This is a genomic window from Mesorhizobium sp. USDA 4413 (assembly GCF_056280365.1).
On sequence record NZ_JBVPRP010000001.1, the window covers coordinates 5,165,117 to 5,222,381 of the forward strand.

General features: G+C 64.3%; 52 protein-coding genes, 2 tRNA genes and 1 riboswitch (2 of these 55 cut by a window edge). Of the genes, 23 read left to right on the forward strand and 31 right to left on the reverse strand.

What is annotated here, in order from left to right; translation table 11 throughout:
* The 5 genes from ACVMIM_RS25345 to ACVMIM_RS25365 all read left to right on the forward strand — a co-directional run.
* Positions 1-274, forward strand: partial view of an aminotransferase class V-fold PLP-dependent enzyme gene (locus ACVMIM_RS25345; RefSeq protein ID WP_476115228.1) — the 3' portion only. It extends 917 nt beyond the left edge of the window; 274 of the gene's 1,191 nt are visible here — the last part of the coding sequence; its start codon lies beyond the left edge, outside the window; the stop codon is at positions 272-274.
* Positions 275-284: 10 nt separating this feature from the next.
* On the forward strand, positions 285-1,241 hold the full coding sequence (locus tag ACVMIM_RS25350) for an HpcH/HpaI aldolase/citrate lyase family protein (RefSeq protein ID WP_476115230.1): 957 nt from the start codon (positions 285-287) through the stop codon (positions 1,239-1,241).
* A 20-nt stretch (positions 1,242-1,261) separates the two neighbouring features.
* Positions 1,262-2,449, forward strand: coding sequence for a malate--CoA ligase subunit beta (locus ACVMIM_RS25355; RefSeq protein WP_476115232.1), 1,188 nt, complete (start codon positions 1,262-1,264; stop codon positions 2,447-2,449).
* 13 nt (positions 2,450-2,462) lie between these two features.
* Positions 2,463-3,362 (forward strand): succinate--CoA ligase subunit alpha, encoded by a 900-nt coding sequence (gene sucD / locus ACVMIM_RS25360; RefSeq protein WP_041003834.1) that lies wholly within the window; start codon positions 2,463-2,465, stop codon positions 3,360-3,362.
* 137 nt (positions 3,363-3,499) lie between these two features.
* The gene (locus ACVMIM_RS25365; RefSeq protein WP_476115234.1) at positions 3,500-6,181 is read left to right on the forward strand and encodes a phosphoenolpyruvate carboxylase; all 2,682 of its coding nucleotides are present in this window, start codon (positions 3,500-3,502) and stop codon (positions 6,179-6,181) included.
* Between the two features lie 769 nt (positions 6,182-6,950).
* Here ACVMIM_RS25365 and ACVMIM_RS25370 read toward each other — a convergent pair.
* The 3 genes from ACVMIM_RS25370 to ACVMIM_RS25380 form a co-directional block, all read right to left on the reverse strand.
* Positions 6,951-8,561: a hypothetical protein gene (locus ACVMIM_RS25370; protein WP_476115235.1), complete on the reverse strand. Its 1,611-nt coding sequence runs from the start codon at positions 8,559-8,561 to the stop codon at positions 6,951-6,953.
* A 4-nt stretch (positions 8,562-8,565) separates the two neighbouring features.
* Entirely contained in the window at positions 8,566-10,803 is a 2,238-nt protein-coding gene (locus ACVMIM_RS25375; protein WP_476115236.1) for an oligosaccharide flippase family protein, read from the reverse strand.
* A 65-nt stretch (positions 10,804-10,868) separates the two neighbouring features.
* Complete coding sequence (locus ACVMIM_RS25380; RefSeq protein WP_476115237.1) at positions 10,869-11,558, reverse strand: glycosyltransferase; 690 nt, start codon at positions 11,556-11,558, stop codon at positions 10,869-10,871.
* A gap of 218 nt (positions 11,559-11,776) precedes the next feature.
* Between ACVMIM_RS25380 and ACVMIM_RS25385 the strand changes: the two genes are divergently transcribed.
* On the forward strand, positions 11,777-12,028 hold the full coding sequence (locus ACVMIM_RS25385; RefSeq protein WP_476115239.1) for a helix-turn-helix domain-containing protein: 252 nt from the start codon (positions 11,777-11,779) through the stop codon (positions 12,026-12,028).
* Positions 12,029-12,543: 515 nt separating this feature from the next.
* Here the strand turns inward: ACVMIM_RS25385 and ACVMIM_RS25390 are convergent.
* A tRNA-Leu gene (locus ACVMIM_RS25390) sits at positions 12,544-12,628 on the reverse strand.
* Positions 12,629-12,811: 183 nt separating this feature from the next.
* Between ACVMIM_RS25390 and lipB the strand changes: the two genes are divergently transcribed.
* On the forward strand, positions 12,812-13,615 hold the full coding sequence (gene lipB, locus ACVMIM_RS25395) for a lipoyl(octanoyl) transferase LipB (protein ID WP_476115240.1): 804 nt from the start codon (positions 12,812-12,814) through the stop codon (positions 13,613-13,615).
* A 12-nt stretch (positions 13,616-13,627) separates the two neighbouring features.
* Here the strand turns inward: lipB and ACVMIM_RS25400 are convergent, their stop codons facing one another.
* From ACVMIM_RS25400 to ACVMIM_RS25515, 24 genes are all read right to left on the reverse strand, one after another.
* Positions 13,628-14,878, reverse strand: a complete 1,251-nt coding sequence (locus ACVMIM_RS25400) for a site-2 protease family protein (protein WP_476115241.1) — start codon at positions 14,876-14,878, stop codon at positions 13,628-13,630.
* A 631-nt stretch (positions 14,879-15,509) separates the two neighbouring features.
* The gene (locus ACVMIM_RS25405; protein ID WP_476115243.1) at positions 15,510-16,193 is read right to left on the reverse strand and encodes an ABC transporter ATP-binding protein; all 684 of its coding nucleotides are present in this window, start codon (positions 16,191-16,193) and stop codon (positions 15,510-15,512) included.
* Positions 16,190-17,476, reverse strand: a complete 1,287-nt coding sequence (locus ACVMIM_RS25410; protein WP_476115245.1) for a lipoprotein-releasing ABC transporter permease subunit — start codon at positions 17,474-17,476, stop codon at positions 16,190-16,192. The genes ACVMIM_RS25405 and ACVMIM_RS25410 overlap by 4 nt, the downstream gene beginning before the upstream one ends.
* Positions 17,473-18,801 (reverse strand): proline--tRNA ligase, encoded by a 1,329-nt coding sequence (gene proS, locus ACVMIM_RS25415; RefSeq protein ID WP_278048061.1) that lies wholly within the window; start codon positions 18,799-18,801, stop codon positions 17,473-17,475. The genes ACVMIM_RS25410 and proS overlap by 4 nt, the downstream gene beginning before the upstream one ends.
* 572 nt (positions 18,802-19,373) lie before the next feature.
* Entirely contained in the window at positions 19,374-19,658 is a 285-nt protein-coding gene (locus ACVMIM_RS25420; protein WP_476115247.1) for a DUF1467 family protein, read from the reverse strand.
* Positions 19,655-20,059: a methylmalonyl-CoA epimerase gene (gene mce, locus ACVMIM_RS25425; protein WP_476115248.1), complete on the reverse strand. Its 405-nt coding sequence runs from the start codon at positions 20,057-20,059 to the stop codon at positions 19,655-19,657. The genes ACVMIM_RS25420 and mce overlap by 4 nt, the downstream gene beginning before the upstream one ends.
* A 118-nt stretch (positions 20,060-20,177) precedes the next feature.
* The gene (locus tag ACVMIM_RS25430; protein ID WP_476115250.1) at positions 20,178-21,848 is read right to left on the reverse strand and encodes a ribonuclease J; all 1,671 of its coding nucleotides are present in this window, start codon (positions 21,846-21,848) and stop codon (positions 20,178-20,180) included.
* 95 nt (positions 21,849-21,943) lie between these two features.
* Positions 21,944-22,765, reverse strand: coding sequence for a biotin--[acetyl-CoA-carboxylase] ligase (locus ACVMIM_RS25435; RefSeq protein WP_476115251.1), 822 nt, complete (start codon positions 22,763-22,765; stop codon positions 21,944-21,946).
* Between the two features lie 4 nt (positions 22,766-22,769).
* Positions 22,770-24,206 carry an NADH-quinone oxidoreductase subunit NuoN gene (gene nuoN / locus ACVMIM_RS25440; RefSeq protein ID WP_476115252.1) on the reverse strand — a complete coding sequence of 479 codons (1,437 nt, stop codon included), beginning with the start codon at positions 24,204-24,206 and terminating at the stop codon, positions 22,770-22,772.
* A gap of 14 nt (positions 24,207-24,220) precedes the next feature.
* Positions 24,221-25,726, reverse strand: a complete 1,506-nt coding sequence (locus tag ACVMIM_RS25445; protein ID WP_476115254.1) for an NADH-quinone oxidoreductase subunit M — start codon at positions 25,724-25,726, stop codon at positions 24,221-24,223.
* Complete coding sequence (nuoL, locus tag ACVMIM_RS25450; RefSeq protein ID WP_476115256.1) at positions 25,726-27,699, reverse strand: NADH-quinone oxidoreductase subunit L; 1,974 nt, start codon at positions 27,697-27,699, stop codon at positions 25,726-25,728. The genes ACVMIM_RS25445 and nuoL overlap by 1 nt, the downstream gene beginning before the upstream one ends.
* Before the next feature lie 11 nt (positions 27,700-27,710).
* Positions 27,711-28,019: an NADH-quinone oxidoreductase subunit NuoK gene (gene nuoK / locus ACVMIM_RS25455; RefSeq protein ID WP_040982022.1), complete on the reverse strand. Its 309-nt coding sequence runs from the start codon at positions 28,017-28,019 to the stop codon at positions 27,711-27,713.
* Position 28,020: 1 nt separating this feature from the next.
* Entirely contained in the window at positions 28,021-28,641 is a 621-nt protein-coding gene (locus ACVMIM_RS25460; protein WP_476115258.1) for an NADH-quinone oxidoreductase subunit J, read from the reverse strand.
* Between the two features lie 127 nt (positions 28,642-28,768).
* Complete coding sequence (gene nuoI, locus ACVMIM_RS25465; RefSeq protein ID WP_040982026.1) at positions 28,769-29,260, reverse strand: NADH-quinone oxidoreductase subunit NuoI; 492 nt, start codon at positions 29,258-29,260, stop codon at positions 28,769-28,771.
* Positions 29,260-30,303 (reverse strand): NADH-quinone oxidoreductase subunit NuoH, encoded by a 1,044-nt coding sequence (gene nuoH, locus ACVMIM_RS25470; protein ID WP_040999133.1) that lies wholly within the window; start codon positions 30,301-30,303, stop codon positions 29,260-29,262. Before nuoH ends, nuoI begins: the two co-directional genes overlap by 1 nt.
* A 2-nt stretch (positions 30,304-30,305) precedes the next feature.
* Entirely contained in the window at positions 30,306-32,387 is a 2,082-nt protein-coding gene (gene nuoG / locus ACVMIM_RS25475; protein ID WP_476115260.1) for an NADH-quinone oxidoreductase subunit NuoG, read from the reverse strand.
* A gap of 74 nt (positions 32,388-32,461) precedes the next feature.
* Entirely contained in the window at positions 32,462-33,145 is a 684-nt protein-coding gene (locus tag ACVMIM_RS25480) for an NADH-ubiquinone dehydrogenase (RefSeq protein ID WP_476115261.1), read from the reverse strand.
* 74 nt (positions 33,146-33,219) lie between these two features.
* On the reverse strand, positions 33,220-34,524 hold the full coding sequence (gene nuoF, locus ACVMIM_RS25485; protein ID WP_040999127.1) for an NADH-quinone oxidoreductase subunit NuoF: 1,305 nt from the start codon (positions 34,522-34,524) through the stop codon (positions 33,220-33,222).
* A 10-nt stretch (positions 34,525-34,534) separates the two neighbouring features.
* Entirely contained in the window at positions 34,535-35,854 is a 1,320-nt protein-coding gene (locus ACVMIM_RS25490) for an NADH-quinone oxidoreductase subunit E (RefSeq protein ID WP_476115263.1), read from the reverse strand.
* A 52-nt stretch (positions 35,855-35,906) separates the two neighbouring features.
* A complete protein-coding gene (locus tag ACVMIM_RS25495) occupies positions 35,907-36,314 on the reverse strand; it encodes a hypothetical protein (RefSeq protein ID WP_476115265.1) in 408 nt (135 codons plus the stop codon).
* Complete coding sequence (locus ACVMIM_RS25500; RefSeq protein WP_040999123.1) at positions 36,314-37,504, reverse strand: NADH-quinone oxidoreductase subunit D; 1,191 nt, start codon at positions 37,502-37,504, stop codon at positions 36,314-36,316. The genes ACVMIM_RS25495 and ACVMIM_RS25500 overlap by 1 nt, the downstream gene beginning before the upstream one ends.
* A gap of 9 nt (positions 37,505-37,513) precedes the next feature.
* Positions 37,514-38,119, reverse strand: coding sequence for an NADH-quinone oxidoreductase subunit C (locus ACVMIM_RS25505; protein ID WP_476115267.1), 606 nt, complete (start codon positions 38,117-38,119; stop codon positions 37,514-37,516).
* Between the two features lie 4 nt (positions 38,120-38,123).
* Entirely contained in the window at positions 38,124-38,705 is a 582-nt protein-coding gene (locus ACVMIM_RS25510) for a NuoB/complex I 20 kDa subunit family protein (protein WP_015317338.1), read from the reverse strand.
* Positions 38,696-39,061 carry an NADH-quinone oxidoreductase subunit A gene (locus tag ACVMIM_RS25515; protein WP_040982049.1) on the reverse strand — a complete coding sequence of 122 codons (366 nt, stop codon included), beginning with the start codon at positions 39,059-39,061 and terminating at the stop codon, positions 38,696-38,698. The genes ACVMIM_RS25510 and ACVMIM_RS25515 overlap by 10 nt, the downstream gene beginning before the upstream one ends.
* A gap of 334 nt (positions 39,062-39,395) precedes the next feature.
* Here ACVMIM_RS25515 and ACVMIM_RS25520 point away from each other — a divergent pair, with 334 nt between their 5' ends.
* The 8 genes from ACVMIM_RS25520 (at position 39,396) to ACVMIM_RS25555 (ending at position 49,334) form a co-directional block, all read left to right on the forward strand.
* Positions 39,396-40,595, forward strand: coding sequence for a winged helix-turn-helix domain-containing protein (locus tag ACVMIM_RS25520; protein ID WP_476115269.1), 1,200 nt, complete (start codon positions 39,396-39,398; stop codon positions 40,593-40,595).
* A 29-nt stretch (positions 40,596-40,624) separates the two neighbouring features.
* Positions 40,625-40,827, forward strand: a riboswitch (cobalamin riboswitch).
* Positions 40,828-40,867: 40 nt separating this feature from the next.
* Positions 40,868-41,293 carry a DUF1636 family protein gene (locus ACVMIM_RS25525; RefSeq protein ID WP_476115271.1) on the forward strand — a complete coding sequence of 142 codons (426 nt, stop codon included), beginning with the start codon at positions 40,868-40,870 and terminating at the stop codon, positions 41,291-41,293.
* A gap of 1 nt (position 41,294) precedes the next feature.
* A complete protein-coding gene (gene cobW, locus ACVMIM_RS25530) occupies positions 41,295-42,332 on the forward strand; it encodes a cobalamin biosynthesis protein CobW (protein WP_476115272.1) in 1,038 nt (345 codons plus the stop codon).
* Positions 42,333-42,350: 18 nt separating this feature from the next.
* The gene (cobN, locus tag ACVMIM_RS25535) at positions 42,351-45,695 is read left to right on the forward strand and encodes a cobaltochelatase subunit CobN (RefSeq protein WP_476115274.1); all 3,345 of its coding nucleotides are present in this window, start codon (positions 42,351-42,353) and stop codon (positions 45,693-45,695) included.
* The gene (gene cobG, locus ACVMIM_RS25540; protein ID WP_476115276.1) at positions 45,692-47,185 is read left to right on the forward strand and encodes a precorrin-3B synthase; all 1,494 of its coding nucleotides are present in this window, start codon (positions 45,692-45,694) and stop codon (positions 47,183-47,185) included. The genes cobN and cobG overlap by 4 nt, the downstream gene beginning before the upstream one ends.
* Complete coding sequence (locus tag ACVMIM_RS25545; protein ID WP_476115277.1) at positions 47,186-47,818, forward strand: precorrin-8X methylmutase; 633 nt, start codon at positions 47,186-47,188, stop codon at positions 47,816-47,818.
* Complete coding sequence (locus ACVMIM_RS25550; RefSeq protein WP_476115279.1) at positions 47,815-48,573, forward strand: precorrin-2 C(20)-methyltransferase; 759 nt, start codon at positions 47,815-47,817, stop codon at positions 48,571-48,573. Before ACVMIM_RS25545 ends, ACVMIM_RS25550 begins: the two co-directional genes overlap by 4 nt.
* The gene (locus ACVMIM_RS25555; RefSeq protein WP_040999098.1) at positions 48,570-49,334 is read left to right on the forward strand and encodes a precorrin-3B C(17)-methyltransferase; all 765 of its coding nucleotides are present in this window, start codon (positions 48,570-48,572) and stop codon (positions 49,332-49,334) included. Before ACVMIM_RS25550 ends, ACVMIM_RS25555 begins: the two co-directional genes overlap by 4 nt.
* Here ACVMIM_RS25555 and ACVMIM_RS25560 read toward each other — a convergent pair.
* Positions 49,298-50,065 carry a cobalt-precorrin-6A reductase gene (locus tag ACVMIM_RS25560; RefSeq protein WP_476115281.1) on the reverse strand — a complete coding sequence of 256 codons (768 nt, stop codon included), beginning with the start codon at positions 50,063-50,065 and terminating at the stop codon, positions 49,298-49,300. The genes ACVMIM_RS25555 and ACVMIM_RS25560 overlap by 37 nt on opposite strands.
* 1 nt (position 50,066) lies before the next feature.
* On the opposite strand from ACVMIM_RS25560, the gene cbiE reads away from it, so the two are divergent.
* The 8 genes from cbiE to ACVMIM_RS25600 all read left to right on the forward strand — a co-directional run bounded on the left by cbiE (position 50,067) and on the right by ACVMIM_RS25600 (position 56,881).
* Positions 50,067-51,308, forward strand: a complete 1,242-nt coding sequence (cbiE, locus tag ACVMIM_RS25565) for a precorrin-6y C5,15-methyltransferase (decarboxylating) subunit CbiE (RefSeq protein ID WP_476115283.1) — start codon at positions 50,067-50,069, stop codon at positions 51,306-51,308.
* Positions 51,305-51,694, forward strand: coding sequence for a cobalamin biosynthesis protein (locus ACVMIM_RS25570; protein ID WP_476115285.1), 390 nt, complete (start codon positions 51,305-51,307; stop codon positions 51,692-51,694). Before cbiE ends, ACVMIM_RS25570 begins: the two co-directional genes overlap by 4 nt.
* Positions 51,691-52,455, forward strand: coding sequence for a precorrin-4 C(11)-methyltransferase (cobM, locus tag ACVMIM_RS25575; protein WP_476115286.1), 765 nt, complete (start codon positions 51,691-51,693; stop codon positions 52,453-52,455). The genes ACVMIM_RS25570 and cobM overlap by 4 nt, the downstream gene beginning before the upstream one ends.
* Complete coding sequence (gene cobA, locus ACVMIM_RS25580; protein ID WP_476115287.1) at positions 52,452-53,267, forward strand: uroporphyrinogen-III C-methyltransferase; 816 nt, start codon at positions 52,452-52,454, stop codon at positions 53,265-53,267. The genes cobM and cobA overlap by 4 nt, the downstream gene beginning before the upstream one ends.
* Entirely contained in the window at positions 53,264-54,580 is a 1,317-nt protein-coding gene (locus tag ACVMIM_RS25585; RefSeq protein ID WP_476115288.1) for a cobyrinate a,c-diamide synthase, read from the forward strand. The genes cobA and ACVMIM_RS25585 overlap by 4 nt, the downstream gene beginning before the upstream one ends.
* Positions 54,577-55,344 (forward strand): adenosylcobinamide-GDP ribazoletransferase, encoded by a 768-nt coding sequence (cobS, locus tag ACVMIM_RS25590; RefSeq protein WP_278048089.1) that lies wholly within the window; start codon positions 54,577-54,579, stop codon positions 55,342-55,344. Before ACVMIM_RS25585 ends, cobS begins: the two co-directional genes overlap by 4 nt.
* A gap of 25 nt (positions 55,345-55,369) precedes the next feature.
* On the forward strand, positions 55,370-56,395 hold the full coding sequence (cobT, locus tag ACVMIM_RS25595; protein ID WP_476115290.1) for a nicotinate-nucleotide--dimethylbenzimidazole phosphoribosyltransferase: 1,026 nt from the start codon (positions 55,370-55,372) through the stop codon (positions 56,393-56,395).
* Positions 56,396-56,488: 93 nt separating this feature from the next.
* A complete protein-coding gene (locus ACVMIM_RS25600) occupies positions 56,489-56,881 on the forward strand; it encodes a hypothetical protein (protein ID WP_476115292.1) in 393 nt (130 codons plus the stop codon).
* A 41-nt stretch (positions 56,882-56,922) separates the two neighbouring features.
* On the opposite strand, the gene ACVMIM_RS25605 is transcribed toward ACVMIM_RS25600, so the two are convergent.
* Together ACVMIM_RS25605 and ACVMIM_RS25610 are read right to left on the reverse strand one after the other, a co-directional pair.
* Positions 56,923-56,998, reverse strand: a tRNA-Lys gene (locus ACVMIM_RS25605).
* Between the two features lie 161 nt (positions 56,999-57,159).
* Positions 57,160-57,265 carry the final stretch of a PhzF family phenazine biosynthesis protein gene (locus ACVMIM_RS25610; protein WP_476115293.1) on the reverse strand. Its footprint extends 797 nt past the window's final position, so 106 of the gene's 903 nt are visible here — the last part of the coding sequence; its start codon lies beyond the right edge, outside the window; the stop codon is at positions 57,160-57,162.

The following is a 57,265-nucleotide window of genomic DNA, read 5'->3' on the forward strand; positions in this document are numbered from 1 at the left end:
GGTGCCGGAAGGCATCGACAGCGGTGACGTCGTCAAGCGCGCCTATCAGGCCTACCGGACATCGCTCGGCGGCGGTCTCAACAAGGTGTTCGGCAAGGTCTTCCGCATCGGCCATCTCGGCTGGCTGAACGAGGTGATGGTGCTGGCCTCGCTGTCGGCGGCGGAAATGGCGCTGCTCGATTGCGGCGTGCGCCTGGCGGCCGGCTCGGGCGTGGCGGCGGCGATCGAGCATTTCCGCCGCACGGCCGACGTGCCAGTCGCCAAGGCGGCGTGAGGAGCGGACCGTGAGCCACACCATCAACCATCTGAAGAAACTGCGGCTCCAGCGCAGCGAGCTCGCCGTTCCGGGCTCCAGCCCGGAAATGATTGACAAGGCGGCCAACAGCGCCGCCGACTTCGTCTTCCTCGACATCGAGGATGCGGTGGCGCCGCCCGACAAGGAACGCGCCCGCAAGAACATCATCCAGGCACTAAACGACATCGACTGGCGCGCCAAGGGCAAGACCGTTTCGGTCCGCATCAACGGCCTCGACACCCATTACATGTACCGTGACGTCGTCGACGTCATGGAACAGGCCGGCGACCGGCTGGACACGATACTGGTGCCTAAGGTCGGCGTGCCGGCCGACCTCTACATGGTCGAGGCCATGGTCAACCAGATCGAGATGGCCAAGGGGTTCAAGACCCGCGTCGGTCTCGAAGCTCTGATCGAGACGGCGCTCGGCATGGCCAATGTCGAGGCGATCGCCGCCACGCCCGGTCGGCTGGAGGCGATGCATTTCGGCGTCGCCGACTATGCCGCCAGCAACAAGGCGCGCACCGTCAACATCGGCGGGCTCAATCCCGACTATCCCGGCGACCAGTGGCATTTCGCGCTGTCGCGCATGACGGTCGCCTGCCGCGCCTATGGCCTGCGTGCCATCGACGGACCGTTCGGCGATTTCTCCGACCCGGAAGGCTACAAGGCGGCCGCCAGGCGCGCCGCGGCGCTCGGCATCGAAGGCAAATGGGCGATCCACCCCTCGCAGATCGCCTTGGCCAACGAGGTGTTCTCGCCGCCGGAAAAGGAGGTCACGCGCGCCCGCCGCATCCTCGAGGTGCTGAAGGAGGCGGAGGCGCACGGCAAGGGCGCGGCGGCGCTCGACGGCAAGATGATCGACGCCGCGTCCGAGCGCATGGCCCGCAACGTGCTGGTGGTCAGCGAGGCGATCGAGCGCGCCAGCCAGACGCAGGCTCACTGAGAGTTTTCCGGGAGGACAAGATGGACATCCACGAATATCAGGCTAAGGAACTGCTTGCCCGCCACGGCGTGCATGTGCCGCGCGGCGGCCTTGCCTACAGCCCCGAGCAGGCGACCTACCGTGCCCGGGAGATCGGCGGCTCGAAATGGGTGCTGAAGGCGCAGGTCCATTCCGGCGCTCGCGGCAAGGCCGGCGGTATCAAGCTCTGCTCCAACGATGAGGAGATCTCCAACGCGGCCGAGGCGATGCTCGGCCGCAAGCTGGTGACCCAGCAGACCGGTCCACGCGGCAAGTTGATATCGCGCCTCTATCTCGAGGAAGCGGTCGACATCGCACAGGAGCTCTATCTCGGCTTCGTGCTCGACCGGAAGGAAGAGCGCGTCATGATCGTGGCGTCGGCCGCCGGCGGCATGGAGATTGAGGACATTTCCGAAAAGAAACCGGATTCGATTATCCGCGCGACTGTCGATCCCGGCGTCGGCATGCAGGGCTTCCAGGCGCGCGAGATCGCCTTCGGTCTCGGTCTTGAAAGCAACCTGATCGGCAAGGCGACCGAAACCCTCCTCGGCTGCTACCAGGTGTTCCGCGACTACGACGCCTCGATGCTGGAGATCAATCCGCTTGTGGTGACGCGCGACGGCAGTCTCGTCGCGCTCGACGCCAAGATGTCGTTCGATGAGAACGCGCTGTTCCGCCGGCCGGAGATTTCCGAGCTGCGCGACAAGAGCCAGGAAGATCCGCGCGAGACCTTCGCCAGCGACCGCGGCCTCTCCTATGTCGGGCTCGACGGCAATATCGGCTGCATCATCAACGGCGCCGGCCTCGCCATGGCGACGATGGACATGATCAAGATTGCCGGCGGCGAACCGGCCAACTTCCTCGATATCGGCGGCGGCGCCTCGCCCGAGCGGGTGGCGAAATCGTTCCGCGCCGTGCTCGGCGACAAGAATGTCGAGACCATCCTGGTCAATATTTTTGCCGGCATCAACCGCTGCGACTGGGTGGCCGAAGGCGTCATCAAGGCGATTCGCGAGGTCGGCGTCGACGTGCCGCTGGTGGTGCGCCTTTCCGGCACCAAGGTCGAGGAAGGCCGCAAGATCCTGGCCGATTCCGGGGAAAAGGTGATCGTCGCCGACACGCTGGCCGAAGCCGCCGAAAAAGCCGTCGCCGCCTGGCGCGAAGCCGCCAAAAACAAGAAAGCAGCCTGAGGGAGGTCGAGAAATGGCAATCCTGCTCAACCGCAGCACGCGCGTCATCGTGCAAGGGTTCACCGGCAAGATCGGCAGCTTCCATGCCGACGACATGAAGCGCTACGGCACCAAGCTGGTCGGCGGCGTCACCCCCGGCAAGGGCGGACAGACGCATCTTGGCCTGCCCGTCTTCAACACCGTCAAGGGCGCCGTGCGCGAGACCCGCGCCGAGGCGAGCATCGTCTTCGTGCCGCCGCCCTTCGCGGCCGATTCGATCATGGAAGCGGCGGATGCCGGCATAAAACTCTGCGTCTGCATCACCGACGGCATCCCCTCGCAAGATATGATGCAGGTCAAGCGCTACATGCGCCGTTACCGTTTCGAGGACCGCATGCGGCTGGTCGGCCCGAACTGCGCCGGCGTCATCACGCCCGGGCAGGCGCTGATGGGCATCATGCCGGGCAGCATCTATCTGCCTGGACGCGTCGGCATCGTCGGCCGCTCCGGTACGCTGGGCTACGAGGCCGCCTCGCAGATGAAGGCGCTGGGCATCGGCGTGTCGACCAGCGTCGGCATCGGCGGCGATCCGATCAACGGCTCGTCCTTCAAGGACATCCTGCAGCTCTTCGAGCGGGACGAGGATACCGACGCCGTGGTGATGATCGGCGAGATCGGCGGCCCGCAGGAAGCCGAAGCCGCGATCTGGGCGCGTGACAATATGCGTAAGCCGCTGATCGCCTACATCGCCGGACTTTCCGCCCCCAAGGGAAGGCGCATGGGCCACGCCGGCGCGATCATCTCCGCCTTCGGCGAGTCGGCGCAGGAGAAGGTCGAGATCCTGAAAGAGGCCGGCGTCATCATCGTGCCGACCCCCGCCTCCTTCGGCGAGGTGGTGGCCGACACGCTGGCGCGAACCAAGAAGGCAGCTTGACGGTCGACCAGCCGAAGGTCGCGGAAAGCAAAAATATCTGTTCCGGAGCCGGCCATCTTCGCAGGCCGGATCCGGCTCGGTGCTGTCCGTACTTAGCGCAGCTCATCGACAATCGATGGACGATCGGGAAAGCGGCTTTGGAACAGAGCAAACGCATCAAGTTTCGTGAGGACGAGCGCAGTCTGCTGTTGCGCCTGCTGCTTCAGGTCGCGAGCGCACGCGAGCCCGAGATCGCCGCGGTGCTGAGCGGACGCAGGTCGCTTGTTGCGCTCGCCCCGGGGCAACGCATCCCGGCGCTTCAGGCCAGCGGCGTGTGGTTTCAGTTGCTGACGATTGTCGACGAGTTGCTTGCCATGCGGGCGCGACGCGAGCTCGAACAGGGCGCGGGCGCCGACGAAGTGCCCGGCTCTTTCGCCAGCGTGATTGCCGAGATGGCCGCGAACGGCCGTTCGGCGGCGGAGGCCCAGGCGGCGCTCGACGAGCTTTGCGTCGGCCCGACCATGACCGCCCATCCCACCGAGGCCAAACGTGTCACCGTTCTGGAGATCCACCGCCGCATCTATCGCAAGCTGACCGAGCTCGACCAGCCGCGCTGGGCGCCGCGCGAACGCGACCTCTTGATTGCCGATCTGGAAAGCGAGATCGAGCTTCTGTGGATGACGGGCGAGCTGCGGCTGGAGCGACCCACGGTCGAACGCGAGATCGCCTGGGGCCTGCATTTCTTCCGCGAAGTCATTTTCGAGGCAACGCCGCAGCTCTATGGCAAGCTTCAGAGCGCCTTCGAGCGCCACTATCCAGGCGAGCCGATCCGAATTCCGTCCTTCATGCGCTATGCCTCGTGGATCGGCGGCGACCGCGACGGCAATCCGAACGTGACGGCTGCGGTTACGGCTCACGCCATGGCCGAATACCGCAACACCGCCATAGGCTGGTATCTGGCGCAGGTGCAGCGGCTGGTGACGGTGCTCAGCGCCAGTTCGAACGTCGTCGACCTGCCGGCCGGCTTCAAGCCGGTGCTGCAAACAGCGCTGGATAAGAGTGGAGAGGCGCAAGAGATCGCCGCCCGCAATCCTGACGAACCGCTGCGCCAGTTCGCTTCGGCCCTGCTTGCCCGGCTGGTCGCCACGCGTGACCGCGGCACGGCGGCCTACCCCTCGGCGGAGGCGTTTCGCGCCGATCTCAACGCCCTCTCCTCAGTTCTCGCAGCGATCGGCGGGCGCACGGTCGCCAGGCGTTTCGTCCAGCCGCTCGTTTGGCAGGTCGGAAGCTTTGGCTTCCGCACGGTCTCGCTCGACATCCGGCAGAACTCCACAGTCGTCAATCGGGTGCTGGCCGAGCTGTTTGCGCAGATAGACCCCACCGATCCCATCGCCGCCGGCACGCCGCAATGGTCGGCGCGCATCCGCGCCGCGCTCAGCCAGGGCGAGCGGCTGCATATCGACGCAAGCCAACTCTCGCCGGAGGCAGGTGAACTGCTGTCGACATTCGCCGTCATCCGCGAACAAATATCCGGCGCGGATGCCGACGCTGTCGGCTCTTTCGTGCTGAGCATGACCCGCTCGGCCGACGACCTGCTCGCAGTCTATCTGCTGGCGCAATATTGCGGGCTCTCCACCGCGCCCGGCGGCGACGGCACGATTAGGCTGAGGATCGTGCCGTTGTTCGAGACCATCGCCGACCTGCAGGCTGCGCCCGGCATCCTGAACGCCTTGCTCGACGTTTCGCTCGTGCGGCGCACGGTGCGGGATTTCGGTGCGCGCCAGGAAATCATGCTTGGCTATTCGGATTCCAACAAGGACGGCGGTTTCCTCGCTTCCAATTGGGAATTGACAAAGGCGCAGAAGCGCCTCGCCGCCATCGGGCGCAAGCACAAGGTCAAGATCAGCTTCTTTCACGGTCGCGGCGGCTCCGTCAGCCGCGGCGGCGCGCCGACCGGCCGCGCGATCGCGGCGCAGCCGCAAGGCACCGTCGCCGGATCCATGCGGGTGACCGAACAGGGCGAGGTCGTATCGGCGAAATTCGCCAATCGCGGCACAGGCCTCAACCAGCTCGAGGTTCTAGCCGCGGCAGTGCTGGCGCACGGGATCCGATCGCCCGGCGATGGCGGAACGAAGGAAACGCCGGAGTTCGACGAAGCGCTGGAGGCGTTGGCGGGCATGTCGCAGGCGTCTTACGCCAGGTTGATCGCCGAGCCCGGCTTTCTCGATTACTTCAACCAGGCGAGCCCTGTCGCCGAACTGGCGCTCTTGAAAATGGGCTCGCGGCCGGATCGCCGCTTCGGCGCCAGCGGCATTGCCGACCTGCGCGCCATTCCGTGGGTGTTTGCGTGGAGCCAGAACCGGCATCTTTTGACCGGCTGGTATGGCATCGGCAGCGCGCTGAGCGCCTTCGTTTCGGTGCGCGGCGAGGCCGGGCGCGAGCTTCTCGCCCGCATGTTCGAGCACTCCCGCTTTTTCCGCCTGATCGTCGACGAGGCCGAAAAGACGCTCTACCAGTCCGACATGGAGATCGCGCGGCTCTATGCCGACCTGGTGTCCGACAGCGATGCAGCGGCCAGAATCCACGCCCGCATCGCCGCCGAATACGAGCTGACGCGACACCTGATCGGCGACCTCACGGGAGGCGATCTTTCCGCGCGCTTCCCGATGTTCAAGCGGCGTTTCGACAATCTGCGCCGGCAGATGGACGATATCCACCGCCTGCAGGTCGAGCTGCTGCGTGAGGCCCGGACAAGCACGGGCGCAGATCAGAAGCGGGCGACCGACGCCCTGCTTGTGTCGATCAATTGCATCTCGGCTGGCCTTGGGTGGACGGGATAGGATAGGCCCGTTTCAGGCTCGCAGTGCCTGTTTGTCGCTGGCAGTATTGCTCGCCTACGCAAATCGCGCAGGGCTTTCAGAGGCAATTCGTCACGAGAGTTTGGTGCGGTCGAGAATTCTTGCACTCTGAGGAAGTTCAATGACTTGCATAAGTTCGGGCCGAAAATGGCCGTTGCCAGCACTTACGGACTCAAATAGCGCGCCTGAACCCAAGGAGTTGGAAATGATCTACTTTCTGAAGGAAGGCCCCTTCGTCAAAATTGGCTATACCGATAGCCAGCGAATGGCCGTCTCGCATGACGGAACCTGCATCGTCGCGTAGTTCCGCGGCCAACCCTCACTCTGCAGCGGATGTACGGTTTGACGGGCGCCGAGACGCTACTCGCTCTGCGCCTGGCTCGGGGCGATGCACCCTTGGATATCGCACAGAGCTGGCACCTCAGCCGTACGACGATCCGCTCCCAACTCGCCTCGTTGTTCGCCAAGACCGAGACGAAGCGTCAGACGGAACTGGTAGCTCTTCTCGCGCGAATTTCCGTCTTGCCTAACGGGGCGATCACTCGCTGGAAGCAAGAGGGCGCGTCGCCTGCCGCATGAGTCCGGCTCAGGAAGGCAGGCGCCCTCTTAGGAAGAGGCAGAGCCTTTGCGGAACACGATTGCAAGTCCTTGCGCCGATGTGCTCCGGTACTGGGGCAGTTAGCCTGCCGTTGCGCTCTGGTTGCAACTATCTCGTTATTCCATGACCACCCCGAGTTGATCTCGTACGTACTCAAAGCATCTGCCAGATCGCGGCCTTGGCTGAACCGATAACGTCGGCCAACGGTTGCCCGGCATCGAGGTTCACCACCATCGTGCCTCCGAAAGTCAGTTGCTGCAGGGCCGGCACTCGCCTTCGAACGACCAGCGGATCCATGTCCGGCTCGCGCGTCATGATGAGTTCGGGGGTGGCCTGCAGTTTGATGACTAGATCCGGCGGCAGACGACGGGCAAGCGCATAAGAGCTGGCCTCGAAACGCCGAAGCCAGACTGGGACTTTGGCCAATCGGGGCATCAGCGGAGCATCGTTGAAGTCTATGATCTGGTCTTGGGGGAACCTATCGGCAACGACGACCATTCCACGGTCCGCACCGCGGCGCGCGGCCACCAGCTTCATCCGCTTCTCTACAGAGAGGACGCTTGCCCATACGGCGAGCAGAACACTGTAGAGGAGGCCCGGCGAACTGTCGGTCACGGTGCCATGCGAGCTGCCGGCGGGCTTGGTTCCAAGCGCCCAGGTGACCGTCGGCACCAGCAACTTGAACGGCAGCAACAGCAGCGATGGCCTACCACCCCCGGTGCCGAAATATATTGGGAGCACGTCAACTTCCGACTCCAGCCATTGGCGGATGGCTGTCACAAGCGTGGTCTTGCCGCTACCGTCGATCCCGACTACGGCCACCACCATGCCGCTGCCGGGCGTACGGCGGCTCCAGGGGCGGGGCACATGCAGGAACTGCTTGTTCAGACTTCCGGCGGTCCACAAGATTACCCGGCCGATACCGCGCAGCACGGCTTCTAGGCCATTGTAGGTTCGGTAAGCTGCCAGTTCTCTGCGAATCCGAGCGTGAAGGCGACGCCGGGCCGTGAAAGTCTGCGTCTCGAACAGTTCCTTGGCAATGGCTTCCGCGAGGTCCTTATTCACGAGCTTCGCCGCAAGATCACGGAAACTGTGCCGGTCGACCCGTAACGCCACATGCAGCCGGTCCAGTTCGAAGTTCTCCAGTAACCTTTGCCAGTGGCGAAACACGATGGGATCTCGACGCCGCAGCTCGAGGCTGGCTCGCACCACAAGCAGCAAAGCCTCGCTTGCCGGATCGAGCATCCGGAGAGGCAGTGCGGGGTGTCTGATCGCCGACGCTAGAAATAGGCGTTCCCAAGGAGGCTGATAGTTCCTCAAGATCGGTTCGCCGAGAACTAGTCGGAAGTGAAGATGGAGATGGACGATGCGCCCGCTCGGCTCGTCGTAGCCAAGAAAGCTCTGGACTGCAGGATGGCCGTGGCAATTGGAGGGTTCGAAGCGCTTGAGTCCGGAGCCGAGCAAGGCCTGGGCGGCCCGATGTTGATCAGATTTCGCAACAAGTAGATCAAGGTCCGATTCACCCAGCAAAACAGCTGGAAGACGCCGGCTGCTCCTCCAATAGCACCATTCGACGTTGCTTCGCTCCAATGCGGTCAGCGCCGTGAGCAGGGTGCTAAGTACCTTGAGCTCCCCGGCAGGCGTGGCGTTGGCATTTTTCGTTTCGCTGGCCAGGATCGCCGGAGATTCAGGCTCGCATTGCGGAACGCGGCTAGGCCGATGACCGGTGGGGATCATTGCACCGAACCCGATGAATTGGGACATGCGGCTATCTCCAGCGAGCTCTGAGCTGTCCCGACCTCAAGGCTAAAGCAGCAAAGACCAGACCGGGCAAGATGTTCAATCGCTTACGGATGTTGGTTGCCATTGCCAAGTTCCAGACGACCAGTGCGAGCGTGAAGCCGACCGCCGCTCCAGTCGCCCCGTCCATCGTTATGCCGGCCGCACAGGCAATGACGGCGGCCACGGCGCCGCCAACCATCGTCCTCGCGGCAGCCCACTCATTCTTGGTCATGGTCAGAAGGTTTAGTTGGGGCCCGCAAACCGCATTGCAGAGGTAACCCATGATGAGGATTCGTGCGATCGGTGCTCCCACAGCAAAATCCTCGCCGAACCAGCTTAGGAGAGGTTTGGTGACCACCAGCAACGCCATTGCCAATGCGAGCGCCCCGCTGAAACTCAGAACTGCTGCTCGTGAGAATAGCCGCTGCAGGCCGTCGTGATCCCCGCGGGCATGAAGATCCGCAGCAGTCGGCGAGAACATTGTGCTTACTGCGACACTCGAAAGCCCGACCAGCATCGCTACGTTCAGGCATAGGGCAAAAATGCCAGCCTCGCGGACCCGGCCCGTCCAACCCAAAAGCATGACCCCCGTTCGGCTTACGAAGGCATCAAGCCCGGTAATTAGCACGGTAGGAGGGATCACAGACCACCACAAACGCCCGGAATAACTCGCCCGCGCGCTTTGCATGTCAGTCGGCCGCAGCTTGATTGCCGTGGCGAGGACAAGCATCGCGGTAACGGCCGAGCTTGTGACTACCGCCATCATCGCGAAAGGGGCATCCAACGTTACCCAGCCCGAAAACGCCGCGCCACCCACCAGCGCCAACAGAAGCCCATCCCGCGCCACACGCTCGGGCAAAAGCGCGGACACCACGCCTCCAAAGGCGCGAATCAGGCTGGCGCCAAGCGTACAGAAGGTCATCAGCGGCACCGCCGCCATGGCGAGCAGCATTGCCCTCTGAAGTTCCTGGTGACTCTCTCCCGAAAAGGCGACGAGGCTGGCTCCTGTCAGTCCCGCCAGCATCGCGACCGAGAGCGACCACGAGAGCGCGAAGGTGATTACGCCGCGCGCTAGGTCCCAACGTCCAGCGGCCCTGTATTCCGGCACGAAGCGCAACAGCGACATGTTAAAGCCGAGCGTCGAGAGGGTGGCGAGAACGGTGCTCCATGCCAAGGCGTACGAGTAGGTGCCGTAGCTCGTCGCGCCGACCAGCCGCGCGATTCCAAGCTGTGCCATGCTGGTGAGGCCCGCACCACCGATATAGACCAGAAGGGCGAATATGCTCGCCTGCAATAGACGCCGGCCCACATCATGGGGACCCCGGTGGAACACAGCAACGGATGATCGGCCTGCGGTGCCCCCGAGTGAGGGGACATGAGTAACCCCGTCGGCCGCATGAAGTTCAGGCGACTGACTTTTCGAGCAGCCTTCCGTGCTTCCTTTGCTGTCCGCCAACCCGCCACCGCGCGTGTGGTTGGTGAAGGGAACGCCAGTTCGCGACAATCGCGTCTGGATTTCCTGTTCCACCTGACAAAGGCCGCTTGCGGTGGACAGTTCGTCGACTGCCCCAACCGAGACGTTGCTTCGCTGCGCGCTCCGGAGAACATTGCCAATCATTTCGAAAATATCGAAAAATTGCATATTGACAGCGACGTCTACTTCCAAGAACCGTTCCGCAGGCGGTTCGTGCACCATTCTAGTCTGAAGCCGCGCTTCCACGACATCGCGCGGAACTTTCATCCCAATCACCAGATCGGCCCGGGGCGTAGATTCGAGCGCTCGCACGATCAACCTGTCGTCTGCGGCGCCATTGAACATTGCAAGGGACCCGATCGCCTGCACAAAGCCTTGGTCGAATATGATTATGTTTGTTGATCCCTGCGCCTGTGTCCAGCAGCGTGACAGGCGAACTATGTACTGCCACATAATAATTCGCCGTATAAGGCCTTTTGGTGGTATTGTTATTAAAAGTTTATTTGCAGGCACAGTAGCACTATTTCGCCAAAATGAAGAAAGTAGCGCCAAAACTGTGATGAAAATGGCGGATGATATTCGGGAGATTACCGCGAAAATGCCGAAGCGGTCCCACCGGCCGCTTCTATCCCGGGGCAAGTAGCACAGGGCAACTTTGGCAACGTACCCATGGTCGCGCAAATGCTTGGCGAGGGCGTTCGCGAAGGTTGTTTTGCCGGATCCCGCTGGTCCGAAAAGTTCGATGATCATGCCGTTTCAATCCGGAGATCGTTGATCGGTTCAGCCCTCGATAGCCCATCAACAAAAGGTCGCCACTATCCCCGAGTCGGTGGTTCGTGTGTTGTTTGAGATTCACCTGGGCGAGAACGCTGACGGGCGGAGTGGACAAATTCCAGGAGAGATTCTCTTCTGCTCCGATGAAACTCGAGGAGGCTGCGCGCTAAGTTGCGTGGCGTCGGCCGAAAGTGACTAGCCGCCGCGAACGCGCCCACGTCGTTTCCCGAACCGGCTATCAGCCGTGCCATGCCTTTTCGGGTAAGCCACCAGCGCTCGAAAGCCCGATCGTTCCGGTTCTGGAAAACAGTCGCGGCAGTCCAGAGAGAGGCAAGCCATTGCAGGCTGCAGAAGACAGGGCGCAGGGCCGGCGCTCGTGGTTCCAGCAAAGAGAAGGTCCAGCCGAGACCGTTTATTGTGCGGACGACCGGCACCTGACGGCGCACTGCCGACGGGATGAGCAAATTGGGTTTGGTGTCGAAGCTTTGGATGATGTCCGGCCGGGCCTCTGCCATCAACCCGCGGACCGAGCGCAATGCGCTCAATTGCGCACTGCCAACGGCAAATCGATCGAGTTCAATGCGACGATGCGGAATTCCGTGGCGTAAAAACGCTGTTCCGTCGTCACTCGTTATGGCCGTCAGCCTAAAGCCCTTTTTGCGCAGCGACAGCACGAACGGAATACGCAGGCGATGGTCCTCGCCTCCTATGCAAACCAGGTAGGGGTCCATCTCGCCTCTCCCTAGAGGGCGGGGCACCTCAAGCGTACGACGTGGCTAGCGACTTGATTTTTTCTCATTGTCGGTTTGCAACCCTTGCGCCTGACATCCGCCCGGAGCACGCTAGGGGCATGCTTGCCCACTGTCCTCGTCCGTTTGAATGAAGCAGAGTGCCCGCGCCGCTACCAGTGTACCGAACCAGCTTCGACGACGCAGTTGGCGGGCAGCGAGTGCGCGTTGTCGGCGCGGAACGCAATCCGTTCGTCGTGTCGGCATTCCGCGAAATGCTGGAATGCGATGGTCATTTCGAGCTGGTGAACGCCGTGCAGAGCGGCAAGCAGTTCCTGGACCCGACGGCGGAGGCCGGCTTCGATGTAGCCGTCATCGGCTGGAAGCTTGCTGACATGGACGGCGCCGAAATCCTCGGAAGTCCAGAACCGCAAGCTCGACCTGCGCGTAACCGGGTTTTCCAACGATCATGACATCGGCATTCTGAAAAAGCGCGCGCCTTGGGGCGCAGGGCTATTGCTTCCAGTTCGACGATCCGCCGATCATTTTCGAGACGACCTGGCGGCCGCGCACGGGGCCGCTCCGCATCCCCTACATCGACATCAACAAGGTAAACACAGCTTACCGGCGTGAGCGCGAGCTGCTTGCGATGCTTTCCGATGGCTGGACCAATCTCCAGATCGCGACCCGGACCGGGTCTTGGAGAACACCGTGAAGTATCACCTCAAGAATCTCTACGACAAGCTCGGCGTGCGCAATCGCGCCATGACGGCGCGCTCTATTCAAGCGAAAAGCGTCGAAACCCCAAATCGTCCCTCGACTAATGCATATTGCCAAAAGTGCGCAGCGGTTCGGAAAACATGCCTCAAAACAAGAGTTGAAGCGCGTCGCCTGGATCCGTTTCAGCGCGACGCATTTGGCTCAAGGCCAGCCTGCGAGCTGCCGCCTCGATTGCGCCGGCCTTCAAAAGAAATTTTCGGGGAGGATTTGGTGCGGTCGAGAAGACTCGAACTTCCACGGGTTGCCCCACAGCGACCTCAACGCTGCGCGTCTACCAATTCCGCCACGACCGCACGTGGTAGGAGCCGGAACCGTCCGGCCCGGGGCCTGTAGCAAATCGTTTCCGGCGAAACAAGTGCGCTGAGCGGAATATTCGTCGCTCGTTCGCACAACCCGCCGCGGCCCGGCTTCATGCTGGCGAAACTGGACGTTTTGACCGATTGCCGCCATATGAGAGGAGCATCGAGAAAAGTTCCGTGACAGAACGCAGCCAGATCGCCACGTCGTTCCTTCCCCTCCCCGGTTCGGCGCCGGTGGAATGGGTGATCGAACCCGGCCTGACGTCCTATCCGGACGCGCTAACCTTCATGGAAGCGCGCGCCGAGGCGATCCGCAGCGGTGCTGCCGGCGAGATGGTCTGGCTGGTCGAGCATCCGCCGCTCTACACCGCCGGCACCAGCGCGCGACTAGAAGACCTGATCGATCCCGACCGCTTTCCGGTCTTTGCTGCAGGCCGCGGCGGCGAATACACCTATCACGGCCCCGGCCAGCGCGTGGCCTATGTCATGCTTGACCTGAAGCGCCGGCGCGAGGATGTGCGCGCCTTCGTCGCAGCACTCGAGCAATGGATCATCGCCACGCTTGCCGCCTTCAACGTGCGCGGCGAGCGGCGCGAGGACCGCGTCGGCGTCTGGGTGGTGCGGCCGGACCGGCCGGCGCTGCCGGATGGCATGCCGGCCGAAGACAAGATCGCGGCGATCGGCATCCGGCTGCGGCGCTGGGTGAGCTTTCATGCCATCAAAGACAAGATCGCGGCGATCGGCATCCGGCTGCGGCGCTGGGTGAGCTTTCATGGCATCGCCATCAATGTCGAGCCGGACCTCGGCCATTTCAGCGGCATCGTGCCCTGCGGCGTCTCGGACCATGGCGTGACCAGCCTCGTCGATCTCGGCCTGCCGGTCACCATGGCCGACCTCGACCTGGCACTGAAATCCGCCTTCGAGGATGTGTTCGGGCCTGCCGCCGTTCCGACGGCGGAGCCTGCTCGCAAGGTCGGCTGAGCCGCCCACTCGCTACATTAATTGTGCGGACGCCCACAGCATGCCGTAACCATGGATGGCAAAGACGGCGAGCAGCGCGCCAGCCACGGCCAGCCGGTCGAAGGTCTTGATCGGCTTCAGCTCGTGGCGCGGCTTCACGCCGCTGCCCATGGTGATCAGGCTCAGCATCGCGAACACCGCCCCCGCGATCAGCAGAAAGCTCGGCGAAAAACCGGCACGCCAGCCGAGCGCCAGAAGCGCCGACAAAAGCAGGAAGGACGCCAGCGCCAGTACGACCGGCCCCGGGCAGATCTGGCGCAGCACCTGGCCGCCGTCGAATTTCCACACCGGCACGAGATTGGCGATGTTGAACAGCGACGCGCAGCCGGCCAGCGTGGCCAAGAGCATGGCGACCAGCCGATGTCCTTCGCCGTCGGCGAAGCCGCTGGCGGCGATCAGCACCGGCACCAGGAAAGCGGAGAAGCCGGCGCCCATCAGCGCCACGAACGCCACCTCGAAGCGGCTGTCATAGGGCCTGCCGCCAATTGCGATGCCGCCAAGCAGCGGAATGAAGATCATCCGCGCCCGGCGATGCCCCGTCAGCCGGAAGGCGGCCATATGGCCGAGCTCGTGCAGGGCGACCACCGAGGTCAGGATTGCGGCAAGCGCGAGGCCGCCGGTATTGAGGCCGAAGAACGGCCACAGGATCAGGGCCGAAAGCACGGCAAAGCCGACTTGGCTCAGCGGGTGCTCGAACCAGCCGCCCTTGCGATAGGTGCCCGTTGCCGCCCAGACGTCGAGCTTGCGCAATTCGCGGCGCATGGCGAAGAAGCGGAAGATGAGGAAGGCGGCGCCGCGATAGCGGTCGGTCTGGGTGAGCGTGACCCGCGTGGCGTCTCCCTCCGGCACAAGCTCGGCGGTCTCGCGATAATTCCCCCAGAACGAGGGATCGAGCGCCGTGTCCTCGATGACGGTCATCGAGAAGCGGCTTCCCTCGCCGACGTCCTCGAACCGCGCCTTGCGTTCGATCGGCTGGCCGTCCCGACCATCCCAGGACAATCTGATCAGCGCCGTCCCCTCGCCGTCCAGGGGCTCGGCGGAGAGGATTTCGCCGGACCAGCCGGCATCGCCGCCGAACGGCCACAGCGCCTGCCAGAGGCGATTGCGGTCAGCCTGGATCACGCGGCTGACCGTCACCGTGCGCAGCCCGAGCGGCACGGTCATCAAAAGGAAGATCAGTCCGAGATTGCCGGCCACGAGAGTGACCATGACGATGACCGACACTTGCCTTGGCTCCCCTGTCTTGGGCTCCTGTCCAGAGGGGCAGCCTAGCGTCGGCGCGGCCAAGAAAGACTTAACAAAGGGCGGGGTCTTCCCTGCCCCGACATGGGCGGGCTCAGGCCCGCCCGAACAAAGGGCGGGCGATTGCCCGTCCCGTACAGCGGCAAGGCCGCCCGATCACATGGCGCCGATCCAGATCGCCATGGAAACGAGAAAGGTGCTCATGCAAACCAGCGAGACGACATCCTGAACCAGATCAGACATAACTCTCTCCGTTGTTAGAATGTTCGCAATTTGTTCTAATTTTGTTCGAATGTCAACGATAGCCGAGAGCACGTCTCAACGAATTCGGGCCAAGCGTTTGGGCAAGGTTAAGGAAAGGTTAGCGGGCTCGATTGGCCAATGCGCCGATGGCTTCGTCATTCTAGGGCGGAGCAAGGAGCGAAGCGACGCGCGCAGACCCTAGAATCCATGCCGTGAGATTGATGCTTCGCTACGGTGCAGAACAAGGCTTCCAGGAGCCGCCCTCGGCCCCTTCTGCGGCGTTGCATTCTTCAGCAGAGGTAACGGATGGATCCTAGGGTCTTCGCTCCGCTTCGCGGAGCTTCGCCCTAGGATGACGACATTGGAAGCCTCAGAGAGGCACGACCTTGCCCTCGGCCAGCGTCACCCGCCGGTCCATGCGCGAGGCCAGCTCGTGGTTGTGGGTGGCGATCAGCGCCGCCAGCCCCGACTGCCGGACCAGCGCCTCCAGCGCGTCGAACACATAGGAAGCGGTGACCGGGTCGAGATTGCCGGTCGGCTCGTCGGCCAGGAGCACCAGCGGCGCGTTGGCGACGGCGCGGGCAATGGCGACGCGTTGCTGCTCGCCGCCGGAAAGCTCGGCCGGCCGGTGCTGCGCGCGCTTGCCGATCTGCATATAGTCGAGGAGCTGCGCCGCCCGCTCGGAGGCTTCCTTGCGGCCGAGCCCTTTGATCAGCTGCGGCATCATGATGTTCTCGAGCGCCGAGAACTCCGGCAGCAAATGATGGAACTGATAGACGAAGCCGACATCGTTGCGGCGGATCGCGGTGCGTTCCTCGTCCGACAGCCGGCCGCAGGCACGGCCGGCGAGGATCACGTCGCCCGCATCGGGCCGCTCCAGCAGCCCCGCCGTGTGCAAAAGGGTGGACTTGCCCGTGCCCGACGGCGCCACGAGTGCCACCATCTCGCCGCGCCTGAGCGAAAAATCGACGCCGTTCAGGATGGTGAGCTTGCGCGGCCCCTGGACATAGTGCCGTTCGACGCCCTTCAACTCGATAATGGCCTCGGCCATCATTCGTACCTCAAGGCTTCGACGGGGTCGAGCCGGGCGGCCCGCCAGGCCGGGAACACCGTCGCGAGGAACGACAGGGCCAGCGCCATGATCACGACATAGGTCGTCTCGCGCGGATCCATCTTCGCCGGCAGCTGGCTGAGGAAATAGAGCTCGGGATTGAAGAGGATCCTGCCGGTCATCCAGGAGAAGAACTGGCGGATCGATTCGATGTTGATGCAGATGACGACGCCGAGCAGCACGCCGGCGATCGTGCCGGTGACGCCGATCGCCGCGCCGGTCATCAGGAAGATGCGCAGGATCGCGCCGCGCGAGGCGCCCATCGTGCGCAGGATGGCGATGTCGTGGCCCTTGTCCTTCACCAGCATGATGAGGCCGGAAATGATGTTGAGCGCCGCCACCAGCACGATCAGCGTGAGAATCATGAACATGACGTTGCGCTCGACCTGCAGGGCCGAGAAGAAGGTCTCGTTGCGCTGGCGCCAGTCGACAAGGTCGACCGGCCGCTGCGCCGCCTGCTCGACCAGCGGCTTCAGCGCGTCGACATTGTCGGGATTGTCGACATAGATCTCGATGGTCTGCGCGCGCCCGTCCATGTTGAAATAGAGCTGCGCCTCGGAAAACGGCATGTAGACGATCGAGCTGTCATATTCCGACATGCCGACCTCGAAGATCGCCGCCACCTTGTAGCCCTTCATGCGCGGCGTGGTGCCGAGCGGCGTCACGTCGCCTTCCGGAGAGATCAGCGTGATGGTGTCGCCGAGCACCAGCCCCAGGCTTTCGGCCATGCGCTTGCCGATCGCCACCCCGTCGCCGGTGTCGAAGCCGTCGAGCGTGCCCTGCTTGATGTTGTTTGCAACGATCGAAATCTTGCCGAGGTCCTCGCCGCGGATGCCGCGCACCAGCGCGCCCGTGCCGCCGCCGACATTGCCTTGCGCCAGCACCTGGCCGTCGATCAGCGGGATGGCGTATTTGACGCCCGAAACACCGTTGATGCGGCTCGCCACCTGGGCGTAATCCTCCAGCGGCGAATCGAGCGGCTGCACGATGAGATGGCCGTTGACGCCGAGGATGCGGGTGAGCAGCTCGGCGCGAAAACCGTTCATCACGGCCATGACGACGATCAGCGTCGCGACGCCCAGCATGATGCCGAGGAAGGAGATCGAGGCGATGACCGAGATCACCGTCTCCTTGCGCCGCGAGCGCAGATAGCGCCAAGCCACCATGCGCTCGAAGCCGGAAAAGGCGCCCGCCGCTGATCTGGCCGCTGCCGCCGCCTCGCTCATGCGGCGATACCCAGGCGCTTCTTGGCCTCGGCGATCGGCAGCGTCTCGCGCTCGCCCGACTTGCGGTTCTTGATCTCGACCTCGCCGGCGGCCACGCCGCGCGGGCCGACGATCACCTGCCACGGCAGGCCGATCAGGTCCGCGGTGGCGAATTTGCCGCCGGGACGCTGGTCTGTGTCGTCATAGAGCACGTCCTTGCCGGCAGCGTTAAGCGCCGCATAGAGCTCGTCGCAGACGCGGTCGCATTCGGCGTCGCCGACCTTCATGTTGATCAGGCCGATATCGAAGGGCGCCACGGCTTCCGGCCAGATGATGCCGTTCTCGTCATGGCTCGCCTCGATGATCGCCGCGACCAGCCGCGAAGGACCGATGCCGTAGGAGCCACCCGAGGCGTAGTGGTCCTTGCCGTCGGGACCGGTCACCTTGGCGTTCATCGGCTTGGAGTATTTCTCGCCGAAATGGAAGATATGGCCGACTTCGATGCCGCGCGCGGAGAGCCGGTCGCCTTCGGCGACTTTCTCCCAAGCTGCCTCGTCATGCATTTCGTCGGTGGCGGCATACGGCGTCGTCCATTTCTTTACGATGCCGCCGATCTCGGCATCGTTTGAGAAGTTGGTATCCGCGCCCGGCACGTCGAGCGCGAGATAAGCGCGGTCGCAGAACACCTGGCTCTCGCCGGTCTCCGCCAGGATGATGAACTCATGGCTGAGATCGCCGCCGATCGGACCGGTATCGGCGCGCATCGGAATGGCCTGGAGGCCCATGCGCGTGAACGTCCTGAGATAGGAGACGAACATGCGGTTGTAGGCGGCCCTGGCGCCTTCGAAATCGAGGTCGAAGGAATAGGCATCCTTCATCAGGAACTCTCTGCTGCGCATCACGCCGAAGCGCGGGCGCACCTCGTCGCGGAACTTCCACTGGATGTGATAGAGATTGAGCGGCAGGTCCTTGTAGGATTTCACGTAAGCGCGAAAAATTTCGGTGACCATCTCCTCGTTGGTCGGGCCGTAGAGCATGTCGCGGTCTTGGCGGTCCTTAATGCGCAGCATCTCCTTGCCGTAATCATTGTAACGGCCGCTTTCGCGCCACAGATCGGCCGACTGGATGGTCGGCATCAGGATTTCCAGCGCGCCGGCGCGGTTCTGTTCCTCGCGGATGATCTGGCAGACCTTGTCCAGCACGCGCTTGCCCAATGGCAGCCACGAAAAGCTGCCCTGCCCCTGCTGGCGGATCATGCCGGCGCGCAGCATCAGCCGGTGCGAGACGATCTCGGCCTCGCGGGGATTTTCTTTGAGAATGGGCAGGAAATAGCGCGACAAACGCATGGACTGGTCCGTGAATGAAGATGGGGCGCGGGAATCGGCGCGCCTCAGGCTGATTGCCCGGGCTTCATAGCCATTTCATGGCCGAATGGAAACCCGAGTGCCCCAAAGTATCGGACCTTCTGCACCTTACCAAAAAGACGATTTTGGCTGCAAAGTGCCGCGAATGGCTTTTTGATCGATTCACAAGCAAGCCCTGCCGTACTATTGTGCAGTGCAGCACGATATTGCCTGTTTGGAGGCAAAATTCTTCGTGACATTTTCACCTGCCTTGGTCTAGTGTGCGCCGATAACCGAGAGGGCGGAGAAAAATCTGCTCTCCTACGCGGTCAAAGTCTTGGGAGGATGCGATCTAGGCGCGGTAACTCGCTGCCGCCGGACACCGGAAACGGATCGGACGCGTTTAAATTGCAAGGCCTCGTGCCTTGCATTTTTTTTGTGCAATCATCTGCTTAGCACAACCATCTGCCAAACGACGTCAGGCATGATCGGGCGCCGGAATCGGAAGCCGGCTTCCGATCTCAACCTTGGCGCGCGCATGCTGCTCAATACTTGCGGAAACTAGGCCCGCAGCGTCAGTGACTGGCGTCCGGCGTGAAGTTCGGCATGATCCGCATGATGTCGTCGAAGCTAAACCCCAGGCCCATCGTCAGGCCGTAGAGAATGCCCATCACCAACACCGTCACGACCGTCGCGCGGAGGAAAGCGCGCAGCATATGCGGGCCGCCCGGCGCGCTGGAAACGGTGCCAAGCGTGACATCCTGATCGTCGTCCTGGGTGCGCAGGCTGAACGGGAGAACAATAAACAGCACCAGCCACCAGGTGACGAAGAACAGCGCGGTGAACAGGATCCAGTTCATGCCTGCTCCAGTTCGACCAACGTGCCGAAGAAATCCTTGGGATGCAGGAACAGCACCGGCTTGCCATGCGCGCCGATCTTCGGGCTGCCGTCGCCCAACACGCGTGCGCCGCTTTGCTTCAAATGATCGCGGGTAGCCAGGATATCGTCGACCTCATAGCAGACGTGATGCATGCCGCCCGAAGGGTTCTTCTCAAGGAACGTAGCGATGGGCGATGTCTCGCCCAGCGGCTCCAGCAGCTCGATCTTGGTGTTGCCGACATCGACGAACACGACGGTCACGCCATGCTCCGGCAGCGCCTGCGGCTCGCTCAATCGCGCGCCCAGCATATCGCGGTAGGCGGCAGCCGCCGCGGCGAGGTCCGGCACGGCAAGCGCGACATGGTTCAGGCGTCCAAGCATAAGGCGCTCCGCTTTAGGGGAGTAAGGCAGTAGGGCAGTAAGGGAGTAGGGGAAAACAAGGCTGACCGCTCGTTCTTCCCTACTCCCCTACTGCCTTACTCCCCTATTCCCTTGTTCGTCACCGCGTGACGAATACTGTCACCAGCGGCTTCTTGCCCCAGGCCTCGTTGGCGGCGGCGCGCACGGCGCGGCGCACCGCCTCCTGCACCAGGTCGAGGTCTTTTCGGCGCTGACGCGGAATGGAGTCCACCGCGCCGATTGCCGCATCGAGCATCAGGTCCTCCAGCGTCTCGCCGCTGGCATCCGCTTCCGCAACGCCGATCGCCACAAGGTCGGGGTCGCCGGCAAGCTCATATTTCTCGTCGAGCACGACATTGACCGCGACATGGCCGGCGAAGGAAAGCTTGCGGCGATCGCGTATGCCCATCGCCTGGTCGGTGCCGATCAACAGGCCGTCCTTGTAGAGCCGGCCGAACGGCACCTGGTCGATAATCGTCGCCGGGCCGGGCCACAGCCTCAGCATGTCGCCGTCGCGCACCTGCGCCACCTGGCCGATGCCCGACATCGACATCAACGAGCCCTGCGCCACCAGATGCGCCGCCTCGCCATGCACGGGAACGCCGATCTGCGGCCGCACCCATTCATACATCTTGCGCAATTCGCTGCGGCGCGGATGGCCGGAGACATGCACCAGCGCGTCGCCGTCCTCGATGATCTTCATGCCGAGATCGATCAGCCGGTTCTTGATCTCGAGGATCGCCTTCTCGTTGCCTGGAATGGTGCGCGAGGAAAACACGACCGTATCGCCGGCGGTCAGGGCGACCGACTTCATCTCGTCGCGCGAAAGCTTTGCAAGCGCCGCCAGCGGCTCGCCCTGGCTGCCGGTACAGATGATCACCAGATTCTCGCGCGGAATATAGCCGTAATCCTCCTCGGAGATGAACTCCGGCAGGCCGTCCATATAGCCGAGCTCGCCCGCCACATCGATGACGCGCTTCAGCGAGCGGCCGAGCACGAGGCACTGGCGGCCGGCATCGCGTGCCGCCCTGGCGATCGAGACGATGCGTCCGACATTGGAGGAGAAGGTGGTGACCGCGACGCGGCCTTTGGCTTGCTCGATGACACCCTTGAGACCCTCGCCGACCGCCACTTCGGACGGCGATTCCCCCTCCCTCAACGCGTTGGTGGAGTCGCAGATCAGCGCCAGCACGCCCTTGTCGCCATAGGCGCGGAAGCGTGCTTCGTCGGTCTTGGGGCCGATCGTCGGCGCCGGATCGATCTTCCAGTCGCCGGTATGGATCACGGTGCCGGCGGGCGTGGTGATCGCCAGCGACATCGGCTCGGGAATCGAGTGCGCCACCGGGATCGCCTCGATCTCGAAAGGTCCGATGGTGAACGTCTCGCCGGCCCGGTAAATCGACGCCGGGATCTTCGGCGCGTTCTGCTCGCCCTGCCGCTTGGCCTCGAGCAGGCCGGCGGTGAACGGCGTCATCCAGACAGGGACTTTAAGCTTCGGCCAGATATCGAGCAGCGCGCCGTAATGGTCCTCATGTGCATGGGTGATGACGATACCGCGCAGCCCGTCGATATTCTCCTCGATGAAGCGCGTATCGGGCAGGATCAGATCGACACCGGGATGCGCCGAGTCCGGGAAGGTGACGCCGACATCGACGATGATCCATTCGCGCGCGTCCGCGGGCCCAAAGCCGTAAAGGGCGAAGTTCATGCCGATCTCGCCGACGCCGCCCAGCGGCGCGAAGACGAGTTCGGCGTTTTCTCTGTTCGCCATCAATCCTTTCCTTCCTGGCCGTCAGGCCAAGCCGTTGGAGCAAATCCCGGAAAAGCGTGTCACGGCTTTCCCTCCGGAACTGCACAGAAACAAAACTATACCCGGGCCGAGGCGACGGCGCCGAAATGCACGTCGCCGGCCGCGATCGTCAAAACCGATCCCTCATCGTCGCGGATCACGAAACGGCAGTCCTCGTCAATGGTTTCGAAGACGCCACGCACGACATTGCCGTCAATTCTGACGGCAACCTCGCCGCCGAGCCCTGCCGCGCGGGCAAGCCAGCGCTTTCTGATGGCATCGAGCCCGCGCCCGTCATCCCATAGCCGGGCATTCTCGCTCCAGGCATCCGAAAGCGCCAGGAACAGCGTTTCGGCATCGCAATCGGCGCCCAATGCCCGCAGCGACGTCCCGGGATAAGGCAGATTTTCCGGGTAAGCCACGACATTGACGCCGATGCCGATGGCAACCGCGAAGCGGCTCCCCTCCAGCATGGTCGATTCCAGCAGGATCCCGGCAAGCTTGGCGCCCGAAGCCAGCACGTCGTTCGGCCATTTCAGCTCGAAGCGGTTGCGGCCCTGGCTTGCGCCATCCAAGGCGACGGCGATCCGGCCTTTCGGCACGACGGCGTCGAGCGCGTCGGCCAGCGCCAGCCCCGCGACGAAGCCGAGCGTCGCGGCCAGCCGAAGCTCGCCGCCGGGGACCAGGAGCAGCGTCGCCGCGAGATTGCCCTCGGGCGTCGCCCAGGCGCGGCCGCGCCGGCCGCGGCCGCTCTCCTGCTTCTTCGAAACGACCCACAGCTTGCCTGGATCGCCGGCGCGCGCATGCTCCAGCGCCAGCGCGTTGGTCGAGCCGACGCTGTCATGCGCCTCGAGCCGGAACCCCTCCGACGCCGCGGTTGGAGCCAGCCGAAATGCCATCCCGTCAGAAGAAGGTCTTCGCGGCGGCTTCGGCATAATTGCCGATCGGCCCGCCGATCAGCACGTAGAACAGCACGAAGGCGCCGCTGACGCCGAGCACCAGGCGCAGCTCACTCGCCATAGGCACGAAGCCGCCGACCGGCTCGTCGAACCACATGATCTTGATGATGCGCAGGTAATAATAGGCGCCCACCACCGAAGCCAGCACGCCGATGATCGCCAGCGCATAGAGATGCGCGTTGATGGCCGCGAGGAACACGTACCACTTCCCCCAGAAGCCGGCGAGCGGCGGAATGCCGGCCAGCGAGAACATCAGGATGGTAAGGATGGTCGCCATGATCGGGTTGGTCGAGGCGAGACCGGCCAGGTCGCCGATCTGCTCGACATTGCCTTCCTTGCGCCGCATGGCGAGGATGAAGGCGAAGGTGCCGAGCGTCATCACCAGATAGATCAGCATGTAGATGGCGACGCCCCGCACGCCGGCCTGGCTGTTGGCGGCAAGGCCGACCAGCGCATAGCCCATGTGGCCGATCGAGGAGTAGGCCATCAGACGCTTGATGTTGGTCTGGCCGATGGCAGCGAAAGAACCCAGCGCCATCGAGGCGATCGAAATGAAAACGACGATCTGCTGCCAGTCGGAGGCGATCGGCTTGAAGGCGCCCATGGTGACGCGCACGATCAGCGCCATCGCCGCCATCTTCGGCGCGGCGGCCAGGAAGGCGGTGATCGGCGTCGGCGCGCCTTCATAGACATCCGGCGTCCACATGTGGAACGGCACGGCCGAGATCTTGAAGGCGAGGCCGGCCAGCACGAACACCAGGCCGAAGACGAGACCGAGCTGGCGCTCGCCGCTGCCAAGCGCCGTGGCGATCTCCTGGAAACCGGTATTGCCGGTATAGCCGTAGACGAGGCTGATGCCGTAAAGCAGCATGCCCGACGACAGCGCGCCGAGGACGAAGTATTTCAGCCCCGCCTCGGTCGAGCGCAGATTGTCGCGGTTGATGGCCGCCAGCACGTAAATCGCCAGCGACTGCAGCTCGAGCCCGAGATAGAGCCCGATCATGCCGTTGGCCGAGATCATCAGCATCATGCCGAGCGTGCAGAGCAGCACAAGCACCGGGAATTCGAACTTGTCGAAATGTTCCTGCTTGGCAAAGCGCATCGACATGACCAGTGTCACCGCAGAGCCGATCAGCGCCAGCATTTTCATGAAACCGCCGAAGGAATCCTGGACGAAGGCGCCGCCATAGGCAGCGCCCTGACCGCCGGAGAAAGCGAGCCACAGGCCGGCCACAACCAGAACGAGGACGGCAAGGCCGGTCACGGTCATGGTGCTGTTGGAGCGCGAATAGGCCCCGATCAGCAGGAGTACCAGCGCGCCGACGGCGAGGATCAGTTCCGGTGTCGAGAGCGAAAGGCTGGAGATAAGGTCCGGCGTCATGGTCTATTCCCCAGTCAGTTCGCCGCCGCGGTCTGCGCGGAATTGATGGATGCGGTGACGTTGGTGACGAGCGTCTTGACCGATTGGGCCGTCGCGTCGAACACCGGCGCCGGATAGACGCCAAAGAAGATGACCAGCACCACCAGCGGATAGACGATCGCCTTCTCGCGCGGCGAAAGATCACGCAGGTTCTTCAGGCTGTCCTTGGTCAGCGCACCGAAGATCACCCGGCGATAGAGCCACAGCGCGTAGGCCGCCGACAGGATGACGCCGGTGGCGGCGAAGAACGCTACCCAGGTGTTGACCCGGAAGACACCGAGCATGGTCAGGAATTCGCCGATGAAGCCGCTGGTGCCCGGAAGGCCGACATTGGCCATGGTGAAAATCATGAACACGGTGGCGTATTTCGGCATGTTGTTGACCAGGCCGCCATAGGCGTCGATCTCGCGCGTATGCATCCGGTCATAGATGACGCCGACGCACAGGAAAAGCGCGCCCGAGACGAGGCCGTGGCTGAGCATCTGGAAGATCGCGCCCTGCACGCCTTCCTGGTTCATCGCGAAGATGCCCATGGTGACGAAGCCCATATGGGCGACCGACGAATAGGCGATCAGCTTCTTCATGTCCTCCTGCATCAACGCCACCAGCGATGTGTAGATGATGGCGACGACGGAGAGCGTGAACACCAGCGGCGCGAACATCGCCGATGCTTCCGGGAACATCGGCAGCGAGAAGCGCAGGAAGCCATACCCGCCCATCTTCAGCAGGATGCCTGCCAGGATGACGGAGCCCGCGGTCGGCGCCTCGACGTGGGCGTCGGGCAACCAGGTGTGCACCGGCCACATCGGCATCTTCACCGCGAAGGAGGCGAAGAAGGCGAGCCACAGCCAGGTCTGCATGTTGGCCGGGAAATGATGCGTCAGAAGCGTCGGGATGTCGGTGGTGCCGGACTGGAAGAACATTGCCATCACGGCGAGCAGCATCAGCACCGAGCCGGCCAGCGTATAGAGGAAGAACTTGAACGAGGCATAGACGCGCCGCTTTCCGCCCCAGACGCCGATGATGATGAACATCGGGATCAGGCCCGCCTCGAAGAAGACGTAGAAAAGGACGATATCGAGCGCGCAGAACACGCCGATCATCAGCGTCTCGAGGATCAGGAAGGCGATCATGTAGGCCTTGACCCGTTTCTCGATGGCGTCCCAGGAGGCCAGTATGCAAAGCGGCATCAGGAAGGTGGTCAGAATGACGAACAGCATCGAGATGCCGTCGACGCCCATATGGTAGGAGATGCCCGAATCCAGCCAGGCATGCTTCTCGACGAACTGGAAGCCGGCCTGCGAATTGTCGAAGCCCGTCCAGATGAACAGCGAGATGACGAAGGTGAACGCCGTCGTGATGAAGGCGATCGCGCGGATGTTGCGGCGCGCGTTTTCGCTGTCGTCGCTGATCGGCAGAATGAGGAGAACACCAACCAGCGGCAGGAAGGTGACCAGCGAGAGGATTGGCCAGTCGGTCATCAGAGCATCATCCAGGTGACGAGAGCGGCCACGCCGATCAGCATGGCGAAGGCGTAATGGTAAAGATAGCCGGTCTGCAGCTTGACGACCCGGTTGGTGACGTCGACGACGCGCGCCGAGATGCCGTCAGGCCCGAGCCCGTCAATGACGGCGCCGTCACCGGTCTTCCACAGGAACCTGCCGAGGCGCTTGGCCGGCCGCACGAACAGGAAATCGTAGAGCTCGTCGAAGTACCACTTATTGAGCAGGAAAGCGTAAAGCAGGCGATGATTGGCGGCGACGCTCCGGGGGAGTTCCGGCGAGCGGATGTAGAATTTCCAGGCGACCGCGAGGCCGATCACCATGGCGACGAATGGCGCGAGTTCGACCCAGAGCGGCAATTCGTGGATCTCGTGCAGAATGTGGTTGTCCGGCAGCGTGAACAGCGATGCCTTCCAGAATTCGGCGTAACCCTCGCCGATGAAGGCGCCGTGGAAGATGATGCCGGCAAACAGCGCGCCGGCCGCCAGCACATAGAGCGGCACCAGCATCACCGGCGGCGATTCATGGACGTGGTGCATGACCTCGTGGCTGGCGCGCGGCTCGCCATGGAAGGTCATGAAGATCAGCCGCCACGAATAGAAGCTGGTGAAGGCGGCGGCGATCACGAGCAGGATGAAGGCGAAGCCCGCGACCGCATTGTGGCCGGCGAAGGAGGTCTCGATGATGGCGTCCTTGGAGAAGAAGCCGGCGGTGCCGATCACCGTCGCCGGAATGCCGACGCCGGTCAGCGCCAGCGTGCCAATGATCATCATCCAGTAGGTTGCCGGGATGAGATTGCGAAGGCCGCCCATCTTACGCATGTCCTGCTCGTCGGACACCGCATGAATGACCGAGCCGGAGCCGAGGAACAGCAGCGCCTTGAAGAAGGCGTGGGTGAACAGGTGGAAGATCGCCGCGCCATAGGCGCCGACGCCGAGCGCGACGAACATGTAGCCGAGCTGCGAGCAGGTCGAATAGGCGATGACGCGCTTGATGTCGTTCTGGACCAGGCCGACGGTCGCCGCGAAGAAGGCGGTAAAGGCGCCGATGAAGGTGACGACGGTCAGCGCCGTATGCGACAGCTCGAACAGCGGCGAGAGCCTCGCCAGCATGAAGACACCGGCGGTCACCATGGTCGCCGCGTGGATGAGCGCGGAGACCGGCGTCGGACCTTCCATAGCGTCAGGCAGCCAGGTGTGAAGCGGCACCTGCGCCGACTTGCCCATGGCGCCCATGAAGAGCAGCAGGCAGACCACCGTCAGCGCCGTCTGCTTGTCGAGCGCATGTCCGAGGAAGGTGAGCACGGCGGCACTCGCCGGCGCGCCTTCGGCCGGCAGGAAGGATGCTGCATTGGCGAACACTGTGCTCAGATTGACCGAGCCGAACAGCACGAACACGCCGAAGATGCCGAGCGCGAAGCCGAAGTCGCCGACGCGGTTGACGACGAAAGCCTTGATGGCCGCGGCATTGGCCGACGGCTTCTTGTACCAGAAGCCGATCAGGAGATAGGAGGCCAGACCGACGCCTTCCCAGCCGAAGAACATCTGGATCAGGTTGTCTGCCGTCACCAGCATCAGCATCGCGAAGGTGAACAGCGACAGATAGGCGAAGAAGCGCGGCCGGTTCGGGTCGTGATGCATGTAACCGATCGAATAGATGTGAACCAGCGCCGACACGGTGTTGACGACGATCAGCATCACCACCGTCAGCGTGTCGATCCTGAGCGCCCAGGAGGCGTCGACGCCGCCCGACTGGATCCAGCGCAGCACCGGCACGGTGAACACCTCGCCATGGCCGAAGCCGACGGTGAAGAATGCGATCCACGACAGCACCGCCGCGATCACCAGGAAGCCGGAGGTGATGTATTCCGAGGCCTTGGCGCCGAGCGAGTTGCCGAACAGGCCGACAATCAGGAAGCCAAGCAGCGGAAGGAAGACGATAGCCTGATACATGATGGTTCCCGTCAACCCTTCATCGCGCTCACGTCTTCGACCGCGATCGAGCCGCGGTTGCGGAAGAAGACGACAAGAATGGCAAGACCGATCGCGGCTTCCGCGGCCGCGACCGTCAGCACGAACAGGGCGAACACCTGTCCGACGAGGTCATGCAGCGCCGCCGAGAACGCGACGAAATTGATGTTGACTGCAAGCAGGATGAGCTCGACCGACATCAGGATGACGATGATGTTGCGGCGGTTGAGGAAGATGCCGAACACGCCTAGCGTGAACAGGATCGCCGATACGGTCAGGTAATGTGCAATGCCGACGACCATCTCAGATGCCCTCGCCCGATTTGACCTTGCGGATTTCCATGCCCGTCGCCGGCGTGCGGGCGACCTGCGCGGCGATCGACTGCCGCTTGACGCCCTCCTTGTGGCGCAGCGTCAGCACGATGGCGCCGATCATCGCCACCAGCAGCACCAGGCCGGAAATCTGGAAATAATAGAGGTAGTCCGTATAAAGGATGTCGCCGAGCGCCGCCGTGTTGGAGCGCGTGGCGAGATCCGGCATTGCCTTGGCGACCGTCGAGGCAAGCTGCGGCGCGAATGTGTAGCCGCCGAGCACGATGATCAGTTCCGCCGCCAGGATCAGCCCGACCAGCGCGCCGATCGGCGCGTATTGCAGGGCGCCCTGCTTCATCTCCGCGAAGTCGACATCGAGCATCATGACGACGAACAGGAACAGCACCATCACCGCGCCGACATAGACGACGAGCAGGATCATCGCCAGGAACTCGGCGCCGGTCAGCATGAACAGGCCGGCGGCGTTGAAGAAGGTGAGGATCAGGAAGAGCACCGAATGCACGGGGTTGCGCGACGAAATGACCATGAAGGCCGACGCCACGGCGATAAAGGCGAAGAGGTAGAAAAAGGCCGCCTCTAATCCACTCAGCATGGGGTTCCCCCGGGTTCCTGTCCGAACATTGGGCTCGGCGCCCTCGTTCGATGTTCGCCGCCGCCTCCGGCTGGCAAAGTTGCGTTGTCCTTAAACGAGGCCCCTCGCCCCGTCCATGCGTCAAATGTCAGCGATAGGGCGCATCCAGCGCGATGTTGCGCGCCAGCTCACGCTCCCAGCGATCGCCGTTCGCGAGCAGCTTTTCCTTATTGTAGTAAAGCTCCTCGCGCGTCTCGGTCGCGAATTCGAAATTCGGCCCCTCGACGATGGCGTCGACCGGGCAGGCTTCCTGGCAGAAGCCGCAATAGATGCACTTCACCATGTCGATGTCGTAGCGCACGGTGCGACGCGTGCCGTCATTGCGGCGCGGGCCGGCCTCAATGGTGATGGCCTGCGCCGGGCAGATCGCCTCGCACAGCTTGCAGGCGATGCAGCGTTCCTCGCCATTCGGATAACGGCGCAGCGCATGCTCGCCGCGGAAGCGCGGGCTGGTCGGCCCCTTCTCATGCGGATAATTGATCGTTTCCTTCGGCGCGAAGAACTGGCGCATCGAAAGGAAGAAGGCGCTGACGAAATCCTTCAGCAGCAGCGATTTTGCGGCCTGGGCCAGAGCGGACATCACGCAAACCCCGTGATCTTGAGGAAGGCCGCGGTGGCGACGACCATGAACAGCGAGATCGGCAGGAACACTTTCCAGCCCAGCCGCATCAGCTGGTCGTAGCGGTAGCGCGGCACAAAAGCCTTCACCATCGAGAACATGAAGAACATCAGGCAGATCTTCAGCACGAACCAGATCACGCCTGGTATCCAGGTGAAGGGCGCGAAATTGAACGGTGGCAGCCAGCCGCCGAGGAACAGGATGGTCGCCAGCGCGCACATCAGGACGACGGCGACATACTCGCCGAGGAAGAAAAGCAGGAACGGCGTCGACGAGTACTCGACCATATGGCCGGCGACGAGTTCCGATTCCGCCTCCACCAGGTCGAAAGGCGGGCGGTTCGTCTCGGCAAGCGCGGAGATGAAGAACACCACGAACATCGGCAACAGCGAAAGCCAATGCCAGTCGAGGAAGGTGTTGGGTAGGCCGAGCCTGGTGCCGAGGCCGTCCTGCTGCGACATCACGATATCGGAGAGGTTAAGCGAGCCGACGGTGAGCAGCACGGTGACGATGACGAAGCCGATCGAGACTTCGTAGGACACCATCTGCGCGGCCGAGCGCAGCGCGCCGAGAAACGGATATTTCGAGTTGGACGCCCAGCCGCCCATGATCACGCCATAGACCTCGAGCGAGGAGATGGCGAAGACGTAGAGGATGCCGACATTGATGTTGGCGATGGCCCAGCCCTCATTGACCGGAACCACGGCCCAGGCCGAAATTGCCAGCACCGCCGACACCAGCGGCGCCAGAAGGAACACGCCCTTGTTGGCGCCCGACGGGATCACCGGCTCCTTGAAGACGAATTTCAGAAGGTCGGCGAAGGCCTGCAGCGTTCCCCACGGACCGACGACGTTCGGACCGCGCCGCAGTTGCACCGCCGCCCATATCTTACGGTCGGCATAGAGCAGGTAGGCGACGCCGATCAGCAGCACGACGATCAGCACGACCGACTTCAGAAGGATCAGCAGCGCCGGCAGCACGTAGAAGGAGAAGAAAGTGTCCATGCTTATTCTGCCGCCTGCTTGAAGCCGCTCTTGGCCAGCGCCGAGCATTCGGCCATCACGGCCGACGCCCGCGCGATCGGGTTGGTGAGATAGAAGTCCTTCACAGGCGAGGTGAAGGTGCCCTTGTTCAGCCGGCCGCCGAGCTTCGCCGCCTTGGCGACGTCGTCGGCGCTGCCCGCCTGCACCTGGTCGATGCGGGCGAGATGCGGGAACTCGCCATAGAGCTTGGCGCGCAGCTGCGCCAGCGAATCGAAGGGCAGCTTCTTGCCGAGCACATCCGACAGCGCCCGCAGGATCGCCCAGTCCTCGCGCGCCTCGCCCGGAGCAAAGCCGGCGCGGTTGGTCTGCTGCACACGGCCTTCTGTATTGACATAAGTGCCGGACTTCTCGGTGTAGGCCGCGGCCGGGAGGATGACATTGGCGCGGTGCGCGCCGGCATCGCCATGGGTGCCGATATAGACGACGAAGGCGCCGCCGGTCTTGGCCATGTCGATTTCGTCGGCGCCGAGCAGGAAGAGCACATCGGTGTCGCCCAGCATGCCGGCGACGTCCTTGCCGCCCTCGCCCGGCACGAAGCCAACATCGAGGCCGCCGACCCGGGCCGCTGCGTTGTGCAGCACCGCAAAGCCGTTCCATTCGGCCGTGACTGCATTGACGGCGGCCGCGAGCCTTGCCGCCTGGCCGAGCACCGCCGCGCCGTCCGTGCGCGCCAGCGCGCCCTGGCCGACGATGATCAGCGGATGCGTGGCCTTGCTCAGCACCTCGAAGAATTTGCCATTGCCGTCGCCGAGATCCCTGAGCGATTCCGGGCCGGCGCCGATCAGCTCATAATCGTAGCGCGTGTCGCCGATCTCGCCGATGACGCCGACCGGCAGATTGCCGACGCGCCAGCGCTTGCGGATGCGGGCGTTGAGCACCGAGGCCTCGAAGCGTGGATTGGCGCCGATGATCAGCACCGCGTCCGCCTGCTCGATGCCCTCGATGGTCGGATTGAAGATGTAGCTGGCGCGGCCGAGCGAGGGATCGAGCGCTGCGCCATCCTGGCGGCAGTCGATGTTCTTCGAGCCGAGCGCCGCCATCAAGAGCTTGAGCGCGTAGATCTCCTCGACCGCGGCGAGGTCGCCGGCGATCGCGCCGATCCGCTCCGGGGCCGTCTTCGATATCTGTTCCTTGATCGCTGCGAAGGCTTCGGCCCAGCTTGCCGGGGCGAGCTTGCCCTCCTTGCGCACATAGGGGCGGTCGAGGCGCTGCGTGCGCAGGCCGTCCCAGATGAAGCGGGTCTTGTCGGAGATCCACTCCTCGTTCACCGCCTCGTTGACGCGCGGCAGGATGCGCATCACCTCGCGGCCTCTGGAGTCGACGCGGATCGCTGAGCCGACGGCGTCCATGACGTCGATCGATTCCGTCTTGGTCAGCTCCCATGGCCGTGCCTGGAAGGCGAACGGCTTGGACGTCAGCGCGCCGACGGGGCACAGATCGATGACATTGCCCTGCAGCTCCGACGTCATCGCCTGCTCGAGATAGGTGGTGATCTCGGCATCCTCGCCGCGGCCGATCAGGCCGAGTTCGGAGATGCCGGCGACCTCGGTGGTGAAGCGGACGCAGCGCGTGCAGTGGATGCAGCGGTTCATCACCGTCTTAACCAGCGGGCCGATATACTTGTCTTCGACCGCGCGCTTGTTTTCGTGGTAGCGCGAGGAATCGACGCCGAAGGCCATCGCCTGGTCCTGCAGGTCGCATTCGCCGCCCTGGTCGCAGATCGGGCAGTCCAGCGGATGATTGATCAGCAGGAATTCCATCACGCCTTCGCGGGCCTTCTTGACCATCGGCGTGTTGGTGAAGATTTCCGGCGGCTCGCCATTCGGGCCGGGGCGCAGGTCGCGTACGCCCATGGCGCAGGACGCCTGCGGCTTGGGCGGGCCGCCCTTCACCTCGATCAGGCACATGCGGCAATTGCCGGCGATGGACAGCCGCTCATGGAAGCAGAAGCGCGGCACTTCCGCGCCGGCGTCCTCGGCCGCCTGCAGCAGCGTGTAATGGTCGGGTACCGTGATCTCTTTCCCGTCGACCTTTAGCTTTGCCATTCGCCTCAAACCTCTGCGGATATCCCGCAATCTATCTTTCCGGGCGCGGCTCAAGCCGCGCCGGGCATTTCAATTCACTTCTTCGCGGCGAGCGCCGCGGCCTGGGCGGTCCAGTCGTCGCGACCGATGCGGCCGGCGAGCGACAGATAATCTTCCACCCAGGCGATCTCTTCCGACGTCCAGGCGGCGATCTGGCCATAGGTCCAGATGCCAAGACCGTTGAGCACCTTCTCCAGCTTCGGCCCGATTCCTGAAATAGCCTTCAGGTCCGACGGCTTCGCCGGCCTGTCAATTGCCTTCGGCTGCCTGAAATCCTCTGGCATCAGCCCGGTCGCGGCCGGTTGGGCAACGAGACCGGATCCGGTCGCGTCGAGCGCCTTCTCGGTCGCGTTCGCCCCAATGTCGGTTACGTCCCTGGCGAAGGTCTGCGCCCTGGCGATCAGCGTCTCGGTCGCCTTGCGCGCCTTGGTGGCGTTGGCGGCCGCTTCGCTCTGCGCATCGAGGTCGTCGAGGAAAGGCTGGAACATGCGCTGCGAGGCCTCCAGCGCGCCGGTGAAGGCGCCCATCCACATGCCGACGGCATGGTTGGCAAGACCGATGCCGAGCGCCGACATAGCCGCGGCGCCCGCGACCGGATGCGCCAGAAGGTTGACGGCGCTGACCATCTCCTTCGGCATCATCTTGGTCAGGTCTTGGTTCATCTTCTCGAGTTGGTCCAAATCAGGCATGAACGGATAGGGTATCGAATACGGCGCCATAGAGAGCTCCTGGTCGTTTCCTCGTATGCCCCGCCCCTGCTTTCAGTCTCGGGCCAAGCCCGTATTTCGAAGTCTTATTCCGCCGCCACCATCACCGGCTCGACCCGGTGCGCGTTGCGCGAAAACTCGTCGATGCGGCGTTCCACCTCGCCACGGAAATGCCGCATCAGGCCCTGGATCGGCCAAGCCGCCGCGTCGCCCAGCGCGCAGATCGTGTGACCCTCGACCTGCTTGGTGACGTCGAGCAACATGTCGATCTCGCGCTTCTGCGCCTCGCCGCGCACCAGCCGCTCCATCACCCGCCACATCCAGCCGGTGCCTTCGCGGCACGGCGTGCACTGGCCGCAGCTCTCATGCTTGTAGAAGTAGGACAGCCTGGCGATCGCCTTCACGATATCCGTCGACTTGTCCATGACGATGACGGCCGCCGTGCCGAGGCCGGATTTGAGGTCGCGCAGCGCGTCGAAATCCATCGGCGCGTCCATGATCTGCTCGGCCGGCACCAACGGCACCGAAGCACCGCCCGGAATCACCGCCAGAAGATTGTCCCAACCGCCGCGGATGCCGCCGCAATGCGTTTCGATCAGCTCCCGGAACGGGATCGACATCGCTTCTTCAAAAGTGCACGGATTGTTGACGTGGCCGGACACGCAGAACAGCTTGGTGCCGGCATTGTTCGGGCGGCCGAAGGACGAGAACCAGGCGGCGCCTCGGCGCAGGATGGTCGGCGCCACCGCGATCGATTCGACATTGTTGACCGTGGTCGGGCAGCCATAAAGGCCGACATTGGCCGGGAATGGCGGCTTCAGCCGCGGCTGGCCCTTCTTGCCCTCGAGGCTTTCGAGCAGCGCCGTCTCCTCGCCGCAGATATAAGCGCCTGCGCCGTGATGCATGTAGACGTCGAAGTCGTAGCCGGACGTGTTGTTCTTGCCGATCAGCCTGGCCGCATAAGCCTCGTCGATGGCGCGCTGCAGCGCCTCGCGCTCGCGGATGAACTCGCCGCGCACATAGATATAGGCGGCGACCGCGCCCATGGCGAAGCCGGCAACCAGCGCGCCTTCGACCAGCGTGTGCGGATCGTTGCGCAGGATGTCGCGGTCCTTGCAGGTGCCGGGCTCGGATTCGTCGGCATTGATGACCAGATAGCTCGGGCGCCCGTCGCTCTGCTTGGGCATGAACGACCACTTCAGCCCGGTCGGGAAGCCGGCGCCGCCGCGCCCGCGCAGCCCCGACGCCTTCATCTCGTTGACGATCCAGTCGCGGCCCTTGGCAATGAGACCGGGCGTGTCGTCCCAGATGCCGCGCGACTGAGCGCCGGCCAGCGACTTGTCGAACAGGCCGTAGATGTTGGTGAAGATGCGGTCTTTGTCCTGAAGCATTTTTCGTCCCTCAGACCGGCTTCTTGCCGAAGACGCGGATGTATTCGGCAACGCCGCCCTTGGCGAGCGCCTTGGCCTGCTTCACCCAGTCGTCACGCTCGATACGGCCGCGGAAATTGAGATAGCCGTCGACCCATTCGCGCTCGGCCTTCTTCCAGCCGGCGACCTGCGCGAAGGTGTAGATGCCAAGCGAGTGCAAAATGCCTTCTATTTTCGGGCCGACGCCGGAGATCAGCTTGAGATCGTCGACGGTAGCCGGGCGCTCGATGCCGGCCGGACGGTTCTTGTCCTCCAGCGAAGGCTTCGCCGTTTTGGCGACGGGCTGCTTGGTTTCCGGAGCCTTGAAGGCCGCGACCGGTTCAGCTTTCGTCTTCGGCCCGCTGCGCGGCTTGGAAACGGCCTCGACTTCCGGAGAAGCTTGATTGGCGTTGGCGGCCGAATGCCGCGGCGCCCTGACGCTGGCGCCGTTCTCGGTGGCCGGAGCGACCTTGACCGGCGACGGCGTGTTCAGCGCCGGGCTGGTTTCAGCCGCGTGAGTCTTCGGCTTGCTGGATTTTGACGGTGCAACCGGACCCGAGGCGGCCGGAGCAGCGGGTGCCGGGGCCGCGGCAGGCTGTGAGGTTGCAGCAGGAGCAGCAGCCGGCGCCGCGGCGGCGGCATCCTTGGCAGCCTTCGCGGCCGCCTTGGCTTCCTTGTCGCGCGTCGACTTCAGGATCGCCTTTTCATTTGTCAGCGTCTTCAAGCCATCGGCCGGCTCGGACCCGTGACGGCCGTTCTGCGGACCGGGTTTCACCTCGGCGCCCTTGCCCGCGTCATAAAGATCGATGATCTCGGCCAGCCGCTCGGGCGTCAGGTCTTCGAATGTGTCCTTGAAGATCATGACCATCGGCGCGTTGACGCAGGCGCCGAGGCATTCGACCTCCTCCCACGACAGCGTGCCCTTGTCGTTGGTATGGAACTGGTCGTGATGGATCTTCGACCGGCACACATCCATCAGCGCTTCCGAGCCGCGCAGCATGCAGGGCGTAGTGCCGCAGACCTGGATATGGGCGCGCGTGCCGACCGGATTGAGCTGGTACTGCGTGTAGAAGGTCGCGACCTCGAGGCCGCGTATGCGCGGCATGCCGAGCATGTCCGAGATCGTCTCGATCGCCGCCTTGGTAACCCAGCCTTCCTGTTCCTGCGCCAGCATCAGCAAGGGGATGATGGCGGACTGCTCGCGCCCCTTCGGATATTTGGCGATCCACTGCTCAGCCGCCGCCGCGTTCTCCTTGTTGAAGGCGAACGAGGCTGGCTGGAGGCTGGCTTCTGCAAGACGGCGGACTGACATTAGGTTTGAACTCTGTTGTAGCAGTCGAAAGGGCGGGAGTCAGGAAACGGTGTCATTGCCGAGCCGCCGCCTCCTTGCAAACTTTCGACTGGTTGTCGAAGCACTGAAAGGTCGGCGAATTTGTCATGACGGCAGGAGAAACACCCGCTTGATCACCCAGCTTCTTGGCAAGTTTTTTGAACCCCCGCCGATTGAGCGCGGCTTCAGAAATCTCGGCTTTGGTAAATGTCGCATCCTGCGGCGCCATAAAGCGATATTCGCAGGACGCATCCCCGAAATAGAACGCGTCGACAACAGCTTGGTCACTAGTCGCACTGTCGCGCATGTTCAAAGTGACGTAGTGCAGCTTGTAGTGCTTCTTTGCCAATTCCAAAGACGTTACCGACGCAGGGCAATCGGCTGCAAGGGCCGATTGACCGGCTATTGCAGTAAGCGACAAAGCTGCAATCACCTGCCGCATTACCGATCGACCTCCCCGAACACGATATCGAGGGAGCCAAGCACGGCGGTGACGTCGGCCAGCATGTGGCCGCGGCACAGGAAATCCATGGCTTGCAGATGCGCGAAACCAGGCGCGCGCAGCTTGCAGCGATACGGCTTGTTGGTGCCGTCGGAGACCAGATAGACGCCGAATTCGCCTTTCGGCGCTTCGACGGCCGCGTAGACCTCGCCGGCCGGCACGCGATAGCCCTCGGTATAGAGCTTGAAGTGATGGATCAGCGCTTCCATCGAACGCTTCATCGCCGCGCGCTTCGGCGGCACCACCTTGCCGTCGAGGTTCGACACCGGGCCGGCGCTTTCCTTGCCGAGCAGAAGATCGACGCACTGGCGCATGATCCTGGCCGACTGGCGCATCTCTTCCATGCGCACAAGGTAACGGTCGTAGCAGTCACCGTTCTTGCCGACCGGGATGTCGAAATCCATCTCGGAATAGCATTCATAGGGCTGCGCCTTGCGCAGGTCCCAGGCCGCGCCCGAGCCGCGCACCATCACGCCCGAAAAGCCCCAGGCCCAAGCGTCGGCCAGCGACACCGTGCCGATATCGACATTGCGCTGCTTGAAGATGCGGTTGGGCGTGAGCAGGGCGTCAAGATCGTCGATCGACTTCAGGAACGGGTCGATCCACTTACCGATATCCTCGACCAGCTTCTGCGGCAGGTCCTGGTGGACGCCGCCCGGCCGGAAATAGGCCGCATGCATACGTGAGCCCGAGGCGCGCTCGTAGAACACCATCAGCTTTTCGCGCTCGACGAAGCCCCACAGCGGCGGGGTCAGCGCGCCGACATCCATCGCCTGCGTCGTCACATTGAGAATGTGCGACATGATGCGGCCCATTTCGGAATAGAGCACGCGGATCAGCTGGCCGCGCTTCGGCACCTCGATGCCGAGCAGCCGCTCGGCCGCGAGCGCGAAGGCATGCTCCTGGTTCATCGGCGCGCAATAGTCGAGCCGGTCGAGATAGGGCACGGCCTGCAGATAGGTCTTGGCCTCGATCAGCTTCTCGGTGCCGCGGTGGAGCAGACCGATATGCGGATCGACGCGGTCGACAACTTCGCCGTCCAGCTCGAGAACCAACCTCAAAACACCGTGCGCGGCAGGGTGTTGAGGCCCAAAGTTAATGTTGAAATTGCGGACGGAGGTTTCAGCCATCGCGGCGCCTCAATTCGTCTTGGCTTTTTCATCCCCGGGCAGGACGTAGTCCGTCCCTTCCCAAGGAGAAAGAAAATCGAAATTGCGGAATTCCTGCTTGAGCTCGACCGGCTCGTAGATCACGCGCTTGGCCTCGTCGTCGTAGCGCACCTCGACGAAGCCGGTCAGCGGGAAATCCTTGCGCAGCGGGTGCCCCTCGAAGCCGTAATCGGTGAGAATGCGGCGCAGATCCGGATGGCCGCTAAACAGCACGCCGTAAAGGTCATACGTCTCGCGCTCATACCAGTCGGCACCTGGATAGACGGCGGTCAGCGACGGCACCAGCGTTTCCTCGTCGGCCTGCAACTTGAGGCGGATGCGCACATTCTGCTTCGGCGACAGAAGGTGGTAGACGACATCGAAGCGCTTGGCGCGCGAGGGGTAGTCAGCGCCGCAAATGTCGATGATCGAGATGAACTGGCAGCGCGGATCGTCGCGCAGGAAGGTCGCCACCTCGATCAGATTGCCCGGGTCGACGGAGACTGTCAGCTCGCCATAGGCAAGCACGGCTTCGCCAATGCGGCCGGAGAGCTTCTCGCCGAGATAGGTGGAGAGTTCGTTCAACGCCAGGGTCATTGGCTCACCGTTCGATCGTGCCGGTGCGGCGGATCTTCTTCTGCAGAAGGAGAATGCCGTAGAGCAGCGCTTCGGCGCTCGGCGGGCAGCCGGGCACATAGATGTCTACGGGCACGACGCGGTCGCAGCCGCGCACCACCGAATAGGAATAGTGGTAGTAGCCGCCGCCATTGGCGCAGGAGCCCATCGAGATGACGTAGCGCGGCTCCGGCATCTGGTCGTAGACCTTGCGCAGCGCCGGCGCCATCTTGTTGGTCAGCGTGCCGGCGACGATCATGATGTCGGACTGGCGCGGAGACGCGCGCGGCGCGACGCCGAACCGCTCCGAGTCATAGCGCGGCATCGAGGTGTGGATCATCTCGACCGCGCAGCAGGCGAGACCGAAGGTCATGAACATCAGCGAGCCGCTGCGCGCCCAGGTGATCAGCGCTTCGGTCGAGGTGACAAGGAAACCCTTGTCGGCGAGCTCATTGTTGATTTCGAGGAAGAAGGGATCGTCCTCCCCCACCGGCCTGCCGGTATTGGGATCGATGATGCCCTTGGGCTTCGGCGCGACGAGGGTGCCTGAACTGTCGTTCAATCCCATTCCAGCGCTCCTTTTTTCCATTCATAGGCAAAGCCGATGGTCAGCACCGCCAGAAACACCATCATCGACCAGAAGCCGAGCATGCCGAGCTTCGAGAAGGACACCGCCCACGGGAACAGGAAGGCGACCTCGAGATCGAAGATGATGAACAGGATCGACACCAGATAGAAGCGAATGTCGAATTTCATGCGGGCGTCGTCGAACGAGTTGAACCCGCATTCATAGGCGGAAAGCTTTTCCGGATCGGGATTGCGGTAGGCCACCAGGAAGGGTGCGACGATAAGCGCCAGACCGACGATCATCGCCACGGCGATGAACAGCACGATAGGCAGGTACGAACTCAGGAGTGCGCTCATGCGGCGGCTTTCCTTCGGCGGGGGTAGCTCATGTTGATTACAGCAACGAACTCTAATGCGGAAGCGTGACAGATTAACCGCTGAACCGTTTTAACGGGCCCATGCTGCAACGCGGCGAGGGTTAGCGCAGCGGTTTCGGTGACGCAAGTCAAACCTTGTTCAAATCGCCGCCCTGGACGCCTTATCGGAAGAAACTGGTCCGATCCGCTCCTGTTTGATTTCCTTCACTTTTTACTCCACTTTTCTCTCCTGACACATCTGCCGCCATTTGCCTGCTAGCATCGCCGGAATCATCGGCTAAAAAACCAACGGACGATCGGGGCAAGGATACCTGATGAAGGAGAAAATCTCGCTCGCCATGGCGAGGCGCATTGCGCTCGGCGCACAAGGGTTCAACGACCCTCGCCCCGCAGGAGTTCCGGATCGCCGGCACCTTGCGCGTGTGCTTTCGCGGACCGGCCTGTTGCAGATCGATTCCGTGAGCGCGGTGGTGCGCGCGCATTATATGCCGCTCTATTCGCGCCTCGGCCCCTACCCGCTTACGCTGCTCGACAATGCCGCTGTCACCCGCAAGCGCTCCGTCTTTGAATATTGGGCGCATGAGGCGTCGTTCCTGCCTGTCGAGACCTATCCTTTGATGCGCTGGCGCATGCAGCGCGCCGAGCAGGGTGACGAGATGTATCTCGGCCTTGCCAAATGGGGCCGTGAGCGCAAGGAAATGATAGACGAGATATATAGAGAGGTCGCCGATCGCGGGCCTATCGCCGCTTCCGACATCGAGGGCCATAAGGGCAATGGCGGCTGGTGGGGCTGGAGCGAGGCCAAGCACGCTTTCGAATGGCTGTTCTGGGCCGGACGCATCACCACCGCCTACCGGCGCGGCTTCGAACGCTATTACGACCTGCCCGAGCGCGTTTTGCCGCAGGCGGTGCTCGACCTCCCCGTACCGTCGGTCGAGGACGCGCATCGCGAATTGCTGCGCATCTCGGCACGTGCCCACGGCGTCGCCACCTATAGCGACCTGCGCGACTATTTCCGTCTCGCGCCGGGAGACACGAAAGACCGCATCGAGGAACTGGTCGAAACCGGCGAATTGCTGCCGGTGAAGGTCGAGAGCTGGGACAAGCCTGCCTATCTCCACAAGGACGCCCGTGTTCCGCGCCGGATAGAGGCGCGGGCCCTACTCGCCCCCTTCGATCCCGTGGTTTTCGAACGCACGCGCACCGAAAAGCTGTTCGGCTTCCGCTACCGCATCGAGATCTACACGCCGGCCGAAAAGCGCCAATACGGCTATTACGTGCTGCCCTTCCTGCTTGGCGACCGGATTGTCGCCCGTGTCGATCTGAGGGCTGATCGGCCGGCGAGCGTCCTGCGCGTCCATGCCGCCTATGCCGAAGCAGGCGCGCCGCCCGAAACCGCCGCCCAGCTTTTCGATGAACTGAAGCAGATGCAGGCCTGGCTCGGCCTCGAGGCGATCGAAGTGACGCCGGCCGGCGACCTCGGACCGGCGCTGACCGACATCAAGGTGTCGTAGCCGCGCGTTGACAGGCGCCTAGCCGTAAGCCTAAATCCGCCGCAGACGGTCTTCTCCCGGCAAAGGGAGGAGCCAAGAGGGAATGCGGTGCGGGTCAAAACCCAAATCCGCGGCTGTCCCCGCAACTGTAAGCGACGAGCCTTGGCCGAAAACCACTGGGACGTTCCCGGGAAGGCGGCATCTGAGGCAACGACCCGCGAGCCAGGAGACCTGCCGTCTGAGACTTTAAGTATCCGAATGCCCGGCGGGTTTTCCGGGCAAGGAGCCTGGTTTTGGATCGCAACGGCAGTTTCCCGGCAAACAGTTCGGACATTTCGTTCGAGCCCGACGCGCTGGCCGGCGTGACCGTCATCGTCTGCTCCTCTTGCCGTGACGAGACCGGCTCGGACGCGCATCCGCGCGCCGGCGCGCTGCTGGCCGAGGGCACGCGCCGGGCGGCTTCCGGCGAAAAGATCAACATCCGCACCGTCGAATGCCTTGGCAACTGCAAGCGCCGGCTAAGCGCAGCGCTGCTGCGCGACGGCTGCTGGAGTTACGTCTTCGGCGATCTGGAGACGACCAGCGGCGCCGATCTCGTCGCCGGCGCAAAGCTCTTCGCTACCTCGACCGACGGCCTGATCCCTTGGCGCGGCCGACCCGATTCCCTCAAGCGCGGCCTGGTTGCCCGCATCCCTCCCCTCGACATGCTGAAGGACTGACATGAACGCTTCCGTTTCCCGTGTTCCCTGCACCGTCGTCACCGGCTTTCTCGGCGCCGGCAAGACGACGCTGATCCGCAACTTGCTCGAAAACGCCAGGGGCAAGCGGCTGGCGATCATCGTCAACGAGTTCGGCGATGTCGGCATCGACGGCGAGATCCTTAAAGGTTGCGGCGTCGATGCCTGTCCGGAGGAAAACATCGTCGAGCTCGCTAATGGCTGCATCTGCTGCACCGTCGCCGACGATTTCGTCCCTGCCCTTGACCAAATCCTGTCGCGCACGCCGAAGGTCGACCACATCCTGATCGAGACCTCCGGCCTCGCTCTGCCGAAGCCGCTGGTGCAGGCCTTCCAGTGGCCGACGGTAAAGAGCCGCGTCACCGTCGACGGCGTCGTAGCCGTGGTCGACGGCCCGGCATTGGCCGACGGCCGCGTCGCCTCCGACATGGACGCGCTGCAGGCGCAGCGCGCAGCCGACGATTCCCTCGACCATGACGACCCGGTCGAAGAAGTGTTCGAGGACCAGATCGCCTGCGCCGACCTGATCATCTTATCGAAGAGCGATTTGATGGATGCGGCAGGCTCCGAGCGCGCCAATGCCGTCATCGGCGAGCATGTGGCGCGCGCCGTCAAGGTGGTGCCGACCGCCCAGGGCAAGGTCGACCCCTCCGTGCTGCTCGGTCTTGGCCTTGCGGTGGAGGACGACATCGAAAACCGCAAGACCCATCACGACGACGAGCTCGACCATGAGCACGACGATTTCGATTCCTTCGTTATCGACATCCCGTCGGTCGCCAATCCCGATGAACTGGCCAAGCGCGTCGCCCTTGCCGCCGAGCAGGAGAACGTGCTGCGCGTCAAAGGCTTCGTCGAGGTCGGCGGCAAGCCGATGCGGCTTTTGCTGCAAGCGGTCGGCCCGCGCGTCAACCACTATTACGACCGCGCCTGGACAGCCGAGGACGATCGCCGCTCGCGGCTGGTCGTCATCGGCCTCAAGGGGCTGAACCGCCCGGCGATCGAGCGTATTCTCGCGGGCTGATACCAACACGAAAAAGCGATGCATATCCTCACCACGTCATCCGCTTCGCTCGACGATCTCGCCGAGCCGATCGACCTCAGGCAGAAGCCTGCAGATGTCGTGGCGCTGTCCTTCACCGACAGCGATCTCGCCGGCTTGGCCGCCGCCTGGAAGGCCGATGCGGCGCGGCTGCCGTCCATGCGGCTGGCGGCGCTGCGCGACCTTCGCCACCCGATGTCGGTGGACCTATGGATCGACAGCGTTGCCCGTCACGCCAAAGTGGTGCTCGTCCGCATCCTGGGCGGTTATGACTGGTGGCGCTATGGCTGCGACCAGCTCGCCGCGGTCACACGCGAGCGGGATATCAAGCTGGCGCTGCTGCCGGGCGAAAGCCATGACGAGGACCAGCGCCTGATCGAAGCCTCGACCCTGCCGCGCGCCGAACTCGACGCCCTGCTCGGCTATTTCCGAGAAGGCGGCCCGGCAAACATGTCGGCACTGGTGCAAAGGCTGGCACGGCTTGCAGGGGCTGACGCGGCTGTGGCCGAGCCGGTCAGCGTGCCCAAGGCTGGGTATTATCAGCCGGGAGTTGGTGTCGTAGAAAAGCCTGTGACGGAACTCGGCGCCGACAATTTTGCCGTCGTCCCCATCCTCTTCTACCGCTCCATGCTGCTCGCGGCAGACATAGCGCCGATCGACACACTCGCTGAAGCCCTGCGCTCGCAAGGCCTAGCCCCGGTGCCGATCTTCGTCTCCAGCCTGAAGGACCTGGCATCCCTGGCCTTCGTCGAGAAAGCCATCAACTCGCTGAACCCATCGGCGATCGTCACCGCCACGGCCTTTGCCTCCGGCGCCGAGCCCGGCGCCGAAACCCTCTTCGACCGCGCCGGCGTGCCCGTCTTCCAGGTCATCGTCGCCACGACGAAACGCGAGGTCTGGGAGAAAAACCAGCGCGGCCTGGCGCCCGCCGATCTCGCCATGCACGTCGTCCTGCCCGAGCTCGACGGCCGCATCCTCGCCGGCGCGATCTCCTTCAAGGGCGAGGTCGAAACCGACGCTGCACTCGCCTTCCGCGCTTTCGTCAACCAGCCGAAAGCCGACCGCGTGGCGCAGGTGGCCAGGCGGATCGCGGCATTCATTCACCTGCGACGGACCGAGCGAGCAAAGCGCAAGCTGGCGATCCTGATTCCCGACTATCCGAGCGCGCCTGGACGAACGGGCTACGCCGTTGGCCTGGATGTGCCGTCAAGCGTTCTCGCCATGCTGCAGGACCTGAAGGAACAGGGCTATGCGGTTGAACGGATTCCGCAATCGCCGCGGGAATTGCTGGATGGGCTGGAGGTGAGTGGGCTTGGCCTCTCCATAGAGGACTACTCCGCCTTTTCGGCCGAACTGCCGAGGGCAGCGCGCGATGCAGTAGAGGCCGCGTGGGGCAAGGCAGAAGGGATAAGTTCCCACTTCCCCTTCCGCGCCGCAACCTTCGGCAACATCACCGTAGCGCTCGCCCCCGATCGCGGACGCTCCGCCGACCGCCGCGCCGATTACCATGACCCGACGCTGCCCCCGCGCCACGAGCTGATCGCCTTCGGCCTCTGGCTGCAGAAATCGCTCGGCGTCCATGCCATCATCCATGTCGGCGCGCATGGCACGCTGGAATGGCTGCCGGGCAAGACGGTCGCGCTTTCCGACACCTGCTTTCCCGAGATCGTCACCGGCTCGCTGCCGGTCATCTATCCTTTCATCGTCTCCAATCCCGGCGAGGCGGCGCAGGCCAAGCGCCGCATCTCGGCCGTCACGCTCGGCCATCTGCCTCCGCCACTGACCGGAGCCGGGCTCGACGAGGCACAGCAGAAACTCGAGCGCCTGGTCGACGAATACGCCCAGGCCGACGGCCTCGACCGCCGCCGCCGCGACCGACTGGCAAAGCTGATCGTCGAGACGGCACGGAAAACCGGGCTTGCCTCGGAAGCCGGCGTAGCGAAGACAGACCAGCCCGACGAAGCGCTGCGCCGCATCGACGCCTGGCTCTGCGATCTCAAGGATTTCGCGGTGAAGGACGGGCTGCATGTCTATGGCCGCGCACCGGAAGACGAGGCCGATCCGCTGCGCCGGCAGAGCGCCGACACTGAACGGACAGCCCTGCTCGCCGCGCTCGAGGGCCGCCATGTCAAGGCCGGCCCGGCCGGCGCGCCGGCGCGCGGCCGTTCCGACGTGCTGCCCACCGGCCGCAATCTCTTCACGTCCGATCCCCGCACCATGCCGACGCCGACCGCCTATGATCTCGGCCAGGCTGCAGCAGAGGAAGTGGTGCGCAGCTACATGCAGGGCCATGGCGACTGGCCGCGCTCGCTGGTCATCGACCTCTGGGGCTCGGCCTCGTTGCGCACCGGCGGCGAGGAGATCGCGCAAGGCCTGGCGCTGATGGGCTGCCGGCCGCAATGGGATGCCGCGACCGGTCGCGTCACCGGCATCGAGGTGCTGCCGCCGGCCACGCTCGGCCGCCCGCGCGTCGACGTTACCTGGCGCATTTCCGGCCTGTTCCGCGACATGTTCCCGACCCAGATCGCGCTGATCGATGCAGCCGCCAACGCCGTCGCCGGCCGCGACGAAGACGATTCGGAAAACCCGCTTGCCGCAGCCACCCGTGCCCAAGGCAAGATCGAGCCGCGCATTTTCGGCACTTCGCCCGGCACCTATGGCGCCGGCGTCGAGGATTTGCTGTCGCGCGGCGAATGGGGCGTGCGCGAAGAGATCGGCCGCGCCTATCTGGAGGCCACCTCGCATGCCTATGGCGGGGCCGACGGCGAAGCGATTTTGGCGCCAGGCGCCTTCGAGGACCGCATCGCCGAAGCCGATCTCCTCGTCCATACCGGCGACGACCCCGGCCGCGATATCCTCGAAGGCTCGGCCGACGTCGCCTTCATCGGCGGCTTTTCGGCCGCTCTTGCCGCGCTTGGCCGCAACGCGGATGTCATCGTGCTCGACACGACCGACCCGAAGAAGCCGAAGCCGCGTTCGGTCGGCGAAGCGGTGTCGCGCGTGGTACGCGCCCGCGCGGTCAACCCGCGCTTCATCGCCGGCCAGATGCGGCATGGCCCTCGTGGCGCCTCCGAATTCGCCGAGACGGTCGACCGCCTGGTCGGCTTCGCCGAGACCACGCACGCCATTTCCGGCACGCTGATCGAGGCGGTACACGACGCCTATGTTGGCGACGCCGAAGTCCGCGCCTTCTTGCTGCGCGAGAATCCGGCGGCTGCCAAGGTCATCGCCGAACGTTTTCTGGCGGCGCGGCGGCGCGGCCTCTGGCATCCGCTCAGGAACTCCATCGACGATGACCTCGCAGCCCTGATCGCCGAGGCTGAGGCAAGCGGGGTGGCGGCATGATCGCGTTTTCGCGGCGCGGCGCCTGCCCTGCCCTCAGCGCCCCGATGCGGACCGGCGACGGGCTTTTGGTGCGGCTCAACCCGGTCGCAGGGGGACTGGTCCCGATGTCGCTGATCGGACTCGGCGAATCCGCTCTGCGCCACGGCAACGGCATCATGGAGGTAACGGCGCGCGGCAGCCTGCAGATTCGGGGTTTGACGACCGAAAGCGCCAGGCTGCTGGCGGCGGAAGTGGACGCCCTGGGCATTGACGTGCGGAGCAGCGTGCCGGTTGAAATTGGGCCGTTGGCGGGGATCGACCCAGAGGAGATTGCCGATCCGCGCCCATTGGCGGAACGGATCAGGGCGGCGATCGAGGAGGCTGGGCTGACGGCACGGCTGGGGCCGAAGGTGTCGGTGGTTGTCGACGGTGGCGGGCAGCTGACGATGGACCTGTTGACGGCCGATGTAAGGCTGAAGGCGGTGAGGGCCGATGCGGGCGTCCAGTGGAGCGTGTCGGTTGCCGGCGACGCGCGCAGTGCAAAGCCGCTCGCGACGGTCGATGCTGATGCTGCACGCGACATTGCTGTGGCGGCGCTCAGGATGGTCGCGGAAAAGGGCCGGGAGGCGCATACGCGCGACCTGTCGGAGCGGCAATTGGCCTCTCTCGCAGGTTGGCATTCCTTCGCGCCCCCCTCTGTCCTGCCGGACATCTCCCCCTCTGTGGGGGAGATTCGCAGCTTTACCGCCGGCTCCCGCTCTGCAGCGAACTCGCATGTTCCGACCTCGGCGATTGGCGAAAGCGGCCGCGCCGGCCTGATCTCCCCTCTAGAGGGGGAGATGTCCGGCAGGACAGAGGGGCGCGCCGTGGAACGCCATCGCCCACCGATCGGCCTCCTTAACCTAACCGAAGGCCACGCCCTCGGCATTGCCCTGCCCTACGGCAGCATGCCCGCTCAAAACCTCATCGACCTCGCCATTGAAGCCGCAAACCTCGGCGCCACCGAAATCCGCCTGGCCCCCGGCCGCGCCCTACTTTTCCTCGGCCTCACCCCTTCCGCCGCCTCTGCACTCCAAGCCTCCGCGGTTACCCTCGGCTTTGTCACTTCCCCCAGCGATCCGCGCACCCGCATCGCCGCCTGCCCCGGCACGCCGGCCTGCGCCTCCGGCCGTATCGCCACGCGCGCCATCGCCGAAACCATTGCGAAACAAAACCCCGACCTCCACGACGCCTCGCTGACCCTGCACATCTCCGGCTGCGCCAAGGGCTGCGCGCATCCCGGCGCGGCGGCGCTCACTCTGGTCGGCGACGAAAACGGAGCCGGACTTGTCGTGGACGGGACGGCAAAGGCCCTTCCTGCCGCGTACAGGCCGGGCTATGACGCCGCGCGCGGGGTCGCCGGCATTCTTGCCGCGATCCGCGACGAACGACATCAGGGCGAAACCGCCGCCGCCTGCCTGGCAAGGCTTGGCGCTGCAGGCATCGCCGAACTCTATCGACGGAACCAGTGAATGGCCGCCTACGACTATATCCATGACGGAATGGCGATCTACGAGCGCTCTTTCGCCATCATCCGCGCCGAGGCGGACCTGTCTCGCTTCTCGGAAGCGGAGGCCGATGTCGCGATCCGCATGATCCATGCCTGCGGCCAGGTCGAAGCCGCCAGCCATTTTGTCTTCTCAGACGGTTTCGTGACCGCAGCGCGCGCGGCGCTTGCCGCCGGCGCGCCGATCTTCTGCGATGCCGAGATGGTGGCGCACGGCGTCACCCGCGCCCGCTTGCCGGCCGGCAACGAGGTGATCTGCACGCTGCGCGACCCACGCACGCATGACATCGCCAAGAAAATCGGCAACACCCGCTCGGCCGCCGCGATCGACCTCTGGGGAGAGCGCATGGCCGAATCGATCGTCGCCATCGGCAACGCGCCGACCGCGCTGTTCTATCTGCTTGAAAAGCTGCGCGATGGTGCACCGAAGCCGGCAGCGATCATCGGCATGCCGGTCGGCTTCGTCGGCGCCGCCGAATCCAAGGATGCGCTGGCGGAAAATTCCTATGGCGTGCCCTACGCCATCGTGCGCGGCCGGCTGGGCGGCAGCGCCATGACAGCGGCGGCGCTCAATTCGTTGGCGAGGCCGGGCCTGTGAACGCGATTGTAAAAGGCCGTTTGGTCGGTGTCGGCACCGGCCCCGGCGACCCCGAACTTCTGACGCTGAAGGCCGCGCGCGCGCTGGCCGAGGCCGATGTCGTCGCTTATTTCGCCAAGCGCGGCAACAACAGCAATGCGCGCGCCATCGTCGAGGCGCGCTTCCGGCCGGATATGGTGGAGCTGCCGCTGCTCTATCCGGTGACCACCGAGATCGACAAAGATCACGACGAGTACCGCGCGCAGATCACCGATTTCTACGAACAGTCGGCCGAGCAGGTTGCCGAGCATCTCGGCGCCGGCAGGATGGTGGCGGTGCTGTCGGAAGGCGATCCGCTCTTTTATGGCTCCTACATGCATCTGCATGTGCGCTTGGCGCACCGTTTCCCGACCGAAGTCATTCCCGGCATCAGCGCCATGTCCGGCTGCTGGTCGCAGACCGGCCTGCCGATCGTCCAGGGCGACGACGTGCTGACCGTGCTGCCCGGCACGATGAGCGAGTTCGAGCTGACCCGTCGCCTCGCCGACACCGATGCCGCCGTCATCATGAAGGTCGGCCGCAACCTGCCGAAGATCAGGCGTGCGCTGGAAGCCACCGGCAAGCTGGCCAAGGCCATCTATGTCGAGCGCGGCACCATGCCGGGCAGCGTCTCGATGCGGCTCGCCGAAAAGCCGGACGAGAAGGCGCCCTATTTCGCCATCGTGCTGGTCGCCGGCTGGTCGGGCCGCCCGGGAGCCCTCGGAGCAAAGACATGAGCGGTCGCCTCGCCGTCATCGGTCTCGGGCCCGGCAATGCCGACCAGGTCACGCCGCAGGCTGCCAATGCCGTCGCCGAGGCTTCCTTCTTCTATGGCTACAAGCCCTATCTCGACCGGCTTGAGCTGCGGCCGGATCAGACGCGCATCGCCTCCGACAATCGCGAAGAGCTCGCCCGCTCCAACGAAGCGCTGGCGAAAGCCGCTGAGGGCCACAGCGTGGCTGTCGTTTCCGGCGGCGATCCCGGCGTCTTCGCCATGGCGGCAGCCGTCTGCGAAGCGATCGAAGCGGGCCCGGCTGAATGGCGCACCATTGACGTCTCAGTCGTCCCTGGCGTCACCGCCATGCTTGCGGTCGCCGCCCGGATCGGCGCGCCGCTCGGCCATGATTTCTGCGCTATCTCGCTGTCGGACAACCTGAAGCCTTGGGACCTGATCGAGCTGCGGTTACTGGCGGCGGCCGGAGCCGGCTTCGTCATCGCGCTTTATAACCCGATCAGCAAGGCCCGCCCCTGGCAGCTCGGCCGCGCCTTCGAATGCCTGAAGGCGATCCTGCCCGGCACCACGCCGGTGATCTTCGGCCGCGCCGCCGGCCGGCCCGACGAGCGCATCGAAGTCTTTCTGCTGGCGGACGCGGATGCGGCAAAGGCCGACATGTCGACCTGCGTCATCATCGGCTCGCCCGAAACCCGCATCATCAAGCGCGGTGAAAAGCCCGCCCTGGTCTACACGCCGCGTTCGGCAACGGGGTCGAAAAAATGATCGACCTTTGCCGCCAGTGCATCGACGGTTTCGGCGGAAGGAATGTCCGGCAAAGGCGGTCGGCGGATCATGACCACTTCGATGCCGAGCGCCCGCGCCGCGGCGATCTTGCCATAGGTCGCCTCGCCGCCGCTGTTTTTGGAAACGATCGCGTCGATCCCGTATTTCTCGAGCAGCGCCCGCTCGTCCGCCTCCGGGAACGGTCCGCGCGCCAGCAGGTAGAGCGCATCCGGCACGGCGAGTTTCGGCTCGACCGGATCGACGCTGCGGATCAGGTAACTGTGTTGGGGCGCGGCCTCGAACGCGCCGGCCTCCTGCCGGCCGATCGCCAGGAATACGCGGCGCGGCGCCTCGCCAAGCGCCTTCGCCGCCTCCGTGACATTGTCGACCAGGATCCAGCGATCGCCGGCCACGGGCTCCCATCCAGGACGCCGCAGCGCGAGGATCGGCACGCCGGTTTTCGTGGCGGCTTCAGCGGCATTGGCGGAGATACGCGCGGCGTATGGATGCGTGGCGTCGATCAGCAGATCGACGTGTTCTTCGCGAAGATAAGCGGCCAGCCCTTCGGCGCCGCCAAAGCCACCGACACGCACCGGCACGCCTTGCGCGACCGGGCTTTCGGTGCGGCCGGCAAGCGAGAGCGTGACCGAGAATTCCGCGCGACGGGCGAGCTTCCCGGCCAGTTGTCGGGCTTCGGTCGTTCCGCCGAGGATCAGGATACGGTGGGTCATCATGCCTGCTAAGGGTCTGCGCGCTGCCAAGCCAGCCTCAAAATGGCTTACCATTGTCGGCATCGGCGAGGACGGTGTAGCGGGTCTCGGCGACGAGGCCAAGCAGCGCATCGCGCAGGCGGACGTCGTCTTCGGCGGCAAACGTCACCTTGCTCTCGTTGCATCTCTGGCCAAGGGCGAAACCCGCCTATGGCCCGTGCCCTTCGACGCCGAAATGCGAGACGTGCTGGCGCTCGCCGGTAAAGAAATCTGCGTGCTCGCTTCCGGCGACCCGTTCTTCCACGGCGTCGGCGTCACATTGGCCCGCAAGGTGAACCCGGATGAGATGCTCGTCCTGCCGGCGCCCTCCTCGCTGTCGCTCGCGGCATCGCGCCTTGGCTGGGCATTGCAGGACGTGGAGACGATCTCACTGCACGGCCATTCGATCGATCTGATCCGGCCCCTGCTCCACCCCGGCGCGCGCATCCTGGCGCTGACCTCCGACGCCGACGCGCCGGCGGCCGTCGCCGGACTGCTCGACGAGCTCGGTTTCGGCCCCTCGCGATTGACGGTCCTCGAAGCGCTCGGCGGTCCTGATGAGGCGCGCCGCACCGTTCGCGCCGATGCCTTCGACCTCAAAAACATCAACCCGCTCAACGTCCTGGCGCTCGAAATTGAAACGACGCCGGATGCGCGCATCCTGCCTTTGACCATCGGCCTCGCCGACCATCTGTTCGAGCATGACGGCCAGATCACCAAGCGCGAGATCCGCGCCATCACGCTGTCGTCGCTGGCGCCCCGGCGCGGCGAGCTGCTTTGGGATATCGGCGCCGGCTCCGGCTCGATCGGCATCGAATGGATGATGGCTCATCCTTCGCTGCGCGCCATCGCCATCGAGGCCAACAGCGAGCGCGCCGCCCGCATCGCCCGCAACGCCGCGCATTGCGGCGTGCCCGGCCTCGTCGTGGTCGAAGGCGCCGCGCCCGAGGCGTTCGCCAAGCTCGAAACGCCGGATGCGATCTTCATCGGCGGCGGCGGCAGCGATGCCGGCGTGCTCGAAAAGGCGATCAAGGCGCTTCGTCCCGGCGGCCGGCTGGTCGCCAATGCGGTGACGCTGGAGATGGAGGCGCTGCTGCTCGACCAGCACAACAGGCGCGGCGGCGATCTGACCCGCATCGCGCTTTCACGCGCGGGGCCGGTCGGCTCCATGCAGGGCTGGCGTCCGGCCATGCCGGTCACGCAATGGAGCTGGATGAAACCATGATGGTCGCGGGCATCGGCAGCCGCAAAGGCGTGACAGCAAGTGACGTGTGCGCCGCGATCGAGACCGCGCTCGAGGCGCATGGACTGGCGATGACCGCGCTTTCGGCGCTGGCCACCGGTGAAATCAAGCGCGACGAACAGGCAATCTTCCTTGCCGGCCGCGACCTCGACCTTCCCGTGCTCGTCATGTCCGACGCCGCACTGAAAGCCGTCTCGTCCGGCACGATCAGCCGATCCGAAGCGTCGCGGGCCCAGGCCGGCACGCCCTCGGTTTCGGAAGCCTCGGCTCTGGCCGCGGCCGGAAAAGGCGCAAAACTGCTTGGGCCGCGCATCATGGTCGGGCCGGTCACCTGCGCCATCGCTCTTGGCGGAGGCGGCGACGCATGACAGTCCATTTCATCGGTGCCGGCCCTGGCGCGGCCGACCTCATCACCTTGCGCGGCAGCCGGCTGCTCGCGTCCTGCCCGGTCTGCCTCTATGCCGGCTCGATCGTCGCGCCGGAACTGCTCGAGCATTGCGCGCCCGGCACCAAACTGATCGACACCGCGCCGATGTCGCTCGACGAGATCGAGGCGGAATATGTCGACGCGCACAAGGCCGGCCAAGATGTCGCGCGGCTGCATTCCGGCGACCTTTCGGTCTGGAGCGCGGTGGCCGAACAGATCAGGCGGCTGGAAAAACACGGCATTCCCTACACGCTGACACCAGGCGTGCCCTCCTTCGCGGCGGCGGCGGCGGCACTTCGCCGCGAGCTCACCATCCCCGAGCTCGCGCAAAGCCTGGTGCTGACCCGCGTTTCCGGCCGCGCCTCGAAAATGCCGCCAGGCGAGACGCTCGCCGGCTTCGGCCGCACCGGCGCCACGCTTGCCATCCATCTTGCCATCCACGCCATCGACCGCATCGTTGCCGATCTCACGCCGCTTTACGGCGCCGAATGCCCGGTCGCGGTCGTCTTCCGCGCCTCCTGGCCGGACGAGCGCATCCTGACCGGCACGCTGGGTACCATCGAAGCGCAGCTGGCGGAAAACCCGATGGAGCGCACGGCGATCATCTTCGTCGGCAGCGCGCTCGCGGCGCAGGATTTCGGCGAAAGCTCACTCTACGACGCCCATTACCAGCGGCGTTTTCGCGGACGGGACGGATTGTGAACGGCGGCGCCAATACGAACGGACGGGCAAATGTGGAGCAGGCGCTGGCGCGCCTGAACTTCAAGCCGCGCGAGTTGGAACCCGGCCATGTCTGGCTGGCGGGGGCCGGCCCCGGGGATCCTGGCTGCCTGACGCTTGAGGTGCTGGCGGCACTCGGACAATGCGATGCGCTTGTCTATGACGCGCTGGTCTCGCCCGATGTTGTGGCTGTCGCCCAGGGCGCCGAGCTTTTCTACGCCGGAAAACGCGGCGGCCAGCCCTCGATGAGGCAAGACGATATCAACGCCCTGCTGGTGCGGCTGGCGCACGAGGGCCGCCGTGTCGTGCGGCTGAAAGGCGGCGACCCCTATATTTTCGGCCGGGGCGGCGAAGAGATTCTGGCGCTCGCCGGCGAAGGAATACCGTTCCGGGTGCTTTCCGGCCTGACCTCGGGTCTCAGCGCGCTTGCCGCCACCGGCATTCCCGCCACCATGCGCGGCATCAACAAGGCCGTCATCCTGGCGACCGGCCACGCAGCGGGCACCGATGACGACATCGACTGGACGGCGATCGCCCGCACCGGTCAGCCGGTGGTCGTCTATATGGGCATGGCCAACCTGCCGGTGATCGCGGCAAAGCTGCTTGAGGGCGGCCTCGCGCCTTCGACCCCGGCCGCTGTGATCGTCGCGGCAACCACGCCGCGGGAACGCATCGTCGTCGCCACGCTCGCAACCATCTCCGAAGAGGCCGCGGCCGCCGGACTCTCTTCGCCGGCGCTGATCGTCGTCGGCGGTATCGTCGCCATGCGCGCGGCACTGGCAGGTGAGGCATGACGGCGCGGGCGATCATCATCGGCGCACCGCGTTCCGGCTCGGGCAAGACCAGCGTCACCATCGGCCTGTTGCGCGCGCTGGCGCGGCGCGGCCTGAAAGTGCGCGGCGCCAAGTCCGGTCCGGACTATATCGACCCTGGTTTCCATACAGCCGCCACCGGCCTTTCCGGCGTCAATCTCGACAGTTGGGCGATGTCCCCTTCCCTGCTCAACGCGCTGGCCGCACAAGCTGCGGATGACGCCGAATACATCATCCTCGAAAGCGCGATGGGCCTGTTCGACGGCATTCCCGCACCCGAAGGCCGCTCGGGCTCGGCCGCCGATCTCGCCCGGCTCTATGGCTTGCCGGTGCTTCTGGTGCTGGACGTTTCAGGTCAGTCGACGACCGCTGCGGCAGTCGCCAAGGGTTTCGCCACTTACGATCCGGACGTCCGCATGGCCGGCGTCGTGCTCAACCGGCTCGGCAGCGAACGCCACCGGCGGCTGTCGGGCGACGCCATCGAAGCGATCGGCCTGCCCGTGGTCGGCGCCATCCTGCGCGATCCGACGCTCAACCTGCCGGAACGGCATCTCGGCCTCGTCCAGGCCGGCGAATATGAAAACCTGATGGCGCATCTCGACCGGCTGGCCGACATGGTCGAGAAATCGCTCGACATCGACGCCATCCTGGCGCTGGCCACCCCGCTGGAACCGGCGGCCGGCGACTTCGGCGACGCGCTACAGCCGCCCGGGCAGCGCATTGCGCTGGCGGAGGACGCCGCCTTTACCTTCCTCTATCCGCATGTCGCCACGCATTGGCGCAAGGCCGGCGCCGAGATCGTGCCTTTCTCGCCGCTTGCCGACGAAGCGCCTTCGCCGGACTGCGAGATCTGTTGGCTGCCCGGCGGTTACCCCGAACTCCATGCCGGCAAGCTTGCGGCTGCCGACAATTTCCGGAAGGGAATGGCGCGCTTTGCGGCGACCAAGCCGGTGCATGGCGAGTGCGGCGGCTTCATGGTGCTGGGCGAGGTGCTGGAAGACGCGGACGGCGAGAGGCACAAGATGCTCGGCCTGCTCGGCCATTCGACCAGCTTCGCCAAACGAAAGATGAATCTCGGCTACCGCGAGGCGCGGCTGCGCGCCGCCTGCCCGTTGGGGCGAGAGGGCACGTCGATCCGGGGGCACGAATTCCACTATGCGCAGATGCTTGCCGCCGGCAATGACGAGCCGCTGGCCGATCTTGCCGATGGCCAGGGCAACCCGCTCGGCGCCTCCGGCTACCGGCGCGGCCATGTGAGCGGCACCTTCTTCCACGCCATCGCGAGGAGCGCATGAGCGGCCCTTCCGCACCCAGGCAAGTGCTTGACGACATCGGCCTCAGCCTCGTCTTCTTCACCCGGCTGAGGTTGCCCTCGAGCGATTTCGGCGGCCGCAGCCTAGCGGATGCGATCTGGGCGGCGCCCTTCGCCGGTCTCGCGGTGGCAATCATCGGAGCGCTGGTCTATGCGATCGCCGCCGTCTTCGGCCTCGCCGCCGCACCGGCCGCGGCGCTCACGCTCGCCGCGACGATGCTCGCCACCGGCTGTCTGCACGAGGACGGGCTTTCCGACATCGCCGATGGCTTTTGGGGCGGCAGGACGCGGGACAGGAAACTGGAGATCATGCGCGACAGCCGCATCGGCGCCTATGGCGCGGCGGCGCTTGGGCTGTCGCTGCTCATCCGCTGGAGCGCGCTGTCCGAACTCGCCGGTCCGGGCCATGTGTTCCTGGCGCTGCTCGCCGCGCACGCCGGCTCGCGCGGCCTGTTCGGCGCTTTCATGCATCTTTTGCCGCCGGCCCGCAGCGACGGCCTGTCGGCCAACGCCGGCACCGTCACCTCCGAGACCGCCATCATCGGCGCTGCGCTTGGTGCCGTGGCGCTGCTGGCGCTCGGCCTTGGCGGCGCGATAGCGGCGGCGATCCTGCTCGGCCTGGTCTTCATGGCCTTGCGCGCGCTTTGCCTCAGCCAGATTGGCGGCCAGACCGGCGACACGATCGGCGCGCTGCAGCAGCTTGGCGAGATCGCTGTTCTTCTCGTCGCTTCCGTTTGCCTTTCCTGATTCTTTTTCGGAGACCTTGCCCCCCATGTCCCCCCAATCAACACGCTTCAAATCCCTCGATGAACTGCGTGCGGCCTGCCTAGACCTCCCCGCCGGCAGCGATACCGCAGCAGTTGCTGTCGCCGAGCGTCAGAACACGCTCACCAAGCCGTCGGGCAGCCTTGGTCGACTGGAAACGATAGCCGCCTGGCTGGGCCGCTGGCAGGGTCGCGACATGCCGAAGCTCGATACGGTGAAAGTCTTCGTCTTCGCCGGCAATCACGGCGTCACCGCCCAGGGCGTCTCGGCCTATCCGTCGGAAGTCACCGTACAGATGGTGGCGAACTTCGCTGGCGGGGGTGCTGCCATCAACCAGCTTGCCCGCATTGCCGGCGCAAAGCTGGACGTCATCCCGCTCGACCTCGACCGTCCGACCGGCGATTTCACTCAGGTGCCGGCGATGGACGAGCAGGCATTCCTTACCGCGGTCTCGGCCGGCTACGATGCCGTGACCGACGACCTCGACCTTGTCTGCTTCGGTGAGATGGGCATCGGCAACACGACGCCGGCGGCCGCGATCTCCACCGCCCTCTTCGGCGGCGGCGCGGAAAAATGGACCGGGCGCGGCACCGGCGTCGACGATGCAGGGCTGCAGCGCAAGGTGGTGGCCATCGAGGCAGGCCTCAAGCGCCATTCCGATTCGCTTTCCGACCCGCTGAAGATAGCGGCCGCGCTTGGCGGACGTGAGCTGGCCGCCATCCTCGGGGCGACGCTTGCCGCGCGCAAGAACAACGTGCCGGTGCTGCTCGACGGCTTCGTCTGCACCGCCGCCGCGGCCCCGCTTGCCAGGCTGCATCCGACCGGGCTCGCCCACACAATCGCCGCTCATGTCTCGGCCGAAGCCGGCCACCGCCGCCTGCTCGAGGCGCTCGGCCTGCCGCCGCTGCTCGACCTCGGCATGCGGCTCGGCGAAGGCTCCGGCGCTTGCCTTGCCGTCAACATCGTCCGCTCGGCGCTGGAATGCCATGCCAGGATGGCTAGCTTCGCCGAAGCCGGCGTTTCGGAAAAATAAAAAATCAGTCGAAATTTCAACACTGTTGAAACATCGAAATAACGTCATCTCGGTTATTCCATGAGACGTAGAAGTTTCATGGGAGATCGATCGATGCATTTGAAATTTCTAATATCCACTGCGATTCTTGTTGCCGCGGCTTCGCCGGCCTTGTCCCAGGACCAATATGTTCGCCCGCTTCGTCCCGGCGAAGACGGGTCGGCCAGGATCCAGTCCTCGATCTCTATGACCGTTCCGGTCAAGGATGACGACGATGCCACCGCGCAGCAGCAGGTCGCGCTCCGTTCTTTCTACAAGGTCGCGGCGGGCAGTTGCGCCATGGTCGTCGAGACCGTCGCCGATACATGCGAGATTGCCGGCATGAGCACCAATCTCAATGCCAGGGACCGCAACACAGGCGGTTACGGCGGATCGCAGCTCACGGTGAGCGGTCAGATCACCATGAAGGTCAAGTTCAAGGCGAGCCTCAGCAAAACAGCGCCGTAGGGGCCGCGTGGCGGCCTACTTCATTGTTTTGATGAGAAATTTGGTGGGTGTGCACAGGATCGAACTGTGGACCCGCTGATTAAGAGTCAGCTGCTCTACCAACTGAGCTACACACCCACACCGCCGGGAAAACCAGCGTCGGCGGCGCATATAGCCGCCGCTTTCGGTGATGTCTAGCCCTGCGGGATCATTTCCCGACAAATCGACATGGCATGATCCCGAAAAGTGGATTCCGGTTTTCGGAAAAGATCATGCCTGCCTAAAAAAGCCCGCAGGCATCAGACAAACAGCCTGCCTTCCGCCACCTTGATCGCATGGCCGCCGATGCGCGCGGAGGCGAGTTTTCCGCCGTCGACATTGAGCTCGAGACGGATGCGCGACGGC

Coding starts and splice junctions, on each gene's coding strand:
- cobW (WP_476115272.1), top strand. CDS start 41,295: ATGAACGCTTCCGTTTCCCGTGTTCCCTGCACCGTCGTCACCGGCTTT.
- ACVMIM_RS25555 (WP_040999098.1), top strand. CDS start 48,570: ATGAGCGGTCGCCTCGCCGTCATCGGTCTCGGGCCCGGCAATGCCGAC.
- ACVMIM_RS25545 (WP_476115277.1), top strand. CDS start 47,186: ATGGCCGCCTACGACTATATCCATGACGGAATGGCGATCTACGAGCGC.
- cobT (WP_476115290.1), top strand. CDS start 55,370: ATGTCCCCCCAATCAACACGCTTCAAATCCCTCGATGAACTGCGTGCG.
- ACVMIM_RS25435 (WP_476115251.1), bottom strand. CDS start 22,765: ATGGCATTTCGGCTGGCTCCAACCGCGGCGTCGGAGGGGTTCCGGCTC.
- cobM (WP_476115286.1), top strand. CDS start 51,691: ATGACAGTCCATTTCATCGGTGCCGGCCCTGGCGCGGCCGACCTCATC.
- ACVMIM_RS25405 (WP_476115243.1), bottom strand. CDS start 16,193: ATGATGGCCGAGGCCATTATCGAGTTGAAGGGCGTCGAACGGCACTAT.
- ACVMIM_RS25600 (WP_476115292.1), top strand. CDS start 56,489: ATGCATTTGAAATTTCTAATATCCACTGCGATTCTTGTTGCCGCGGCT.
- nuoI (WP_040982026.1), bottom strand. CDS start 29,260: ATGTCCGCTCTGGCCCAGGCCGCAAAATCGCTGCTGCTGAAGGATTTC.
- ACVMIM_RS25460 (WP_476115258.1), bottom strand. CDS start 28,641: ATGCTGAGTGGATTAGAGGCGGCCTTTTTCTACCTCTTCGCCTTTATC.
- ACVMIM_RS25570 (WP_476115285.1), top strand. CDS start 51,305: ATGATGGTCGCGGGCATCGGCAGCCGCAAAGGCGTGACAGCAAGTGAC.
- nuoH (WP_040999133.1), bottom strand. CDS start 30,303: ATGGACACTTTCTTCTCCTTCTACGTGCTGCCGGCGCTGCTGATCCTT.
- cobG (WP_476115276.1), top strand. CDS start 45,692: ATGATCGCGTTTTCGCGGCGCGGCGCCTGCCCTGCCCTCAGCGCCCCG.
- ACVMIM_RS25430 (WP_476115250.1), bottom strand. CDS start 21,848: ATGGCGAACAGAGAAAACGCCGAACTCGTCTTCGCGCCGCTGGGCGGC.
- cobN (WP_476115274.1), top strand. CDS start 42,351: ATGCATATCCTCACCACGTCATCCGCTTCGCTCGACGATCTCGCCGAG.
- ACVMIM_RS25375 (WP_476115236.1), bottom strand. CDS start 10,803: ATGATCATCGAACTTTTCGGACCAGCGGGATCCGGCAAAACAACCTTC.
- nuoK (WP_040982022.1), bottom strand. CDS start 28,019: ATGGTCGTCGGCATTGCACATTACCTGACCGTATCGGCGATCCTGTTC.
- ACVMIM_RS25370 (WP_476115235.1), bottom strand. CDS start 8,561: ATGTCCCAATTCATCGGGTTCGGTGCAATGATCCCCACCGGTCATCGG.
- cbiE (WP_476115283.1), top strand. CDS start 50,067: ATGCCTGCTAAGGGTCTGCGCGCTGCCAAGCCAGCCTCAAAATGGCTT.
- nuoG (WP_476115260.1), bottom strand. CDS start 32,387: ATGGCAAAGCTAAAGGTCGACGGGAAAGAGATCACGGTACCCGACCAT.
- ACVMIM_RS25355 (WP_476115232.1), top strand. CDS start 1,262: ATGGACATCCACGAATATCAGGCTAAGGAACTGCTTGCCCGCCACGGC.
- cobS (WP_278048089.1), top strand. CDS start 54,577: ATGAGCGGCCCTTCCGCACCCAGGCAAGTGCTTGACGACATCGGCCTC.
- ACVMIM_RS25380 (WP_476115237.1), bottom strand. CDS start 11,558: ATGGACCCCTACCTGGTTTGCATAGGAGGCGAGGACCATCGCCTGCGT.
- ACVMIM_RS25505 (WP_476115267.1), bottom strand. CDS start 38,119: ATGACCCTGGCGTTGAACGAACTCTCCACCTATCTCGGCGAGAAGCTC.
- ACVMIM_RS25410 (WP_476115245.1), bottom strand. CDS start 17,476: ATGAGCGAGGCGGCGGCAGCGGCCAGATCAGCGGCGGGCGCCTTTTCC.
- ACVMIM_RS25495 (WP_476115265.1), bottom strand. CDS start 36,314: ATGCGGCAGGTGATTGCAGCTTTGTCGCTTACTGCAATAGCCGGTCAA.
- ACVMIM_RS25445 (WP_476115254.1), bottom strand. CDS start 25,726: ATGACCGACTGGCCAATCCTCTCGCTGGTCACCTTCCTGCCGCTGGTT.
- sucD (WP_041003834.1), top strand. CDS start 2,463: ATGGCAATCCTGCTCAACCGCAGCACGCGCGTCATCGTGCAAGGGTTC.
- proS (WP_278048061.1), bottom strand. CDS start 18,801: ATGCGTTTGTCGCGCTATTTCCTGCCCATTCTCAAAGAAAATCCCCGC.
- ACVMIM_RS25490 (WP_476115263.1), bottom strand. CDS start 35,854: ATGTCAGTCCGCCGTCTTGCAGAAGCCAGCCTCCAGCCAGCCTCGTTC.
- ACVMIM_RS25520 (WP_476115269.1), top strand. CDS start 39,396: ATGAAGGAGAAAATCTCGCTCGCCATGGCGAGGCGCATTGCGCTCGGC.
- ACVMIM_RS25500 (WP_040999123.1), bottom strand. CDS start 37,504: ATGGCTGAAACCTCCGTCCGCAATTTCAACATTAACTTTGGGCCTCAA.
- nuoL (WP_476115256.1), bottom strand. CDS start 27,699: ATGTATCAGGCTATCGTCTTCCTTCCGCTGCTTGGCTTCCTGATTGTC.
- ACVMIM_RS25510 (WP_015317338.1), bottom strand. CDS start 38,705: ATGGGATTGAACGACAGTTCAGGCACCCTCGTCGCGCCGAAGCCCAAG.
- nuoF (WP_040999127.1), bottom strand. CDS start 34,524: ATGCTTCAGGACAAAGACCGCATCTTCACCAACATCTACGGCCTGTTC.
- ACVMIM_RS25515 (WP_040982049.1), bottom strand. CDS start 39,061: ATGAGCGCACTCCTGAGTTCGTACCTGCCTATCGTGCTGTTCATCGCC.
- ACVMIM_RS25420 (WP_476115247.1), bottom strand. CDS start 19,658: ATGAACTGGATCCTGTTCACCGCGCTGTTCTTCGTCACCTGGTGGCTG.
- ACVMIM_RS25480 (WP_476115261.1), bottom strand. CDS start 33,145: ATGGCGCCGTATTCGATACCCTATCCGTTCATGCCTGATTTGGACCAA.
- mce (WP_476115248.1), bottom strand. CDS start 20,059: ATGCTTGGACGCCTGAACCATGTCGCGCTTGCCGTGCCGGACCTCGCC.
- nuoN (WP_476115252.1), bottom strand. CDS start 24,206: ATGACGCCGGACCTTATCTCCAGCCTTTCGCTCTCGACACCGGAACTG.
- ACVMIM_RS25585 (WP_476115288.1), top strand. CDS start 53,264: ATGACGGCGCGGGCGATCATCATCGGCGCACCGCGTTCCGGCTCGGGC.
- ACVMIM_RS25560 (WP_476115281.1), bottom strand. CDS start 50,065: ATGACCCACCGTATCCTGATCCTCGGCGGAACGACCGAAGCCCGACAA.